This window comes from Variovorax sp. PEI5, assembly GCF_056679935.1.
On record NZ_JBWXPH010000003.1, the window covers coordinates 57,672 to 115,342 of the forward strand.

The 57,671-nt window shown below is 69.6% G+C and carries 50 protein-coding genes (2 of these 50 cut by a window edge); 29 read left to right on the forward strand and 21 right to left on the reverse strand.

Going from position 1 to position 57,671, the window contains the following annotated elements:
- The 6 genes from AC1MLT_RS19785 to AC1MLT_RS19810 form a co-directional block, all read right to left on the reverse strand.
- Positions 1–103, reverse strand: partial view of an HU family DNA-binding protein gene (locus AC1MLT_RS19785; RefSeq protein WP_481035921.1) — the start only. 290 nt of this gene lie to the left of the window's left edge; only the first 103 of its 393 coding nucleotides appear in the window; the start codon lies at positions 101–103; its stop codon lies off the left edge, out of view.
- A 347-nt stretch (positions 104–450) separates the two neighbouring features.
- Entirely contained in the window at positions 451–807 is a 357-nt protein-coding gene (locus AC1MLT_RS19790; RefSeq protein WP_481035922.1) for a hypothetical protein, read from the reverse strand.
- Between the two features lie 48 nt (positions 808–855).
- Positions 856–1,443, reverse strand: coding sequence for a D-alanyl-D-alanine dipeptidase (ddpX, locus tag AC1MLT_RS19795; protein WP_481035923.1), 588 nt, complete (start codon positions 1,441–1,443; stop codon positions 856–858).
- A 39-nt stretch (positions 1,444–1,482) separates the two neighbouring features.
- Complete coding sequence (locus AC1MLT_RS19800; RefSeq protein ID WP_481035925.1) at positions 1,483–3,156, reverse strand: rhodanese-related sulfurtransferase; 1,674 nt, start codon at positions 3,154–3,156, stop codon at positions 1,483–1,485.
- The gene (locus AC1MLT_RS19805) at positions 3,153–3,827 is read right to left on the reverse strand and encodes a cysteine dioxygenase family protein (protein WP_481035926.1); all 675 of its coding nucleotides are present in this window, start codon (positions 3,825–3,827) and stop codon (positions 3,153–3,155) included. Before AC1MLT_RS19805 ends, AC1MLT_RS19800 begins: the two co-directional genes overlap by 4 nt.
- Positions 3,828–3,992: 165 nt before the next feature.
- Complete coding sequence (locus AC1MLT_RS19810; protein ID WP_481035927.1) at positions 3,993–4,811, reverse strand: IclR family transcriptional regulator; 819 nt, start codon at positions 4,809–4,811, stop codon at positions 3,993–3,995.
- Positions 4,812–5,053: 242 nt separating this feature from the next.
- Between AC1MLT_RS19810 and AC1MLT_RS19815 the strand changes: the two genes are divergently transcribed.
- The 4 genes from AC1MLT_RS19815 to AC1MLT_RS19830 all read left to right on the forward strand — a co-directional run bounded on the left by AC1MLT_RS19815 (position 5,054) and on the right by AC1MLT_RS19830 (position 9,124).
- On the forward strand, positions 5,054–6,658 hold the full coding sequence (locus tag AC1MLT_RS19815; RefSeq protein WP_481035929.1) for a DUF4394 domain-containing protein: 1,605 nt from the start codon (positions 5,054–5,056) through the stop codon (positions 6,656–6,658).
- Positions 6,659–6,765: 107 nt separating this feature from the next.
- On the forward strand, positions 6,766–8,283 hold the full coding sequence (locus AC1MLT_RS19820) for a lyase family protein (RefSeq protein WP_481035931.1): 1,518 nt from the start codon (positions 6,766–6,768) through the stop codon (positions 8,281–8,283).
- A gap of 20 nt (positions 8,284–8,303) precedes the next feature.
- Positions 8,304–8,744, forward strand: coding sequence for a DUF2721 domain-containing protein (locus AC1MLT_RS19825; RefSeq protein ID WP_481035932.1), 441 nt, complete (start codon positions 8,304–8,306; stop codon positions 8,742–8,744).
- A gap of 119 nt (positions 8,745–8,863) precedes the next feature.
- Positions 8,864–9,124, forward strand: a complete 261-nt coding sequence (locus AC1MLT_RS19830) for a hypothetical protein (RefSeq protein ID WP_481035934.1) — start codon at positions 8,864–8,866, stop codon at positions 9,122–9,124.
- Between the two features lie 95 nt (positions 9,125–9,219).
- Here the strand turns inward: AC1MLT_RS19830 and AC1MLT_RS19835 are convergent, their stop codons facing one another.
- Entirely contained in the window at positions 9,220–10,257 is a 1,038-nt protein-coding gene (locus AC1MLT_RS19835) for an IS30 family transposase (RefSeq protein ID WP_481035590.1), read from the reverse strand.
- Positions 10,258–10,452: 195 nt separating this feature from the next.
- On the opposite strand from AC1MLT_RS19835, the gene AC1MLT_RS19840 reads away from it, so the two are divergent.
- From AC1MLT_RS19840 to AC1MLT_RS19860, 5 genes are all read left to right on the forward strand, one after another.
- Entirely contained in the window at positions 10,453–11,601 is a 1,149-nt protein-coding gene (locus tag AC1MLT_RS19840) for a TRAP transporter substrate-binding protein (protein WP_481035935.1), read from the forward strand.
- Positions 11,598–14,630, forward strand: a complete 3,033-nt coding sequence (locus AC1MLT_RS19845; RefSeq protein ID WP_481035937.1) for a putative bifunctional diguanylate cyclase/phosphodiesterase — start codon at positions 11,598–11,600, stop codon at positions 14,628–14,630. The genes AC1MLT_RS19840 and AC1MLT_RS19845 overlap by 4 nt, the downstream gene beginning before the upstream one ends.
- Before the next feature lie 114 nt (positions 14,631–14,744).
- Entirely contained in the window at positions 14,745–15,752 is a 1,008-nt protein-coding gene (locus AC1MLT_RS19850; RefSeq protein WP_481035939.1) for a Bug family tripartite tricarboxylate transporter substrate binding protein, read from the forward strand.
- 220 nt (positions 15,753–15,972) lie between these two features.
- Positions 15,973–16,551, forward strand: coding sequence for a DUF4142 domain-containing protein (locus AC1MLT_RS19855; RefSeq protein WP_481035940.1), 579 nt, complete (start codon positions 15,973–15,975; stop codon positions 16,549–16,551).
- A gap of 24 nt (positions 16,552–16,575) precedes the next feature.
- Entirely contained in the window at positions 16,576–17,745 is a 1,170-nt protein-coding gene (locus AC1MLT_RS19860) for an SMP-30/gluconolactonase/LRE family protein (RefSeq protein ID WP_481035942.1), read from the forward strand.
- 78 nt (positions 17,746–17,823) lie between these two features.
- Here the strand turns inward: AC1MLT_RS19860 and AC1MLT_RS19865 are convergent, their stop codons facing one another.
- Genes AC1MLT_RS19865 through AC1MLT_RS19875 form a run of 3 tightly spaced genes read right to left on the reverse strand, consistent with a single transcriptional unit; the run spans position 17,824 to position 20,670 of the window.
- The gene (locus tag AC1MLT_RS19865) at positions 17,824–19,383 is read right to left on the reverse strand and encodes a sensor domain-containing diguanylate cyclase (protein WP_481035943.1); all 1,560 of its coding nucleotides are present in this window, start codon (positions 19,381–19,383) and stop codon (positions 17,824–17,826) included.
- A gap of 10 nt (positions 19,384–19,393) precedes the next feature.
- On the reverse strand, positions 19,394–20,092 hold the full coding sequence (locus AC1MLT_RS19870; RefSeq protein WP_481035944.1) for a hypothetical protein: 699 nt from the start codon (positions 20,090–20,092) through the stop codon (positions 19,394–19,396).
- 35 nt (positions 20,093–20,127) lie between these two features.
- Entirely contained in the window at positions 20,128–20,670 is a 543-nt protein-coding gene (locus AC1MLT_RS19875; RefSeq protein ID WP_481035946.1) for a GAF domain-containing protein, read from the reverse strand.
- Between the two features lie 233 nt (positions 20,671–20,903).
- Here AC1MLT_RS19875 and AC1MLT_RS19880 point away from each other — a divergent pair, with 233 nt between their 5' ends.
- On the forward strand, positions 20,904–21,074 hold the full coding sequence (locus tag AC1MLT_RS19880) for a hypothetical protein (RefSeq protein WP_481035947.1): 171 nt from the start codon (positions 20,904–20,906) through the stop codon (positions 21,072–21,074).
- Entirely contained in the window at positions 21,074–21,280 is a 207-nt protein-coding gene (locus tag AC1MLT_RS19885) for a hypothetical protein (protein ID WP_481035948.1), read from the forward strand. Before AC1MLT_RS19880 ends, AC1MLT_RS19885 begins: the two co-directional genes overlap by 1 nt.
- Here the strand turns inward: AC1MLT_RS19885 and AC1MLT_RS19890 are convergent.
- On the reverse strand, positions 21,277–21,672 hold the full coding sequence (locus AC1MLT_RS19890) for a DUF1161 domain-containing protein (RefSeq protein ID WP_481035949.1): 396 nt from the start codon (positions 21,670–21,672) through the stop codon (positions 21,277–21,279). The two genes, AC1MLT_RS19885 and AC1MLT_RS19890, sit on opposite strands and share 4 nt — an antisense overlap.
- 99 nt (positions 21,673–21,771) lie before the next feature.
- Positions 21,772–23,523 carry a putative bifunctional diguanylate cyclase/phosphodiesterase gene (locus AC1MLT_RS19895; protein WP_481035950.1) on the reverse strand — a complete coding sequence of 584 codons (1,752 nt, stop codon included), beginning with the start codon at positions 23,521–23,523 and terminating at the stop codon, positions 21,772–21,774.
- A 215-nt stretch (positions 23,524–23,738) separates the two neighbouring features.
- On the opposite strand from AC1MLT_RS19895, the gene AC1MLT_RS19900 reads away from it, so the two are divergent.
- The 8 genes from AC1MLT_RS19900 to AC1MLT_RS19935 all read left to right on the forward strand — a co-directional run bounded on the left by AC1MLT_RS19900 (position 23,739) and on the right by AC1MLT_RS19935 (position 36,772).
- Positions 23,739–23,912 carry a hypothetical protein gene (locus tag AC1MLT_RS19900; RefSeq protein ID WP_481035951.1) on the forward strand — a complete coding sequence of 58 codons (174 nt, stop codon included), beginning with the start codon at positions 23,739–23,741 and terminating at the stop codon, positions 23,910–23,912.
- A gap of 181 nt (positions 23,913–24,093) precedes the next feature.
- On the forward strand, positions 24,094–26,214 hold the full coding sequence (locus tag AC1MLT_RS19905) for a TonB-dependent siderophore receptor (protein ID WP_481035953.1): 2,121 nt from the start codon (positions 24,094–24,096) through the stop codon (positions 26,212–26,214).
- Complete coding sequence (locus tag AC1MLT_RS19910; RefSeq protein WP_481035954.1) at positions 26,211–28,766, forward strand: PepSY domain-containing protein; 2,556 nt, start codon at positions 26,211–26,213, stop codon at positions 28,764–28,766. Before AC1MLT_RS19905 ends, AC1MLT_RS19910 begins: the two co-directional genes overlap by 4 nt.
- A 688-nt stretch (positions 28,767–29,454) precedes the next feature.
- On the forward strand, positions 29,455–31,143 hold the full coding sequence (locus tag AC1MLT_RS19915; RefSeq protein WP_481035956.1) for a ShlB/FhaC/HecB family hemolysin secretion/activation protein: 1,689 nt from the start codon (positions 29,455–29,457) through the stop codon (positions 31,141–31,143).
- A gap of 21 nt (positions 31,144–31,164) precedes the next feature.
- Positions 31,165–33,852: a two-partner secretion domain-containing protein gene (locus AC1MLT_RS19920; protein ID WP_481035957.1), complete on the forward strand. Its 2,688-nt coding sequence runs from the start codon at positions 31,165–31,167 to the stop codon at positions 33,850–33,852.
- A 32-nt stretch (positions 33,853–33,884) separates the two neighbouring features.
- On the forward strand, positions 33,885–34,979 hold the full coding sequence (locus AC1MLT_RS19925) for a hypothetical protein (protein WP_481035958.1): 1,095 nt from the start codon (positions 33,885–33,887) through the stop codon (positions 34,977–34,979).
- A gap of 145 nt (positions 34,980–35,124) precedes the next feature.
- On the forward strand, positions 35,125–36,168 hold the full coding sequence (locus AC1MLT_RS19930; RefSeq protein WP_296313812.1) for a type IV pilus twitching motility protein PilT: 1,044 nt from the start codon (positions 35,125–35,127) through the stop codon (positions 36,166–36,168).
- 373 nt (positions 36,169–36,541) lie between these two features.
- The gene (locus tag AC1MLT_RS19935; RefSeq protein ID WP_481035959.1) at positions 36,542–36,772 is read left to right on the forward strand and encodes a hypothetical protein; all 231 of its coding nucleotides are present in this window, start codon (positions 36,542–36,544) and stop codon (positions 36,770–36,772) included.
- Here AC1MLT_RS19935 and AC1MLT_RS19940 read toward each other — a convergent pair.
- The 9 genes from AC1MLT_RS19940 to AC1MLT_RS19980 form a co-directional block, all read right to left on the reverse strand.
- Positions 36,739–37,236: an Lrp/AsnC ligand binding domain-containing protein gene (locus AC1MLT_RS19940; RefSeq protein WP_296313809.1), complete on the reverse strand. Its 498-nt coding sequence runs from the start codon at positions 37,234–37,236 to the stop codon at positions 36,739–36,741. The genes AC1MLT_RS19935 and AC1MLT_RS19940 overlap by 34 nt on opposite strands.
- Positions 37,237–37,652: 416 nt before the next feature.
- The gene (locus AC1MLT_RS19945; RefSeq protein ID WP_481035960.1) at positions 37,653–37,997 is read right to left on the reverse strand and encodes a hypothetical protein; all 345 of its coding nucleotides are present in this window, start codon (positions 37,995–37,997) and stop codon (positions 37,653–37,655) included.
- A 37-nt stretch (positions 37,998–38,034) separates the two neighbouring features.
- Entirely contained in the window at positions 38,035–39,210 is a 1,176-nt protein-coding gene (locus AC1MLT_RS19950; protein ID WP_481035961.1) for a TolC family protein, read from the reverse strand.
- Positions 39,211–39,667: 457 nt separating this feature from the next.
- Positions 39,668–42,766, reverse strand: a complete 3,099-nt coding sequence (locus tag AC1MLT_RS19955; RefSeq protein ID WP_481035963.1) for an efflux RND transporter permease subunit — start codon at positions 42,764–42,766, stop codon at positions 39,668–39,670.
- Between the two features lie 14 nt (positions 42,767–42,780).
- Positions 42,781–43,908 (reverse strand): efflux RND transporter periplasmic adaptor subunit, encoded by a 1,128-nt coding sequence (locus AC1MLT_RS19960; RefSeq protein WP_481035964.1) that lies wholly within the window; start codon positions 43,906–43,908, stop codon positions 42,781–42,783.
- Positions 43,909–44,011: 103 nt separating this feature from the next.
- Positions 44,012–45,379, reverse strand: coding sequence for a sensor histidine kinase (locus AC1MLT_RS19965; RefSeq protein WP_481035965.1), 1,368 nt, complete (start codon positions 45,377–45,379; stop codon positions 44,012–44,014).
- On the reverse strand, positions 45,379–46,077 hold the full coding sequence (locus AC1MLT_RS19970; RefSeq protein WP_481035967.1) for a response regulator transcription factor: 699 nt from the start codon (positions 46,075–46,077) through the stop codon (positions 45,379–45,381). The genes AC1MLT_RS19965 and AC1MLT_RS19970 overlap by 1 nt, the downstream gene beginning before the upstream one ends.
- A 53-nt stretch (positions 46,078–46,130) precedes the next feature.
- Entirely contained in the window at positions 46,131–46,400 is a 270-nt protein-coding gene (locus AC1MLT_RS19975) for a hypothetical protein (protein WP_481035968.1), read from the reverse strand.
- Positions 46,401–46,554: 154 nt separating this feature from the next.
- Entirely contained in the window at positions 46,555–46,944 is a 390-nt protein-coding gene (locus tag AC1MLT_RS19980) for a RidA family protein (protein WP_481035970.1), read from the reverse strand.
- A gap of 231 nt (positions 46,945–47,175) precedes the next feature.
- Between AC1MLT_RS19980 and AC1MLT_RS19985 the strand changes: the two genes are divergently transcribed.
- From AC1MLT_RS19985 to AC1MLT_RS20030, 10 genes are all read left to right on the forward strand, one after another.
- A complete protein-coding gene (locus AC1MLT_RS19985; protein ID WP_481035971.1) occupies positions 47,176–48,741 on the forward strand; it encodes an ABC transporter substrate-binding protein in 1,566 nt (521 codons plus the stop codon).
- A gap of 18 nt (positions 48,742–48,759) precedes the next feature.
- The gene (locus AC1MLT_RS19990; protein WP_481035972.1) at positions 48,760–49,701 is read left to right on the forward strand and encodes an ABC transporter permease; all 942 of its coding nucleotides are present in this window, start codon (positions 48,760–48,762) and stop codon (positions 49,699–49,701) included.
- 27 nt (positions 49,702–49,728) lie between these two features.
- Positions 49,729–50,571, forward strand: a complete 843-nt coding sequence (locus AC1MLT_RS19995; protein WP_481035973.1) for an ABC transporter permease — start codon at positions 49,729–49,731, stop codon at positions 50,569–50,571.
- A gap of 3 nt (positions 50,572–50,574) precedes the next feature.
- Positions 50,575–51,651 (forward strand): ABC transporter ATP-binding protein, encoded by a 1,077-nt coding sequence (locus tag AC1MLT_RS20000; protein WP_481035974.1) that lies wholly within the window; start codon positions 50,575–50,577, stop codon positions 51,649–51,651.
- Positions 51,648–52,676 (forward strand): ABC transporter ATP-binding protein, encoded by a 1,029-nt coding sequence (locus AC1MLT_RS20005; protein WP_481035975.1) that lies wholly within the window; start codon positions 51,648–51,650, stop codon positions 52,674–52,676. The genes AC1MLT_RS20000 and AC1MLT_RS20005 overlap by 4 nt, the downstream gene beginning before the upstream one ends.
- A 21-nt stretch (positions 52,677–52,697) precedes the next feature.
- Positions 52,698–54,062 (forward strand): alanine racemase, encoded by a 1,365-nt coding sequence (locus AC1MLT_RS20010; protein WP_481035976.1) that lies wholly within the window; start codon positions 52,698–52,700, stop codon positions 54,060–54,062.
- A 23-nt stretch (positions 54,063–54,085) separates the two neighbouring features.
- Positions 54,086–55,024, forward strand: a complete 939-nt coding sequence (locus tag AC1MLT_RS20015) for a MurR/RpiR family transcriptional regulator (protein ID WP_481035977.1) — start codon at positions 54,086–54,088, stop codon at positions 55,022–55,024.
- A gap of 87 nt (positions 55,025–55,111) precedes the next feature.
- On the forward strand, positions 55,112–56,644 hold the full coding sequence (locus AC1MLT_RS20020; protein WP_481035978.1) for an N-acyl-D-amino-acid deacylase family protein: 1,533 nt from the start codon (positions 55,112–55,114) through the stop codon (positions 56,642–56,644).
- 98 nt (positions 56,645–56,742) lie between these two features.
- Positions 56,743–57,462 (forward strand): sugar transferase, encoded by a 720-nt coding sequence (locus AC1MLT_RS20025; protein ID WP_481035979.1) that lies wholly within the window; start codon positions 56,743–56,745, stop codon positions 57,460–57,462.
- Positions 57,452–57,671, forward strand: the beginning of a protein-coding gene (locus AC1MLT_RS20030; protein ID WP_481035981.1) for a PIG-L deacetylase family protein. The gene runs 452 nt beyond the window's last position; 220 of the gene's 672 nt are visible here — the first part of the coding sequence; the start codon lies at positions 57,452–57,454; the stop codon falls past the right edge of the window. The genes AC1MLT_RS20025 and AC1MLT_RS20030 overlap by 11 nt, the downstream gene beginning before the upstream one ends.

Below are 57,671 nucleotides of genomic sequence, written 5' to 3' on the forward strand. Positions count from 1 at the left end.
CGGTGACGATGGCGCTGGTGACGGTCTCCAGGACGCGGGCCGCTTCAGCCTTGCTCAGGTCGTGCTGGGTGGCGATGGTTTGGACGAGTTCGATACGGTTCAATGGAGGTCCTTGAAAGAGATGAAAACACCGGGCGTGGGCCCAGGCGATGCGCCGGTGCGACGCACGGCAGGCGGCGCGAAGTTTAGCGTCGCTCGCGGGCCCGCCGTTGCAGGACGGGCTCCATGATCCATCGCGGCGCGCCGCGACGGCGCTCCCATGGCGCGATTCGGACCGATCCGTGCGCCCGGGGCGTGGCGCCGGATCGCCATCGAGCCCATGGCGCCGATCTGTTTTCGGCATGAGGTCGCAGGAACTCCATCGCTCCGGATCGCTGTCGGGTTGCCCGGGATCCGGGGCTTCCGTCCAGCCACCAGCCGCGTTCCATCGCCTCTCGATGACCGTTCTCCTCATCGCCGGCAGTCCGACCCTGCCGTCGCGTTCCGCCGCCCTGCTCGATGCCGCCGGAGACCGCCTGCGGCGGCGATGTCGATCGCCTCGTCGTGCGCGACCTGCCGGCAGCGGCGCTGCTGCGGGCCGAGTGGTCGCACGCGGCCATCGAGCGCGCTCGACCCGGTGGCGCGTTCCCGCGTCGTCGTCGTCATCCCGGCGCGACCGATGCCGACGATCCGCGCCGGATCGCCGGCGCCAGTCTGGCGCCATTCGTCGCGGTGGTGGGGCGGCGCCTGCTGCCCTGGCTGGTGCCGGCGCCGCTGGATGTCGTCAAGGCCGTCTGGACGCTCTCGGTCGGTGAAGTGCCACGCCAAGTTCCGACGGCCATCGGCCGTGCCAATCGAGGACCGGCGGCCGGGGTCTCAGTCCGCCGGCGGCAGGTCCATCAGCCGCCGGCCGTCTTGCTCGTCACGCAGCGGCGGGTAGCGGTCCCAGTCCGGCAGGTTGTAGTGCCACCATTCGTCGGGATGGTGCGTCCAGCCGCTGGCCGCCATCAGGCCCAGCAGCAGGGCCCGGTGGCGCTGGCCCTCGAGCGGGATGTCGGTGCGGCCGTGCGCCGACTGCGGCGTCATCTCGTCGAAGGCGGTGCCCATGTCCAGGGGCATGCCATCGGCCGCGCTCAGGGTCAGGTCGACCGCGATGCCCCGGCAGTGCAGGGAACCGATGCGCGGGTCGGCGACGAAGGTCGGGTCGGGCAGCACGTTCCACAGCCGCCACTGGGCCGCGACCGGCCGGTAGGCATCGAAGATCCGCAGCCGCAGGCCCTGGGCCGATGCCAGGTCGGCCGCGACCATGAGCGCGCGATGCGCCGCCGGCCGCAGCAGGGCCACCGGCCGGTCGTAGATGCGTCGCCGCGTGAGGTTGTCCGGGGTCGCGTAGCGCAGGTCGATGTCGAGCGCCGGATGGTCGAGGACGATGGAGGAGGGAGCGGAAGATGTTTCAGGATGCATGTCGAGCGGGAGGATAGCGAGGCTGCCATCCCCCGCCGCTCAGACTGTTCCGAAGTGATGCGTCCCGTCCCGTGCCAGCTGCTCGACCAGCCCGAACTCCCAGTCGAGGTAGGCCTGCATCGCCTCGGGCGATGCCTCGGTCCCTTCGTAGGGGCGGCGGTAGCGGTCGGTGCGCGGGGTGGCCAGGCGGCTCTCGCCGGTCTCGACCGGCAGCCCGGCCGCGACCCAGGCGGAGGTGCCGCCATCGAGCACCCGGACCTCGGTGTCGGCGGCGCCGCGCGCGGCCAGCAGGCGCTGCAGGTCGGCGGCGGCGAAGCGCGCCAGCCGGCTGGTGCCGCAGGTCAGCACCAGCACCGGCGTCGGGCCGATGCGGTCGAGCGCCTGGTCGAGCTGGGCGCGGATCGCGAACCAGGCGCCCGGGATGTGGCGCCGCACGTAGCTGGCGCTGGTGGTGACGTCAATCACGACGGCATCGTTGCGCTTCAGCAGCAGCGCCAGCGCGGCCGGCCCGATCTCCTCGACGCCGGACGGTGGCGCCGCGCCGGCCGGTGGCAGGCCGGTCTCGTGGAAGGCGGCGGCCTCGGGCACCGGATCGAGCACGTGCACCTCCCAGCCCATCTGTGCCAGCCACGAGCCGGTCATGGAGGCGCGCACGCCATCGTCGTCGGCCAGCACGATGCGCGCGCCGCGCACCGGCGCGTGGTGGTCGGTCTCCTGCACCAACTGGCCGCCGGGCGCGCCGGCGAAGCCCGGCAGATGGCCACCCGCATATTCCTCCGGCGTGCGGACGTCGAAGCGATAGGTGGTGCGCCGCGCGGCGTCCTCGGTCAGCGCGGGCAGGGCCGCCAGCGCCACGCGCCGCACGCCGGCGCGGTCGGCCACGCGGCGGGCGTCCCGCGCGGCCTGCCGACGCGCCTCGGCGCTGGCGTGCGGCGGTGCGCGGCGGTCGGCCTCGCGTTCCAGCGCCTGGCCGGCCAGCTTCCAGCCGATGGTGCCGTTGCGCAGCGCCGCCACCGGATTCGGGATGCCGGCGTTCACCAGCGACTGCGTGCCGATGATGCTGCGCGTGCGGCCGGCGCAGTTGACGATCACCCGCGTCGCCGGATCGGGCGCCAGGTCGCGCACGCGCAGCACCAGCTCGGCGCCGGGCACGCTGGTGGCGCTCGGGATGCTCATGGTGCGGTACTCGTCATAGCGCCGCGCGTCCAGCACCACCACGTCGGCGCCTTCGTCGAGCAGCGCCTTGACTTCGGTGGCCGACAGCGAGGGCGTGCCGCGCTCGTGCTCGACCAGTTCGCCGAAGGCCTTGCTCGGCACGTTGACGTCGCGGAACAGTTCACCGCCGGCCGCGCGCCAGGCGGCCAGGCCGCCGTCGAGCAGGTGCACCCGGCCGTAGCCGAGTCCGGCCAGCACCCGGGCCGCGCGCGGCGCCAGGTCGACGCCGTCGTGCATACCATAGACCACGATCGGCGTGTCGTGGCGCGGGATGCGGCGCTGCGCCTCGATCTCGATGCGCGACAGCGGCAGGTTGGCGGCCCACAGCGGATGCGCCTGGGCGTAAGGGTCCTCCTCGCGGACGTCGAGCAGCGCGATCTCCTGGCGCGCGAGCAGGCGGGCACGCACGGCGGCGACGTCCAGCACCGGCAGTGGGACCGATGGCGCGTCGCCGTCGTGGTCGTCGGCCGGATCGAGGAGGGAGTCGGACAGGGTCATGGTGGATGGCCTCGCGGGGAAGGAGGTGTCGGGGTGGTCGCAGCCCCCGGGGTGGTGGCGGGACCGGCGGCCGCGAGCAGCGCCGGCGCCAGTGAACGGGTATAGCCCGAAACGAAGACCTTGGCATCGCCATCGTCCGGATAGGCATGGCGCCGCACGCGGCCGATGTCGGCGCCATAGACATGGATGCTGATCGAGGTGCGGTCGTCGAAGGCGTTGCGTACCCGGTGCACGTCGCCGATGGCGGGCGAGACGGCTTCGACGTCGCCCGGCGCCAGCCGCACCGGCGCGCCCTCGGGGCGCCAGCGGCCCTGGCCGCGCGGGGCGTAGGCCTGGGCGATCTCGGCGCCGCGCAGCATGCCGATCAGGCCCCACACGGTGTGGTCGTGCACCGGCGTGGCCTGGCCCGGCCCCCACACGAAGCTGACCACGCTGAAGCGCTCGCGCGCATCGACATGCAGCAGGTACTGCTGGTAGCGCGCCGGATCGGGCTCGGCCAGGGTCTCGGGCAGCCAGTCGTCGCGCGCCACCAGCTCGCGCAGCAGCACGGCGCCGTCGCGCAGGATCGCCGCCTCGTCCGGCGCGCCGTCGAGCAGGCGGGCGAAGGCGGCCACGAAGTCGCGCAGCGGCGCCAGGCGATCGGCGGGCGTCGTCGGGGGATGGGCATTCATGCCCTCACCTTAGCCGTCGGGTCGGCGTCTGCCAAACGATCTTTCGTGCCCATGGCGCCTTCTTTCATGGCGATGGGAACGGGGATGCCGGTGCGGGAACGACGTGGCCGGTCGGTCCTTCATGCCATGAACGACCGATTCGCTGTTTTCGAATAAGGCAGTTGTCTAAAGCAGCGTCGCGAACAGCGCGGGCGATGGTCGTTGCGGCAAGGGGTCGAAGGGGGCGAGCCGCGGCCCGATGGCACCGGCCTCGCGCTGGAGCGCGTCGATCACCACCGGCAGACGCTCGGGACCCAGGCGCCCGGGCGCGGCGACGATCATCAGCGCCGCCACGGCGCGTCCGCCTCGATCGATGATCGGCACCGCCACGCAGGTCGGAGCGGCGCCGCCGCCGCTCTCGGCATGGCCGGCCTGGCGCACGTGCTCGAGCGCGATCCTCGGGTCGCCGACGGCGCCAGTGCTGCCGTCCTGGGGCGCCTGCAGTCCCAGCAGCCGCGCGCGCTCGGCCATCGGCATGAAGGCCAGGATCGCCAGCGTGGCGGCGCCGCGGTCCGACAGCGCACTGCGCATGCCGATCTCCAGGGGCGGCTCGAGCACGGGCGGCATCCTGGCGCCTTCGCTGCGATCGATGCAGATCGCCTCGCCTTCACTGCGCACGAACAGGTAGGCATGCTCGCCCAGCGCCGCGCTCAGACGCCGCAGCGCGGGCCGTCCCAGCAGCAGGCGCAACTCGCCGGGATGACTGGCCTCCATGGCGAGCAGGAAGAACTCGACGCCCAGCCGATAGAGTTTGCGGACCGGATCTAGCTCGACCATGCCTTCGGCGGCGAGCGACTGCAGCAGTCGATGGGTGGTGGCTTGCGTCAGGCCCGTCGCGCGGGCGATCTGGGTCAGACCACCGCCACCGGCGGGCAACTGGGAAAGTTCGCGAATCACCGAAAACAGCCGTGCCACGCCCGCCTTGGGACTGCTGGTATCTCGCATGGACGCTCCTGGTGAGGACGGAATCGGGAAAGCCGGAGCGCAGCGTAATTCGAATTGCCGGTCTCTGAGCGACGAATGCGAGGTCTCGGGGTTTTCCCTTCCGACGGCGTGCCGATCCGGCGAAGCGCGAGATCGTTGCATCCGATCGTCCGTTCCAGGCGTACCCCGCCATGTCGCCTGTGAAAGAAATCGACTCCAACAAAGACGAGCGACCCCTTCCTCCAACCTTCTGGGATCCGCACATGTCTCGATTCAACAAGCTTCGCCCCCTGGCCCTGATCGCCGCCGCCGCACTCGCCGCCTGCGGAGGCGGTGACGACAGTGACAGCAACCACAACGCCGGCACCGCGCCGGGTGGCTCCGGGGTCGTCGGCGACACCGTCGCCGTCACGGTGGCGGGCCGGGTGATCTCCTTCAATCGCGCGACGCCGGGCACGCTGACCAGCAGCCTGCCGCTCGCCGGACTGCAGGTGGGCGAGGCCCTGGTGGGCATCGACGTGCGGCCGGCCGATGGCGTCATCTACGCCGTCGCCTCGACCGGCCGCATCCTGACGCTGGACGCGGCCACCGGCGCGCTGACGCCGCGCGCCACGCTGTCGACGGCGCTGTCGGGCACGCACTTCGGGGTCGACTTCAATCCGGTGGCCGACCGGTTGCGCGTGGTGAGCGACACCGGCCAGAACCTGCGCATCGACGTCACCACCGGCGCGACGGTGGTCGATGGCGCGATCAACGGCGCGCCGGCCAGCATCACCGCGTCGGCCTACACCAATTCGTTCGCCGGCGCGACCAGCACCCAGCTCTACGATCTGAGCGCCACCGGCACGCTCTACCTGCAGGACCCGCCGAACAACGGCACGCTGGCCAATCCGGTGCCACTGAACGTCGCCTTCGCGACCCAGAACGGCTTCGACATCGATCCGCGCACCAATGTCGGCTATGCCGCACTGGGCGTGGGCGGCGTGACGCAGCTCTACACCGTGCCCCTGGGCGGAACGGCCGGCGCCCGCCTGGTCGGTCGCATCGGCGGCGGCGAACTGCTGGTGGGCATGACGCTGGTGCCGCCGGCGGCGCCGCGTGCCTATGTGCTGGACGAATCCTCGCGGCTCGCGAGCTTCGCGCCCGCGACGCCCAACACGCTGTCGACGCCGGTCGCCATCGCCGGCCTGCTGCCCAACGAGACGGTGCTGGGCGTGGACTTCCGTCCCGCCAACGGCCGCCTCTATGCCCTGACCAGCGCCGCGCGCCTGCTGACGCTCGATCCGGACACCGGCGTCTCGACGCCCGTCGCCACGCTGGCGGCCGATGCCACCGACACCACGCTGCCCTATGCCGGCCTGGCCGGCACCCGCTTCGCGGTCGACTTCAACCCGGTGGCGGACCGCCTGCGTGTGATCGGCGACACCGGCCAGAACCTGCGCATCAACGTCGACACCGGCGCCACCACCACCGACGGCGCGATCAACCGCGCCGGCGCGCCCGCTTCGGTGATCGCCGGCGCCTACACCAACAGCTTCGCCGGCGGCAGCGCCACCGACCTGTTCGACATCGACGGCAACACACGTGTGCTGGCGCGCCAGGCTCCGCCGAACGATGGCACGCTGGTGAACATCGGCGCCCTGGGCGTGGCGCTCGATGGCCGGGCCGCGATCGACATCGCCGGTGGCGCCAACGGCCTGGTGCTGGCGGCACTGCGCGCCGGGGCGACCGGGCCGTTCAGCCTCTACGCGGTCTCGTTGACCACCGGAGCGGCCACGCTGCCGGCGGCGGCCGCGGGCAATCCCGCGCTGGCGCAGATCGGCGGTGCCGGCGGCCCGGCGGTGCGCGACCTGGCGATCCGCTACTGAGCCTGGACGGGCGAGCGGGCGCGAGCGCAGAGGGGAGGGCGCTGGTATCGTGCGGTCCGCCCGATGGGCATCGCACCCTCCCACAGACAGAGACAGGTTCCCTTCCCATGAAGCTCTCCACCCTCGCGCTCGCCGCTGCGCTGGCGCTGTCCTCCATCGCTTCCCCGGCCAGCGCGCAGACGCCGGCGCGGGCCAAGCACGACGAGTTCTTCTGGCTCGGCGAGATCAACAAGGCCAGCGCGGTGATCAACACCGACGAGGGCCTGCTCGATCCGGCGCTCGCGCCGCTGGTCCACGACGGCATCGCCAAGGTGCTGGCCGATGGCGACAAGCCCGGCGGCAAGCGGCCGACCCTGGTCATCACCTTCGAGCCGCTGCTGATCGAGGCCGCCGGACCGCAGGTCACGCTGCTGCACGCCGGCCGCTCCAGCCAGGACATGCTCTCGACCGTGCGCGCGGCGATCCTGCGCGACGAGATGCTCGATCTGGCCGACGCCCTGAACCGGACCACCGCCACGCTGGTGCGCCTGGCCGACAAGCATCGCGCCACCATCGTGCCCAACTACACCAATGGCGTCGCCGCCCAGCCCAACAGCTATGGCCACTACCTGCTGGGCTTCGCCGCCGGCCTCGACCGCGATGCCCAGCGCATCCGCGAGGCCTATGCGCGCATCGACCGCTCGCCGATGGGCACCACGGTGCTCAACGGCACCAGCTGGCCGCTCGACCGCACGCGCATGGCCGGCTACCTGGGCTTCGCCACCACCGTCGACAATGCCTACGACGCGGCGCAGATCTCGGCCGTCGACGCGCCGGTCGAGGCCGGCGCCATCGTCACGGCGGTGGCCCTGCACGCCGGCGCCTTCATCGAGGACGTGATGACGCAATACGCCCAGGCCCGGCCGTGGATCCTGCTGGCGGAGGGAGGCGGCAACACCTACGTCTCCAGCGCCATGCCGCAGAAGCGCAACCCCGGCCTGCTCAACAGCACGCGGCGCGATGCCTCGACCGCGCTGACCCTGGCGATGGGCGCGGCGATCCAGGCGCACAACATCCCGCCGGGCATGAGCGACCCGAAGGAAGTGCGCGCCAACGTCTCGATGGTGCGCGGCGCCATCGGCGTGCTGGACAACTGGAACCGCATCCTGGGCGCCCTGGTGATCGACCCCGAGCGGGCGCTGGAGGAACTCAACAGCGACTGGACCGCCTCGCAGGAACTCGCCGACGTGCTGATGCGAACGCACAAGCTGCCCTTCCGCGTCGGCCACCATTTCGCCTCCGAGGTGGTGGAATACGCCAAGGCCAAGGACATCCGGCCACTGGTGTTCCCCTACGCCGAGGCGCAGCGCATCTATGCGGAGACCGTGAAGGGCTCCGACTTCCCCGCCGTCCTGCCGATGTCCGAGGCCGAGTTCCGCGCCACGCTCGACCCCGTCGCCATCGTGCGCAACCGCCAGACCGCCGGGGGTCCGCAACCGGCCGAGATGACCCGCATGCTGGCCGAGGCGAGCCGTCGCGTGGCCCGGCAGGACATCTGGATCCAGGAGCGGCGCGCACAGATCGGCAGTTCGCTGGCGCGACTCGACGCGGATTTCCGCAAGCTCGGCGGCACCGCGCGCCGGTGAGCGGGGGGAAGTCCGTTCCGATGCTCTCGATCCACGCCGACACCTCCCACGTCATCCAGCTGGCCGTCGGCCCGGCCTTCATGCTGGCGGCCATCGGCGGCACCCTCACGGTGCTGACCAACCGGCTGGCCCGCGTCAACGATCGCACCCTCAAGCGCCGCGAGGAACGCGAACATGCCGACGATGCGGCCGACGCCCAGAAATGCGCCGCCATCGACGAGGAACTCGCCACCCTCAACCGGCGCGCCAAGGTGATCAACGCAGCCGTCACCGCGGGCGCCATCTGCGCGATCCTGGTCTGCGTGCTGATCGGCTCGCTGTTCGTCGGCAACGAACTCGAGATCGCCTTCGACCGGCCGGTCGCCGTGCTCTTCATCCTGGCCATGCTCGGCCTGGTGGGCACCTATCTGCTGCTGCTGGTCGAGATCTTCATCGCGCAGCGCAGCATCAACCCGACCTGAGGCGGGCCGGGGCGGCAGGCGCGGCGGGCCGGGTGACGGCGTTTTCGTCCGCCGATCCGGCATTGCGTCACGAATGCGACAGTCGCTGGTGCATCCACCCGGCGCCGGAGCGCGTCTCCTTGGACATGACGCTCCCATTGCTCCGCCGCCTGGCCGGCCAGACGCCGCCCCTCACCATCACCTCCGCCGAGGAGATCGCCACCATCGAGATCCTGATGCTCGCCGGCCATCTGGACGCCACGCTGGCGGCGCCGGTCATCGCCGCCGATGGCACGCGCTCGCGCGTGGCGACGGTCCACGGCGTGACCCGGCTCGGCCACTGGATGCTGCTGCATGCCCCGCTGCCGCCAGTTCGCCGCACGTCGAATTTCAAAGTTTAATTAAAAAGCATTCAGTAAAAAACAATATAAATAAGAATTACTCAACTATTAATCCTGGTGGATTCAAACTTGAAGCGCAACACCCAGAGATTCAATCAATGAATCAGGGTTGAGGGAGTCGAACTGCTGAGGAGCAGTTGTCGGTAGACGGCAAGTGGTGATCGTACGCCCAGTGCCTTGCGCGGCCGGTCATTGATCTCGTCTGCAATGGCGTCGAGCTGCTCCTGGCTGTAGCCCGAGAGATCGGTGCCCTTGGGCAGGTACTGGCGCACCAGGCCGTTGGTGTTTTCATTGCTGCCGCGCTGCCAGGGGCTGTGCGGATCACAGAAGTACACCGCCACGCCCGTGCGCTCGGTCAGCTTGGCATGCATTGCCATTTCCCGGCCCCGGTCGTAGGTCATGCTCTGGCGCATCGGCTGGGCAATGCTGGCGAGTTTGTCGCTGAAGGCTTGCAGCACATGTGCTGCGGTCGCTGGCTTGGGATGAGGCAGCTTCACGAGCATCAGCAGCCGGCTGCTGCGCTCCACCAAGGTGCCCACCGCGCTGGCGTTGCCCTCGCCCTTGATCAGGTCACCTTCCCAATGGCCGGGGAATTGACGGTCCTCGATCTCGGGCGGACGCACGTGGATGCTCAGCATGTCGGGGATCTGGCCACGGCGGTCCTCCCCCTTGCTGCGGGGCAGGCGCTTGTTGTGCGCATGGCGCAGGCAGGCGATCAGGTCCCGACGCAGCTCACCCACGGGCTGGGCGTAGATGCAGTTGTAGATAGTCTCGTGCGACACGCAGTACTCATGCCCTTTGGGGTACAGGCGAGCGAGCGCCAAGGCCACTTGCTCGGGCGACCAGCGCAGGCGAAGGAAGTGCTCGACGGCGCCAAACAGGATCGAGTCGACATGCAGTTTACGCAACGGGCGGGCCTGCGCTCGACGATGGCTGCAGGCTTGCTGCGCGAGGGCACTGCCGTACCGACCCGTGGGCGCGGTGTTGCGCTGCAACTCCCGGCTGATCGTGCTCGCATTGCGACCGAGCACGCGTGCCATGGCGCGGATGCCCAAACCCTGCTGCTTCAGACTGGCCAGGGTGACGCGGTCTTCGGGCTGGAGTTGGGTATAGGTGGCAGGATGAGGCAACATGACGGGACCTTACAGGGCCGGGTGTTGCACTTCAGGTTTGAATCCGCCCCTTCTTAATGGTTCAATCAAAAATAGAACCAAACTGGGAATAGTTAATTAGCAGATATATTGCTTGCGAGTCTCGACCGCCGAATGGTCTTCGGCGATCGACGTGGTTTTTTCAGCAGGTCGGAAAAAGCATTGAGGCAAGCAGGCATGAACATTTCGCGAATCCATCGTCCGTACCGGTGGCTGGCGCTCGCATCCCGTATCCGTCCCGCGTTCCTGCTGCGGTCGATCGTGTTTTCCGGCTGGTGCGTCATGCAGGCCCATGCCCATGCCCAGGCCCAGGGTCCGGCACCGGTCGCGGCACCGGCCACCGCCACGGCCCCGATCAGACTGCGGATCGTCGGCGGTCTGGCCAACGTGAACCAGTTCGTGCTGCACGAGGAGCCGTTCTGGACCCGGGAGCTGGCCCGGCGCAGCGGCGGGCGCTACGGTGCCGACATCGTCCCGTTCGACCGCGCGGGTGTGCCCGGCTCCGACATCCTGACCCTGATGCAGCTGGGGGTGGTGCCCTTCGGCACGGCACTGCTGGGACAGGTGGTGGCTTCGTATCCGGAGCTCGGCCCGCCCGATCTGGCCGGCCTCAGTCCCGATGTCGCCACCCTGCGTCAGGTGGTCGCCGCCTATCGCCCGCAGCTGATCCAGTCGCTGCGCGAGCGTCACGGCCTCGAACTGCTGGCGGTCTACATCTATCCGGCCCAGGTGTTCTTCTGCACCGACCGGATCAGCTCGCTCAAGGACCTGGCCGGCCGCACGATCCGCGTCTCGTCGCCCACGCAGGCGGATTTCGTCACCGCGCTCGACGCGACGCCGATCTCGACCTCGTTCGCCGAAATCATGCCCGTCATGCGCGCGGGTCAGGCCAGCTGCGCCATCACCGGCGCCATGTCGGGCCGCGTCATCGGACTCCACGACTTCGCCAAGACCATCTACGCCATGCCGGTGAGCTGGGGGCTCGCATTGTTCGCCGCCAACGGAGATGCCTGGCAGGCCCTGCCGGAGGAGCTGCGCAAGCTGCTGCGCGACGAGCTGCCGCGACTCGAGTCGGCGATCTGGGACGAGTCGGAGCGCGAGAGCGGCCGGCAGCCGACCTGCGGCGCCGGTCCCGATTGCCGGCCGGGCGCGTCGACGCGCCCGATGACGGTGTGGCCGACGGAAGCCGAACAGCGCAAGCGCCGCGAGGTGTTCGAGCGGCAGATCCTGCCGCGCTGGCTGGAGCGCTGCGGCGCGGGGTGCGCGCGGCTGTGGAACCGCACGATCGCGACGACGGTCGGCATCAAGGCGCCGGTGGCCCCGTGAGAGGCCTGGCGTCGGCCCGGTACCTGGCCATCATCTATGGCATCGCGTCGAGCATCGTCCTGACGATCGGCGGCAGCGCGGTCCTGTTCGGCTGGAGCCTGCACGAACGCGCGTTGGCCGGTGCCCAGAGGCAGGCCGATCGTTTCGTGATGGGAGCCCAGGCGGCGCTCAACCGCAACGTGCTGGGCGTGGATGTCATGCTGGCCAGCCTCGGGGAGATGGCGGGAGAGGGGGGCGCTCCGTCCGCCGTCCCGAACGCGCCCCGGGCCGCGCCCGCGATGGCGGCGGCGGTGCGCCAGAACCTGCTGGTGCGCTATCTCGGCATGTTCGCCATCGACGGCCGGCTGCTGGCCGCGTCCGACCTGCGTGGCGGTCCCGGCCGCGATGGACTGCCGCCCGGCTTCATGGGCCATCTGCTGGCCGAGCCGATCTCCACCCTGGTCATCAGCGAGCCGGTCGTCAGTCCGTCGAGCTCGCAGCGCGTGCTGTATTTCGGCCGCTACCTGCAGCTGCGCGACGGCCGGCGCGTCGCCGCCGTCGCCGAGGTCGAGATCGCGCAGCTGGCCACCATCCTGGTCCAGGGCGCCGACATCCCCGGACTGGAGGTGGCGCTGGAGCGCGACGGCGGCATCCTGGTGGCGAACACGCCCGCGCAACTGACGAGGGAGCGCCCGGGCCTGGCGCGGGTGCCGGAGCAGTTGGAGCCCCTCGAGGTCCTGACGGCGCGGCGCGCCGGCCTGCCGATCCGCTCGGCGGCCCGCCTGAGCGGCCTGCCAGCGCTGGTGGCCGCGCGCCATACCCTGCATCGCGACGTCGTCGTGACCGCGAGCATCCCGCTCGACTTCGCCCTGGCCGACTGGCGCCGCGAACGCGACGGCATCGTGGCGCTGGCCGCGGCCTTCATCGTCCTGACCCTGGCGGTGGCGGTGTTCACGCACCTGCGGCTGCGCCGCCAGTGGGAGGCCAACCTGCAGCTGCGGCGGTCCACCGCGACGCTCGACCAGGCGCTGGGCGCCATGGATGTCGGCTTCGTGCTGCTCGACGCCGAGAACCGCTTCCTGGTCTGGAACCGCCGGTTCCTGGAGATCTTTCCATGGGCCCATGGCCTGACCGCGTTGCACGCCTCGTTCCTGCCGGTCCAGGAGCGCACCTCGGCCTACCTGGTGGAGCCATCGCTCGCGACCGGGGGTGTCGAGGCACGCGACCAGGAACTGCGCCTGCCGGGCGATCGCCTGATCCGGGCGACCAGGAATCGCACGCCCGACGGCGGGCTGGTCTGCATCTATCAGGACGTCACCGAGCGGCGGCGCCACGTGGCCGAGATCATCGAGGGCAAGGCGCAGTTGCAGGCCACGCTCGACGCCTTGCCGGACACGCTGCTGGAACTCGATCCCGAGGGCCGCTGCCGCCGTTTCCACGCCCCCGGGACGTCGCGCCCGGTGATCGCGCTGGCGCAGCCCGTGGGCCGCTCGATCGACGAGCTGTTCGCGCCCAAGGCGGCGGCGCAGATCGCGGCGGCGCTGGCCGAGGCCGAGGCCCAGGGCTGGTCGCGGGGCCGGCGCTTCACGCGCGAACTCGATGGCGAAGCGGCTTTCTTCGAGATCTCGGTCTCGCGCAAGCCGGCCGGCGGCGATGGCTGGCCCGGCTTCATCGTCATCGTGCGCGACACGACGCAGGCCGAGCAGGCGCGCCATCGCATCGAGCAGCTGGCCTTCTACGATGCCCTGACCGGCTTGCCCAACCGGCGGCTGCTGCTCGACCGCATGGCGCGCGCCGTCGAGGTCGACCATGAACGCCATGGCGCGCTGCTGTTCCTGGACCTGGATCATTTCAAGCTCCTCAACGACGCCATGGGCCACGCCATGGGCGACGACCTGCTCAAGCAGGTGGCCGACCGGGTCCGCGCCTGCATCGGCGAGCACGACACCGTGGCCCGCCTGGGGGGCGACGAGTTCGTGGTGATGCTGCAGTGGCTCGATGCCGATCCGGCCGAGGCGCAGCGCCAGGCCCGCGCCGTCGGCGAAGCCATCCTGATGGCGCTCGGCCTGCCCTATTCGCTGATGGGACGGGTGGCGCATCGCGGCACCTGCAGCGTCGGCGTGGTGCTGTTCGACAGCCATGCGCGCACGTTGGAGGATCTGCTCAAGCGCGCCGACATCGCGATGTACTACGCCAAGACCTCGGGCGGCAACGCGCTGCGTTTCTTCGAGCCGGCGATGGAGGTGGCGATCGCCGGTCGCTCGGCGCTGGAGGCCGAATTGCGCGAGGCGCTGGAGGCGGCGCAGTTCGAGCTGCACTACCAGAGCCAGGTCACGCACCAGGGCGAGATCCTGGGCGCCGAGGCGCTGGTGCGCTGGCGGCATCCGCGGCGCGGCCTGGTGGCGCCGGGCGAGTTCATCGAGGTCGCCGAGGAGACCGGTCTGATCGTGCCGCTGGGCACCTGGGTGCTGGAGGAGGCCTGCCGCCAGCTGGAGGCCTGGAGCCACCTGCCGCGGCGCAGCCACCTGTACCTGGCGGTCAACGTCAGCGAGCGCCAGTTCCGGCGCGACGACTTCGTCGCGCAGGTGCGGCAGGTGCTGGAGCAGACCGGTGCCGACGCCACCCGGCTCAAGCTCGAACTCACCGAGAGTCTGCTGCAGAGCCAGGTGGAGGAGACGATCGGCAAGATGCGGCTGCTGCGCGCGCTCGGCATCCGCTTCTCCATGGACGACTTCGGCACCGGCTACTCGTCGCTCTCCTACATGACGCAGCTGCCGCTCGATCAGGTGAAGATCGACAAGTTCTTCGTCGGCGGCATCGGGCGCGACCCCAAGGTGGAACTGATCGTGCAGACGATCATCGGCATGGCCCGCAACCTCGACGTCGAACCGATCGCCGAGGGCGTCGAGACCATCGAGCAGCAGCGCTTCCTGGAGCGCAACGGCTGCCTGCTGCTGCAGGGCTATCTGTTCAGCCGGCCGCTGCCGGTGGCGGCCTTCGAGGCCCTGCTGGACGCGCCGCGCGACGCCGGGATCGTGGCGACGACCTGAGGTCCGCAGCGGCACGCGCGCCAGCGGAAACCGGTCCGCGTTGTGCGGGCGTCGGGCATCAGTTATTTTCCGGGGTCCCGACCGATCCGGTCACCCTTTCCCGGAGACACATCCATGCCCGCATCCCACGATTCATCCCCACTCTCCCGACGCCAGCTGGTGGGCCTGGGCCTCGCCGCCGCCGCCGGCACCATCGCCTCGTCGCCCGTCCGGGCGCAGGCGGCCTGGCCGACCCGCTCCGTCACGCTGGTGGTCGGCTACCCGCCCGGCGGCCAGACCGACTTCGCCGGCCGCATGGTCACCGCCGGCATGCAGACCGCCCTCGGCCAGGGCGTGGTGATCGACAACCGGGCCGGCGCCGGCGGCAACATCGGCACCGACTACATCATGAAGGCGGCGCCCGATGGCTATCGTCTGCTGGTGGGCAACGGCAACATCACGCTCAACCCGCACACCTATCGCAACACGGCCATGGCCGATCCCCTGAAGCTGACGCCGATCGGCCTGCTGCTGCAATCGTCGCTGGTGCTGGCGATCCCCAACACGGTGCCGGCGAAGAACTACAAGGAGTTCGTCGACTGGGTCAAGCGCAACAAGGACGGCATCGACTATGCCTCCGGCGGCCCGGGCAGCCTGACCCATGCCAGCATGGAGCTGTTCCGCGAGCGCATCGGCAAGCCGACGATGAACCACGTGCCCTACAAGGGCAGCAGTCCCGCCGTGATCGACCTGATCGCCGGCCGCGTGAGCGCGATGTTCGATGCCGCTTCGGTCATGGCGCCATTCATCAAGTCGGGCCAGCTGCGTCCGCTGATGGTCACCGGCAGCCAGCGCGTGCCGGCGTTTCCCGATGTGCCGACGGCGGCCGAGTGCGGGCTGAAAAACTTCGAGGTGATCTCCTTCGTGGGCCTGTACGGTCCGCCGGGGCTGAGTGCCGACATCGTCCGCAAGGCCAATGTCGCGATGAACGCGGCGCTCAAGGACCCGACCATCCAGAAGGGCATCGTCGAGCGCGGCGATGAACCCGGCGGCGGCACGCCCGAGCAGCTCGCCACGCTGACGCGCGACTATTACAAGCTGTGGGGCGAAGTGGTGCGGGCGAACGACATCCGCGCCGAATAGGCGGGCCGGGCGGGCCGGGCGGTCCGGGCGGCGATCGCCGACATCGCCGCAGGTCCGGATCGGAAGCCGCGCGCCCGCCTCGGGCGCGGCCGGCGACCTACAGGCGGAATCTGGATCGGCTCACGAGCGGGCCGGGCGCCTCGCGCGACGCTGCGTCATCGCTTCCCGATCTCCGGGATGCCCACCGCGCCGCGTCAAGGCGTCCGAAAGAAAGACAACCATGTCCATCCCACGCCTGCGATCGACATCGCTTCTGGTCGCCGCCCTCCTGGCCGGCGGCTTCACCCTCCCCGCGTTGGCCCAGAACGCGGCCGCCGACAAGCAGGTCATGGCGGCCAAGTCGCTGTCCGACGACGACCGTGAATTCATGCTCAAGGCCACCGGGAGCGGGCTGTTCGAGATCGAGGCTTCCAAGCTGGCGGCGAAGAAATCGCAGAATCCCGAGATCAAGCGCTATGCGGCGATGCTGGTGAAGGACCACACGGCGGCGAGCGAGGAACTCAAGGCCATCGCCCAGTCGCTGCCGCTGCGCCTGCCGCGCAACATGCCCGATGGCGAGAAGGCCGAGTTCAACAAGATGACCAAGATGGACGCGGCCGAATTCGACCAGAACTACATGAAGGTGGTCGGGATCGAGCACCACCGGACCGACATCGCGATGTTCGAGGAACGCGTCGAGAAGGCCGAGCAGCCGAAGGTCAAGGCCTTCGCCACCAAGACCCTGCCCAAGTTGAAGGCTCACCTGGCCGCGGCCGAGAAGATCGGCCTCGGCGGCATGGCCGCGTCGGCAGCCAAGTAAGCCCCTCGATTCCCCGATTCCTCCATGCATCCGTCTCTCCGTCGTACCGCCATGCGATTCACCATTCCTCTCGCCACCCTGGCCGCGGCCGTCCTGCTTTCGGCCTGCGCCCAGAATCCCGCCACACCGGGCTCCTCCTCGAGCATGCCGATGGCCTCCGGCAGTGCCCGGCTGCAGACCGTGGCCCGCTTCGAGCACCAGGTCACGGGCGTCACCGTCGCGCGCGATGGTCGCATCTTCGTCAACTTCCCGCGCTGGACCGAGGACTCGCCGGTGTCGGTGGCCGAGGTGCTGAAGGACGGTTCGATCCGTCCGTTCCCCGACGAGCGCTGGAACGCCTGGCGCAATTCCCGCAAGGACGAACTCGATGCGCGATCGCACTGGGTCTGCGTCCAGAGCGTCGTGGCCGACCGCCAGGGCAATGTGTGGGTACTCGATGCCGCCGCGCCGGGCCAGGGTCCGGTGGTACCGATGGGGCCGAAGCTGGTGAAGATCGATCCGGCGAGTGGACGCGTCGCCCAGACGGTGGCCTTCGACGAGACGATCGCACCCCAGGGCAGCTATCTGAACGACGTGCGCTTCAGTCCGGATGGCCGCCATGCGTACATCACCGATTCCGGCGCCAAGGGCGCCCTGGTGGTGGTCGACCTGGCCAGCGGCCGTTCGCGCCGTCTGCTCGATGGCGATCCACGCACGCAGCCCGAGAAGGACGTCCTGGTGAAGGCCGATGGCCAGGTGCTGCGCCGCACCGATGGCCGGGCGGTCGAGTTCGCGGCCGACGGCATCGCGTTGTCACCCGATGGCGCGACGCTCTACTGGCAAGCCATCAAGGGCAGGACGCTGTATGGCGTGCCGACCGCCGCCCTGACCGATGCCACGCTCACGCCGGCCCAGCTGTCGACGCGCGTCGCGCGAGTGGGCGACAACGGTCCGGCCGATGGCCTGCTGATCGGCCGCGATGGCCGTCTGTATGTGACGGCGCCCGAGGACGATGCCGTGAAGGTGCGCGACAACGTGTCGGCGCCATTGCGGGTGCTGGTCAGGGATGCGCGCCTGCGCTGGCCCGACACGATGGCAGAGGGCCCGGATGGATCGGTCTATGTCACGAGCTCGCGCATCCAGGACATGAACTGGTACAAGCCGGCCCAGGGTCCGGCGCTGCCGACGACACTGTTCCGCATCGACGGACGCTGAGCACCCGCGGGGCGGGCGCCATGGCGAGGGGGCAGGATGGGGGCGTCGTCCGCGTGCCGCCTTCGGCCTCCTCGGCGCTCAGCGTTCGCCGATGTCGGCGGCTTCCTCGGTCGGCTGGAGCATCGCCACGCTGTTGCGTCCCGCCGCCTTGGCCGCGTAGAGGGCGCGGTCGGCCCGCTTGAGCAGGTCGACGCTGGTGGTCTCGCTTCCCGAGGCACTGCGCGCGGCGATGCCGGCGCTGATCGAGACCCGGCCGAGCGCGTGGCCCTCGTGCGGGATGTCCAGTGCCAGCACGGCCTTGCGAATGGTCTCGGCGACGATGGTCGCGCCGGCATCGTCGGTGTCGGGCAGCAGCACCGCCATTTCCTCGCCCCCATAGCGGGCCACGAAGTCGCCCGGCCGTCGAACCGCCGCCCGGATCGCCTGGGCGACCTGCTGCAGGCAGCGATCGCCCTCGGGGTGGCCGTAGACGTCGTTGTAGCGCTTGAAGAAATCGACGTCGATCATGATGAGCGCGAGCGGCCGGTCATGGCGCACCGACTGCCGGAACGCGAGATCGAACTGCTGGTCGAAGTGGCGCCGGTTGGCCAATCCGGTCAGACCATCGTTTCGCGCCAGCTCGGCCAACTGCGCATTGACCCGCTCCAGTTCGTGATGCGCCTGGTGCAGGCTGAGCTCGGTGCGCCAGCGCAGGCGCACGAGCGCGACGATGCGGCTGCCGGCCACGCCGATCAGCACGCACAGCGCCAGGATCCAGCCGCTCTGCAGGATGCTGGAGGTCTTCCAGTCCTGCAGCAGGTCGTCCTCGGCGACGGCCACCGCCATCAGCAGCGGGTGGTCCTGCAGGTGCTGGAAGCTCACGAGCCGCTGCACGCCATCGACCGGCGACCGTGTCTCGGTCGTGCCGACCCGCTGGGCGCGCAGGATGGCATAGAGGGGCGAGCCGTCGATGCTCTTGCCCATGTCCTCTTGCGCGAAGGGCAGGCGCGCCATGATCGTGCCGTCGTCCTGGATCAGGGCGATCGCGCCGTGCCGGCCGATGTCGAAGTCGCCCATGAGGCGCAGCACGTAGTCCAGCCGCACGGTGGCCAGCACCACGCCGGCGAACCGACCGTCCGCATCGTCGATGCGGCGCGACACCGGAATGACCCAGACCTTGGTCGAGCGGCTGAGGATCGGCGCGCCGACGTGCCAGCGCTTGCTGATGTTGTCGCGGTGATGGATGAAATAGGCGCGGTCGGAGTTGTTGGCGTTCGGGTAGGCGGTCGGCTCGGAATGCGCGATCCAGCGGCCGGTGGCGTCGTAGACGAACAGGCCATGGACCTGGTCGATCGTGGCGACCTGGTTGACCAGCACCGGCTGCAGCTGCTGCATCCGATCGGGTGTGATGTCGGCGCGTTCGAGTTCGTAGCCCAGGCTGTCGAGCACATGGCCGACCTCCGAGAACATCGCGTTCATCTGGTGCGACACGGCCCGGGTCAGGTTCGTGGTGGAGACGGTCACCTGCTGGAATTCGGTCGTCCGCGCCTTCCAGATCAGCCAGGCGTTCATGGCCACGAGCGCGAGGCAGACCGACACCACGAAGGAGATCGTCGCGAGCAGCGTGCGGTTGGTGTGCGGACGCGCCACTTCCGTCACGGCATCGGATTCAGAGACTGCGCTGCGGACGGGTGGCCGGCGCTGGTGGATGGAAGCCCTTGAACAGTTCGTCCGCGCAGGCCCGGAAGGCATCGCCGGTCTCGGTCGTCAGCGTCTGCGTGGTCCGGCCGTCCAGTGTCCGCGTGCCGGCGACCTGCAGGTCGATCACCGCCGACACGTCCTGTTCGCCGGCGGCGCGATTGAAGGCGATGACGAAGGTGCGGTCCACCACCATCGAGCGGAAGGTGGCCGAGAAGCTGTCGTCCAGGGCATCGAAGAACAGCGCATGGCCGGGATTCGACGCATCCAGGCGCAGCGGCCGGCGCGGCATCGGTCCGTGGGGTGCCCGGACGGCGGCATGGTGCGGCGCCACCGGGTGTTCCCAGGCCAGGCCGTCGTACAGGCCGAGCTTGAGCGAATAGCCCGGGCCGCCCTGCGGCCAGGCCCGCAGTTCGTAGCGGCCGGCGAGCTTGACCGGTGCGCCGCGCCGCGTGCTGTGGTCGATGGCCACCGCGGCGAATTCCAGTCCACAGGCCGAGAGCCGGCCCTCGATGGTCTCGCGGTGGTGCTTGACATACAGCGTGCCGGCCTCGACAGGAGCGGCGGCGGCACCCGGCACCGTGGGCTGCGACGCGGCGATGGCATGTGCCCAGCCACCGACCACGAGGCACGACAGCAGGAGGGAGGTCGGAATTCCAGGAATTCGCATGGGGTCGCTCCGCGAACCGGTCGCCACGCCGACCGTCAGGCAGAGTCTGCACTCGAACGATCGATCAGGCGAGCCGTCATCTCGGAAGCCATGCGCAGGCGCTTGAGATCGCGCTCGGTCAGCGCGTCGTTCGGAGCGACGCTGAAACAGCAGAACGTGCCGTAGATCTCGCCGCTGCGCAACACCAGGGGCGTGCTGAGGTGGGCGCCGACGCGGAACGGCAGCGGTGGCAGGCTGGCGGCATCGGGCAGTCGCGCGACGTCGCACACCAGCTGCGGCATGCGGCCGTCGACGACGCGCTGGCAGAAGCTGCTCTCCAGCGGATCCGAATGTCCGACCGTCAGCAGCGGTTGCGCCGGATCCTGCTCGACGTGGCGGAACACCCGGCGTCCGTTCTCGAAGCGCGATACGAACACCACGTCCATCTGGAGGTGATCGCGCACCAGTTGCAGGACTTCGCCCACCGAGCGGTGGATGTCGGCATCGCTGCGTTCGGCCGTGGCGACGGACAGGCGCGACAGGTGGGACAGGCGACCCTCGAAGGTCTCCGCAGCCAGGATCGGTTCACGCGCCGACATCGTCGAATCCCGTCGCCATCCCCGTCGCGTCACGGCGCAATGATGAAAACACTTTCATACACATCACGCATTTTTCGCACAGTCCGGCGAAATTGCAAACTGCTGGTTTGCAATTGAGCGACCGGAGTGCGGCGCATCCACCACACCCATCGTCACGCTCGGCCTCAGGCATCGTTCCTACAGGAGCGAATGCTGGAAAGACTTAAGTTGAATGTTTTAAGGAGAGATTCGCCATGTCGGACCCAACGAAATCGCCTGCCTCGACGCCTCCTCAGGACCGGGATCGTCACGTCACCGAGCCCGAGATCCATCAGGACCTGCTCGATCCGGATGGCGCCCCCGAAGCCGGCACGCCCGGTCAGGACGAGAACGCGCCCGGCTTCATCAAGCCACGGGAGTCGTGATGCCGACCCGCGACAAGTTCGTCGAGACCTATCACGCCTGGTTGCGGGCCGACGATCAACACCGCGACCTGATGGCGGCGATCATGGACGGCCGCCAGCCGCTGGATGCCAAGGCCATGCACGCGACGCTCGGCGAGGTCGAGCGACTGCATCACGACTGGATGGCGCTGGCCGAACGCTTCGCCGAGGGTGGGCAGGGCGGCTAGGGCTTGCAGACGCCGCCCGCCGGCGTGCTGCCATCGCGGCACTCGGTCAGCACCGCCGATGACGCAGGCGCCGGTCCGGTCTGGGTCTCGTAGACGATCTTGCGACTGCCCCGGCCGCAGGTGCCGACGACCCGGCCCGTGTCGACGGCCGCATCCGCATCGACCGTGCGAACGCTGAAGCGCGTGACCCCGGCAGCGGCGATGCGCGATTCGATCTGGCTCCGCAACACCTCGCAATTCTCGCCAGCCGCCGTGGCCGCGGCGCTCGCCGCTGCGGCGGAGGCGGCGCTCGGCGTGGTGGTCGCGGGACCCGCCGCGCTGGCGCCGGTGGCCGCGAAGGTGAGGAGAAGCAGGGAGGCCAGGTTCGAGAGGAACGGTGATTTCATCGTCATCGCCGACAGTTTAGGAAGGGCGGGAAAACGTGCCTGTGTGCGCAGGTAACGCCCGCGCCAGCCCGGGTCCAGGCTCGGATGCCCGTCGTTCCGGGTCGCTCAGACCAGCACCAGCCGCCTCGCGGGCGTGCTGCGCGGTTCCAGCCCGGCAGCCTGGGCGGAGGATTCGATGACGCTCTGCAGTCGCAGGCTGGCCGCGACGTCGCTGAGCATGGCCGCGGGCACGGGCTTGGAAAAGTAGTAGCCCTGGAACTGGTTGCAGCCGAGCTGCATCATCTGCGCCACCTCGGCGGCGGTTTCGGTTCCTTCGGCCAGCACGGTGATGCCCAGGCCGTCCGACAGCTCGATCAGCGCGCGGCAGATCGCCAGGCTCTTGGGCCGCTGCTCGACGTTCATGACGAATTCGCGATCGATCTTGAGCTTGTCGAAGGGCAGCGTGCGCAGGTAGCTCATGCTTGAGTAACCGGTGCCGAAGTCGTCGATCGCCGATGTCACGCCCAGGTTGCGCAGCGACGACAGGATGGCGTGCGTCATGCGGCTGTCGCGCATTGCCGCCGTCTCCGTCAGCTCGATCTCCAGGCGCGAGGGCGACACGCCGTTGGAGCGCAGTGCGTTCGAGATGTGACGCACGATGCGCTCGTTGCGAAACTGGCGTGCCGACAGGTTGATCGACAGCCGCAGCGCCTCCAGGTCGGTGCCGGTCCAGGCGTTGAGCTGTCGCGCGGCGGCCTCCAGCACCCACTGGCCGATCGGATCCATCAGGCCGCTCTCCTCGGCCACGCCGATGAAGTGGCCTGGCGCGAGCAGGCCGAGCTCGGGGTGGTTCCAGCGGATCAGCGCCTCCGCGCCGAAGACGCGCTGCTTGCCGACGTCGACCAGTGGCTGGTAGTGCAGCACGAACTCGTCGCGCTCGAGCGCCCGGCGCAGGTCCTGCTCGATGCGCGCCCGCGTGCGGGAGCGCTCGCTGGCCTCGCGCGAGGCCGGATTGGGTACCGCCATGCCCTCGGCCGCGACCGGCGCCAGGGCGGCGATGGCGCGATCGAGCAGTTCCTCCGGCTCGGTGCTGTCGGACGGATGCAGCGCCATGCCGAGTTCGAACTCGGGATTGAAGCGCAGCTCGTCCACGGTGATCTCCTGGCGCAGGCCGCGCACCAGGCGCGCGGCGCGGTCGCCCGGCGTGGCATCCGTGGCACCCGCCTCGATCCGGAAGCCGAACAGCTCGGCGTCGATGCGCGACAGCAGCGGCCGCTCGCAGCCGGTGTCGGCCAGGCCCGCCTCGAGCCGGGCGAAGAAGGCCACCGTGGCGATGTTCGCCGGCGCGTTGCCGAAGGCGAGCGTCAGCTTGGGCAGGTTCGCCACTCGCAGCACGCACAGGGCATACGACGCCGAGGCATCGCCCTCGCCGAGCCGTCGCAGGAACGTGGCCCGGTTGGGCAGACCGGTCAGCCGGTCGTAGTGGGCCAGTTCGGCGAGCGCTCCATTCAGGTGATTCAACGCATAGGACGTATCGGCCATCAGGGTGCCGACCTCGTCCTCGAATTCGAGCGGCAGATCGGGCAATGTCCGATTGAGCGTGTATTCGCGCAGGCTCTCGGAGGTCATCAGGACCGGCCGCAGCAACTGGTCCAGCGCCCACATCACGGTGCCGGCGCCGACCAGGGTGGCGACCACGACCACCAGCAGGGTCGCGATCGTCGCATTCAGCGCAAGCGAATGCCGATACGTGAACCAGCCGACGAGCGCCAGGAGGGGTACGTGCGCGCCCAGCACGACGACCAGCATCAGCATGCTGCGATAGCCGATCCGTCCGCGGGAGGAGAGCTTGCGATAGAGCCAGAGTGGATGCGCCAAGTCGCTGCCTTTGAGATTCGCGAGGCGGTTTGCCTCGATGGCTGTTTATCGGCGCTTTGGCGGCGGCCTTGAACGGGTACCGCGTCAAGACGGGAATTTCTGTGTCGGACTCCACGAACTTTCGCTTACGTAGGTCCTTTTAGGACAGTAGACACTCGTTTTAGCGAATTCAAATCCGAATCCGAATCCGAAAACCATTTGAAGGTGCTCTCCCCATGAATTCTTTCCGACAGACGCCCCACAAGGATTTCGTCCGTATCGAGCCGACCGAGCGCTTCGGACAGCGCGACCGTTGGGACGGCAAGACCGAGCGTCGCCTGCCGACTTTCCGGGTGCTGGCGACCCTGTTCGCCTTCACGGGCATCGGCGTGCTGGCACTGGCCGACTGAGGATCAGGACGACTCCGGCGGCCACCGCGATGGCCGCCGAACGGGAAAGGATCGCGGGATCGCATCAAGGGGGGGGATGCGGTCAAGAATGATTCTCAAGCGCATCCGTACAATCGCGGCCATCGAAATTTCCGCGATCGTGGTCGATCGGACGCTCTCGCGCCTCCGATTGCGCAAGAAAATGAAACATCCCCTGGTCTCCCTCGCCCCCCTGCTGCTCGCATCGACCATCGTCCAGGCCCAGTCCGCCACTTCGCGGATCGCCGAGGCAGGGCAGGAACTCGACACCGTCACCGTGCGCTCCGACCGTGCCAGTGGTTTCGTCCCCCACACGGTCGAAGCCGGCACCTTCCGGGGCGGCTCGATCATGGAAGTGCCGGCCACGGTGAACACGGTGACGCGCGAGGTCATCGAATTGCAGGGCGCCGCCGGCATTTACGACGTGCTGCGCAATACCGCCGGTGTCACGCGGCAGCAGAACGGTGGCGATACCTTCGACCAGCTGGTCATCCGCGGCATCGCGGTGGAGAACCGGACCAACTATCGTCTGAACGGCTCGCTGGCGATCCCCAACGTGTCGGAGATCCCGCTCGAGAACAAGGAGCGGGTCGAGGTGCTCAAGGGCGCCTCGGCGCTCTACTACGGCTTCACGTCGCCGGCCGGCGTGGTCAACCTCATGACCAAGCGCGCCGGCGCCACGCCGGTGACCTCGGTCGGCCTGGGACTCGACAACCATGGCACCGCGCAGGGCTTCCTCGATCTGGGGCGACAGTTCGGCGACCGCCAGCAGTTCGGCGTGCGACTCAACGCCGCCGGCGGCCAGCTGGGTTCGCCCATCGATGGCGTGGATGGCCATCGCAGCTTCTTCTCCGGCGCCTTCGACTGGCGCGTGAACAGCCGCCTGACCTTGCGGGCCGACATCGAGACCTACCGCAAGAGCATCCTGGAGCAGGCCGGCATCGCGCGGCTGGCGGCGGTCAATGGCGTGATCGCGCTGCCGGCGCTGCCGGATCCGCGGCGCCTGCTGGGCTCGACCGGCGCCACCTTCGATGCCGAGGTCACCAACACCCAGGTCCGCGCCGACTACTCCCTGTCCGACCAGTGGGCGGTGATGGTGGAGGCCGGCCGCTCCGAGGCCCGGCGCGACCGTCGCCTGTCGATCTTCAGCAACTACAACGTGCGCACCGGCGCCGGACGCATCACCGGTAATTCGCAGCACCTGGCGCAGAGTTCCGATCTGGTTCGCGCCGAACTCTTCGGCACCTTCGCGACCGGCGCCTGGCGACACGAGTTGACGCTCGGCGTCGCCCGCAGCGACAAGACCCAGGATCCGATCTTCCAGCGCACCTATGGCGGCGCGAGCACCCCGCAGAATCTCTACGACCCGCGCGTGATCGGCGAGCTGCCGTTGTCGGCCATGCCGGTGCGTCCGACCACGGGTGGTCAGGACAGCCGCGACGTCGGTGTCTACGCGCTCGACCGCATCACCTTGTCGCCGCAATGGCAGCTGGTCGCCGGTGCGCGCCACACGCGTTTCGAGAGCACCCAGCAGGCCAGCGCGACACTGCCGCTGATCGCCTACGACGTCAGCAGGACGACGCCACTGGCCGCCCTGAGCTACCGGTTCACGCCCGACCTCATGGCCTACGTCTCCTATGCGCAGGGCGTCGAGGAGGGCGAGGTCGCGCCGACCGGCACGGTGAACCAGAACAATCGCATGGCACCGGGCGTCAGCCGGCAGAAGGAGACCGGTTTGCGCTGGCTGACGCCGGCCGGCACGCTGCTGTCGGGCGCGCTGTTCGACATCGAGCGGCCCGGGGCCTACACCAACGCGGCCAACGTCTTCGTCGGCGACGGGCGGCAGACCTATCGCGGCGCCGAGGTCTCGGCCCAGGGGCGCCTGACGCGGCAGCTGGCCTGGCAACTGTCGGGCCAGGTGCTGGACGCCAGCTTCCGCGACATCAATGCGCAGTACGACGGCAGGCAGCCGGAGAACACCGCCCGGCATACCGCCAGCCTGTTCCTGTCCTACGACATCGCGCCGGTGCCGGGCCTGTCGGTCAATGGCGGCGCCTACTTCACCGGTCGCCGCCCGGTCGACGACCTGAATCAGGCCTTCATCGGCGGCGTCACCGTATTCGGTCTGGGCGCGCGCTATGCGACCTCGGTGCTGGGCCGGCGCGCCCAGTTCCAGCTGAACGTCGACAACCTCGCCGATCGACGCTACTGGGCCGCCGCCGGCACGCGCCTGGCGGTCGGCACGCCGCGCACCGTGCGCGCCCTGGTCAAGTTCGACCTGTGACGGCCGGCGCCGGCGAGCCGCCACGCGCGGTGCGACGCGCTTCCTGGACGAGCCTGTTGCGCGAGGCCTGGGTCCGGATCCACTGGTTCATCGGCATCACGGCCGGCAGCGTGCTGGCGATTGTGGGCCTGACCGGCGCGGTGCTGTCGTTCCGCGCCGAAATCGTCGAGGCCCTGAACCCGGCCTTGCGGCACGTCACCGCGCCGACGGCCGGCGCCGTGGCGCTGACACCGGCCGAGCTGGTCGAGCGGCTGCGCGCCATCGAGCCGGCGCGGCGCGTCGCCACGCTGACCCTGATCGCCGAGGCCGGCCGGCCCGCGCGTGCCGTCTTCGCGCCGGCGCCCGGCGAGCGCCGGGGCGAGAGCCGCATGGTCGACCCGTATACCGGCGCCCTGATGCCGCATCCGCGAGGCGACGAGTTCTTCGAGTTCGTCGAGCGACTGCATCGCTGGCTGCTGCTGCCGCGCGAGAGCGGCAAGCCGGTGACCGGCACGCTGGCGGCCGGGCTGCTGGTGCTGGCACTGTCCGGGCTGTATCTGCGCTGGCCGCGCCGCGCGGCGTCCTGGCGCGCCTGGCTGCGGATCGATGTCGGCCTCAAGGGCCGCGCCTTCGTATGGAACCTGCACGCGGTGGCCGGCACGCTCGCCCTGCCGCTCTACGTGGTATCGGCCGCGACGGGCGTGTACTGGGGTTTCGATTCCGTCCGCGCCATGGTCGATGGCGCCGCGGGCGAGGGGCGGGCGGTCCGCGTGCAGCGCATGGGCGCACCGGGTGGCATGGCCAGCGGGACGCCGCCGGCCACGCGCGCCGTGCCCGATGCGGATCTGCGGCGCGTCTGGTCGGGTTTCCAGTCCGCGACGGCGGGCGACTGGCGGCAGGTCACGCTGCGGCTGCCCGCGGCCGGAGCGACGCAGGTCGAGGCGACCTACCTGCAGCCCGACGCGGTCCACGAGCGGGCGCGCGACCGCCTCCATCTCGATGCCGCGACCGGCGCGGTGACGCGGCACGACCGCTATGCCGACAAGGCGCTCGCCGGCCGGCTGGTCAACAGCATCTATCCGCTGCACATGGGCAGCTACTGGGGACTGCCCGGCCGCCTGGCCATGGCGCTGTCGAGCCTGGCGCTGGTGCTGTTCGCGATCACGGGGTGGTGGATGTACCTCGACCGGCGCCGCACAGGCACGCTGGTGCGGCGGGAGCGGATGCGGCTGGCGGCGACCGGCGTCACGGCGGGCGCGGGCGGGGCACCGGTGCTGCTGGCCTTCGCCTCGCAGACCGGCCATGCCGAGCGTATCGCGCTGCGCACCGCCGGCGCGCTGCAGGCGGCGGGCGTGGCCGTCGACGTGCGGCCGCTGGCGGCGCTGGATGTCGGGTTGCTGCGGCTCCAGCGGCACCTGCTGATCGTCGCCAGCACCTTCGGCGATGGCGATCCGCCCGATGCGGCGCATGGCGTGGTCGAACGCCTGGAAGGCGAAGCCGGTGTGGACGGCCTGCGGCATCTGCGCTATGGCCTGCTGGCATTGGGCGACGCGCATTACGCGACCTTCTGCGGCTTCGGCCGCACGCTGCGGCACCATCTCCAGGGCCTGGGCGCGCGGCCGCTGTTCCCGATGATCGAGGTCGACGATGGCGATCCCGATGCGCTCATGCGCTGGACCCGCGAGGTCGGTGCGGCGTTCGGCGTCGCACTCGACATCGCTCCCGCCGCGCCCGCCGACGAGCCGGTGTTCGAACCCTGGCGTCTGGTGCGCCGCACCCTGCTCAACCCCGGCAGCCAGGGCGATCCGCTCTATGAGATCGAATTGCGGCCCGCCGGGGATGCGGGTGCCGGAGGCGGTTGTGGACCGGCCGGTGCGGCTGCGAGCCCCGATGCCGGCGCCACGGCGGGTGGCAGCTGGCTTCCGGGCGCGCTGGCCGAACTGCGACCGCCGTCGGGCATGGGTTCGGCGCCGTCATCGCCCAGGCGTTATTCGGTGGCTTCGCTGTCCCACGAGGGCCGCGTGCAGTTGCTGGTGCGCCAGGTGCGGCATGCCCACGGCCTGGGTCTGGCATCGGGCTGGCTGACGGCGCATGCCCCGCTGGGCGAGGTCGTCGCATTGCGGCTGCGGCCCAATCCGGCCTTCGCGCTGGTCGATGGTGACGTGCCCTGCGTCTTCATCGGCAACGGCTCGGGCTATGGCGGGTTGCGTGGCCATCTGCGCGAACGCGTGCGGCGCGGCCATCATCGCAACTGGTTGGTCCATGGCGAGCGCCATGCCGCGCACGACGACGTCCTGGGCGCCGAGGTCGATGGCTGGCAGCGCACCGGCGCCGTCGAGCGCGTCGATCGGGTGTTCTCGCGCGACACCCCCGCCCGCCCGTATGTGCAGGACCGCCTGCGCGAGCACGCGGAGATCCTGCGGCGCTGGGTCGACGACGGCTGCGTGATCTATGTGTGCGGCAGCCTGTCGGGCATGGCGTCCGGCGTCGACCAGATCCTGCGCGAGGTGCTCGGCCACGCGACGCTCGACGACTTGCTGGTCGCCAACCGCTATCGCCGCGACGTCTATTGAGCCAGCCGGGACCGGCGAGCCCGCCCACCGGTCTTTCCGCGCTCCGCACAGGGTCTGCGAACGGGCCTCGGCGTCAACGACTTGATGCATCTGGAACATCGACATGCAATCCGTGCGAATCCGCACGTGCACCGGATGAGGATCGTCCAGTTCGGACAATGACTCATTGATGGTTATCGATGGTCATTGGCGGGATTGACCAATGGACAGATCCGGCATTTGAAGATTCACGCAAGAGCGCCGGCAATGGCTCCCCGGATGCCAATCCACGCCTGCATCGCCATTCCCTCCATTGAACGTCGAAAGAAGATCAGGATGGCATGCAGCGCGCGGCAGGTCATTTTTCGTCGAGAAGAGCGCCTTGGAAGAGTGTGTACGGCGATCTAGAACGAAATTAGCCAATCGTACGACCCCGACGATTCAATCCAATTCAATCAATACTAAAGAATTAAAAGGGCAGAAAAAATTAATTAACGGAAAATCATCTTGATGGGTCTGATGGCTGTTGAAACCCCGCTCCCGTCGCATTTCCATCCAAAGGCGCTCAATAAAATGCGACGTGTCCCATGGAAGTACAGGCGAGGAAGTGATCGATCCATTGATTCGTGCCCGGCACGTCGTTTTCAATAGAAAAAAATCAAGAAGAAATCTCCATTCATCATTCTGGAATTACGGTCCCCTCTATTGTTTGTTGAGCGGTTTTTCGCTGCTGCCGGCCGCCGTCCATGCGCAGGCCGCCACGGTGCCACGACCCCTGATCGAGGAAAGACGTCAGCAGGACCGTGAACGCGCACTGCGCCAGCAACAGGAGCCGAGCATCGATGTCCGTGGGTCCTCCGCCACCGAGAAAGGCCCTGCGCGCCTGCCGCACGATGAAACGCCCTGTTTCGTGATCGACCGCCTGCTGTTGCAAGGTGAGTCTTCAGCGCGTTTCGACTGGATCCTGTCACACGCCGCGGGTGTCGACCACGACGACTCGCCCATCGGCCGCTGCCTGGGAACGACGGGCATCGGCACTCTCGTGGCACGCCTGCAGGCGGCGCTGGTCGAGGGGGGCTATCCGACCACGCGCGTGCTGGCCGGGCCTCAAGCGCTGAGCACCGGCACCCTGACCCTGACATTGCTGCCCGGCCGCATCAAGGCGGTGCGTCCGGACGACGGTGCGACCGCCTCGACGTGGTTGCGCAACGCCATTCCCGTGACGCCCGGCGACCTGCTGGAACTGCGCGCCATCGAACAGGGCCTCGAGAACCTCAAACGTCTGCCCACGGCGGATGCCGACATCCAGATCGCTCCCTCCATCGGCGCCGATGCGGGTCCCGGCGACAGCGACCTGGTGGTCAGGTACAGGCGCGGACTCCCATTGCGCGCGACGCTGAGCCTGGACGACAGCGGCACCCGGGCCACCGGCAGGACCCAGACCGGGGCCACGGTGGCGTGGGATGGTCCGCTCGGTCTCAATGACCTGGCCTACGTCAGCCTCAATCACGATGCGTTCAATCACGACGATCGCGGCACAGGCGGTCACACGCTCCACTACTCGATCCCGTTCGGCTACGGGCTCCTGGGCGTCACGGCGAGTCGCAGCCGCTATCACCAGACGGTCGCCGGCGGTGACGTCGACTATGTCTATGCCGGTTCGAGCAGCAACGCCGAGGTGCGATGGTCGCAACTGCTCCACCGCGACCGCAGCCGCAAGACGACCGCCGCGCTGCGCGCCTTCCGTCGCGCTTCGGTCAGCGAGATCACCGACGTCACGACGTTGAATGCGCAGAGCCGGGTCGTCGGGGGTTGGGAAGCCAGCCTGAACCAGCGTGAATTCCTGGGCGACGCGACGCTGGACGGCACGTTGGCCTATCGGCGCGGCACCGGGGCCTTCGGCGGCGCCGCCGCATCGGAGGAGGCCTTCGGCGAGGGCACTTCGCGTTTCCGGCTCTGGACCGCCGAGGCGACGCTCAACCTGCCGTTGCGCTGGGCCGGCCAGAAGCTGCGCTACACGGCGCTCTGGCGGGCGCAATGGAACCGCACGCCGCTCCTGCCCCAGGACCAGTTCGCCATCGGCGGACGCTACACGGTACGCGGCTTCGACGGCGAGACCAGCCTGCTGGGCGATCGCGGGGGACTGGTGCGCAACGACATGGGCCTCGCGCTGGGAGAGAGCGGCGCCGAACTCTATGTCGGCATCGACTACGGGCAGGTCAGCGGCGTGGCGGCCGAACACCTCCTGGGCCATCACCTGGTGGGCGGGGCGGTGGGCCTGCGCGGCGTGATCCGAGGCCTGAACTACGACTTCTTCGTCGGCGCTCCGATCCGGCGGCCCGAGGGCTACCGCACCGCCAGGACGACGGTCGGCCTCAACTTGAACTACAGCTTCTGAGCGCCCAGGGAGGGCCACCCCATGAACAGGAATTTCCATCGGATCATCTTCAATGCCGCGCGCGGCCTGCGCATGGTGGTGCAGGAGACGGCGCTGAGCACCGGCCGTGGCACGAGCCGGGCCACGGCCGGCAGGGGCGTCGCGCTCCGCCTCGCGGCGGTCGTGGCCATGCTGGCCAGCGCGCCGCTGCAGGCGCAGATCGCCGGCGACCGCAACGCGCCCGGCGCGCAGCGTCCGGTGGTGCTGACGGCGCCCAACGGCGTGCCGCTGGTCAACATCCAGGCGCCCTCGGCCGTCGGCGTGTCGCACAACGTCTACCGGCAGTTCGACGTCGGCGCGAATGGCGCCATCCTCAACAACAGCCGGACCAACGTCCAGACCCAGCTCGGCGGCTTCGTCGCGGGCAACCCGATGCTCGCGCATGGCGCCGCCCGCGTCATCGTCAACGAGGTGCGCAGCACCGATCCCTCGCTGCTGCGCGGCTTCATCGAGGTGGCCGGCCAGCGGGCCGATGTCATCGTCGCCAACCCGGCGGGCATCTCCGTCGACGGCGGCGGCTTCATCAACGTGCATCGCGCCACCCTGACCACCGGCGTGCCCCAGTTCGGCATCGCCGGCAACCTGGAGGCCTATGTCGTGCGCGGCGGCCGCATCGCCGTCGCGGGCGCGGGGCTGGATGCCGGCGGGACCGATTCGCTGGCGATCCTGACGCGCGCCTTCGAGCTCAGCGGCGCCCTGCACGCCGGCGACCTCAAGGTCGTCACCGGTGCCAACCGGATCGACGCCGACCTGGCGGGCATCGTGCCGATCACGGGCCAAGCCGGCGCGCCGGCCTATGCCATCGATGTCGCCCGCCTGGGCGGCATGTACGCCGGGCACATCGCCCTGGTGGTGAACGAGGCGGGTGTCGGCGCCCGCAATGCCGGCACGATCCAGACCGCCACGGGGCCCTACACCGTCGCCGGTGGCGGGCAGCTCTCGCTGTCGGCCAGCGGCCGGCTGGAGAACAGCGGCTTCATCCAGGCCGCGTCCGATGCCGCGATCGACGCGGCGGGTGTTGCCAATGGTGGCGTCGTGCAGAGCGCCGCTGGCCTGCGGATCACCACGCGCGACGACCTGGCCAACCATCTCGCGACGACTGCGGGCACGCTGGAAGGCGCGCGCCTCGAGCTGACCAGCACGGCTGGCGACCTCGACAACCGTGGCGGCATCCTGCGGCAGACCGGCGGCGGCGCACTGGCGATCGACGCCCCGCATCTGAGCAATGCACAGGGCGGCGTCATCGGCGTGCCGCCCGCGCCAGCCCCAGTCCCGTCGCCGGCCCCGGCCGCCACGGGCGCACCGACCGGCGCGCCGGCGCCCACGTCGCCGCCCACCGGGAGCGGCACCGCCACTGGCAGCGGTGCCGGTGCCGCTTCAGGTGGCGCAGGGGGCGCCGCGAGCCCGGCGGTGCCGGCCCCGGCCCCGCCTGCTCCCGGCCGGATCGCCGCGGCCGCGGGCCGCATCCTCAACGACGGCGGCACGATCCACGCGGGTGGCGACATCACCTTGCGGACGACGGATCTCGACAACGCCGGCGGCACCCTGCGCCTCGCCGACCTGAGCGTCAGTGGCGCCGGCTTCAGCAATGCCGGCGGCACCCTGGATGTCGGTCGTGCGTTCACGGCCCGTGTCGCCACCCTCGACAACGCCGGTGGCACGCTGCGCGCGGGCGCGCTGGACATCGAGACCACGGCCGACCTGGACAACCATGGCGGCACGCTGGCGAGCGGTGGCGCGGCGCATCTGCGCGTCGGCGGCGGGCTCGACAACGCGCATGGAACGATCTCCGCGATCGATGCACTGGACGCCACCGTCGCCGGCGCGCTCGACGACACCGCAGGTCAGCTGGTGGCCAACGCCGCGTTGACGGTCAGCGCCGCCACGCTGGACAACACCCGGGGCACGTTGCAGTCGGCGGGCGACGCGGCGAAGGTCGACGTCGTCGGCCACGTGCGCGACGACCAGGGCCGCATCGGCGCCGCGACCGATCTCGACCTGCGCGCGGGCAGCCTGGCGAACACCGGCGCGATCCGGGCCGAACGCGATGGCCGCATCACGGTCGCGACGCGCCTCGACAACGGATCGGAGGCCGGCGCCGGTGGCAATCCGACCTCCGCCTCCGGCACGATCACGTCGGGTCGCCACACGGCGATCACGGCGGGCGTGCTCGCCAGCGATGCCTCCGGTGCGCTGGGTGCCGGCATCGGCGGCGATGGCAAACCGGGCGCGACCGGTGATCTGTCGGTCAGCACCACGGGACGGTTGGCGGCCGGCGGCACGATGCTCGCCGCCGGCCGGCTGGCGCTGCGGGGCGCCGACGTCGACCTGGGTGGCGCCCAGGTGCGTGGCGCCGAGGTGGCCCTGACCGCCGCCACCGGCGACGTCGTCACCCGCCATGCCCGTGTCGCCGCGTCCGGCAGCCTTTCAGTCGCGGCCACGGGCACCGATGCCGCGACCCTGGTCAATTCCGAGGGCTCCCTGGACGCGGGCCGGCTGGACCTCCATGTCGCGAACCTGCGCAACACCGCCGGTGGCCGGCTCGTGCAGACCGGCGCCGATGCGCTCGACATCGCCATCGCCGGCACGCTGGACAACGCGGGTGGCGTCATCGCCAGCAATGGCGCGGAGCTCGCGCTGTCGGCGGTACAGCCAATGACGGCGTCTTGAATGGCATGGAGGAACCGCTTGCTGGCCGTTCGATGCGTCTGACGGACTGCGCAGTCGGCGTGCTGGATTCGACTTCGACGGACAGCTCGGGCGGTTATGTGCTCAATGTCCCCACGACCGTCGTCCTTGGAACTGGCCTGTGCGTCGATGAGGATAGGAAGCAGACCGAGACATCCACAGGCGCGTCGGTCGGGGCGGTTGGCTTGCCTTCCGGCGTTGCGACGACGACAGCCGGCTCGACTTATCGATACACCCGAGGTGACGGGACCGCGACTTCAAATCGCATCAGTTTTGTGTTCAATGGAACGAATCACATCGACCTGAACTTCGGAGAAGTGAAAGATTCGACGTTTGCCGCAAGTCTGGCGCTCAGCGGTTTGCCTTTGAGCACATTGAGCTATCCACATGTCTTCACTGCAGGAACGAAAGGCACGGTCGTCTTTTCGATCACCTCGTCTGCCGCAACGCCCGCAATGACCGGATGGAGCGAAAAGATCTTTTTCGATGCCTTATGCGAAGGGCGGGTCCTGCCCGGCGCGCAGCAGCTCTACCCAGGCGCGGCCGGAACGTCGTTGACCGTCACGGCGGGAGACAAGATCTGTATCGTTGTTCAACAGTTCATTCCATCGAACGCATCGATCGGCAGCAAGAACCTGATCGTGGTCGAAGCACGATTCGACTATGCCGGGGCCAATCCGACACTGACATCGAGCTATATGTTGAACGACAACAGCTCCGTTGGCGATGCAGCCTTGGAGTTGGTCAAGGAGGTTCGAAATGTGACGCAGAGCAGTGTGAAATTCGAACATACCAACCAGGCGAAGTCAGGTGACGTCCTCGAATATCGTCTCAGCTACGCAAACAACGCAGCGGTGCCTATCCGGAACCTGGTGATCAACGACAGCGTGCCGAGTTACAGCGCTTTCATTTCCGCTGCGCAGGATGTGACGCCGAGCACGCTGACCGGCTGCATGAAATCCACGCCTGCCAACCCATTACCCGCTGCCGAAGTCGACTGTGCCGTAACGCAGACGGTCGGTGGCAAAGGTCCTCTCCAGTGGCGTTTCGTCGGCGCACTCAATCCAGCCGATCGCGGATCCGTTCTTTTCCGAGTGAAGGTCGATTAGAGCTCGAGGGTCTCAGGTTGCAGCGACCGACATCACAGCATGTCGAGTCGCTGCCACGTGCCAATGCAATGCTGGATTCACCGTTCGGTTTAGACGCCGCAGAGCGTGCCTTCGGCGATGGATAGGAAAACAGGGAGTCGAGGAAATGAACATCACGGAACTGCTGGTCTTCAGCGTCAAGAACGGTGCGTCCGATCTCCATCTGTCGGCGGGACTTCCACCGATGGTCCGGGTGCATGGCGACATACGGCGCATCAGTGTCGACGTGGTCGATCACAAACAGGTGCATGCGATGGTGTATGACGTGATGAATGACATGCAGCGCAAGCACTATGAAGAATTCCTGGAGGTGGACTTTTCATTCGAAATCGATGGGCTTTCTCGATTCCGCGTCAATGCATACAACCAGAATCGCGGTGCCGCCGCTGTATTTCGAACCATTCCGTCCAAGATCCTGACGCTTGAAGAGCTGAGCGCTCCCAAGATATTCGGTGATCTGGCACTGAAGCCTCGCGGTCTGGTGCTCGTCACCGGTCCTACGGGGTCGGGCAAATCGACCACGCTGGCCGCGATGATCAATTACCTCAATGAAACCGCGTCCGGTCACATCCTGACGGTCGAGGACCCGATCGAATTCGTGCACGAGTCCAAGAAGTGTTTGGTCAATCAACGAGAAGTGGGAGTGATGACGCATTCCTTCGCCAATGCGTTGAGGTCGGCATTGCGCGAGGATCCGGACGCCATCCTGGTGGGAGAGATGCGTGATCTCGAGACCATTCGTCTTGCCATGACGGCGGCCGAAACTGGCCATCTGGTGTTCGGAACGGTCCACACTTCCTCAGCCGCCAAGACGATCGATCGGATCATCGACGTGTTTCCCGGTGAGGAGAAAGAGATGATTCGCGCCATGCTTTCCGAATCGCTGCAGGCCGTCATCTCCCAGACGCTGTGCAAACTGAAGGGCGGCCAGGGTCGTATCGCCGCACACGAGATCATGCTGGGCACATCCGCGATCCGGAATCTCATCCGCGAAGCGAAGGTGGCACAGATGTACTCGACCATACAGACTGGTCAGGCGCAGGGCATGCAGACACTCGATCAGAATCTGACCGACCTGGTACGGCGCGGTGTCATCACGGGAGCCGAGGCACGAAGCAAGGCGAAGAACCCGGAGAATTTTCCTGGCTGATCGGATCAACCTGGAATGGGACGAGTCGATATGAGCATTGCATCGTGTCGCTGCGGAAGCTCATAAGTTGCCTGCAGTCGCGAATCGATCGACAAGCCGGCTTGCGTCACCGCCATCCGGAATCACGAGGACGCCGATGACTTGCAGAAAGGATCAGGCGGGATATGCTTTCCGAAGCGCATTCTGTCGATCTGGTATCGGTCGATCGCCTCCAAGACGCTGACAGGACGCAATGCAAGGGCAATCCCTTGTTTGCCTTTGCCATTCCGGCGATCGAAGTGCCGATGCCCAGTTGCTGTTCGCGTTCGATGTGGGCACGAGCTGCGGCCTGCCAGGCTCAAGCATTAGTCCACATCGACACGTCATCGACCGCATGACCAGGGTCTTCACGCCGCATCAGCAACGGGCCATGGACGCGATTCTTCCGTCGACTCGATGGCGAATCAACGCTCGTGAAGCCATCGCCATCGCCATCGCCATCGCCATCGCCATCGCCATCGCCATCGCCATCGGACGAGTGCATGGCGATGGTGGAGCGTCGAGGTTCGCGATCGATGGGGTTCTTCGTACTCAGCGGGAGATCGGCTCTCGCAGGTGCAGGTGAGTCGAGTTCTTGATTTCCTCCATCACCGCATATGTCCGGGTCTCGCGCACGCCAGGCAGCTGCCAGAGGACGTCGCCGGCGAACCGGCGATAGGCATTCATGTCGGCGCTGCGGGTCTTGAGCAGGTAGTCGAATCCGCCGGCCACCATGTGGCATTCCATGATCTCCGGCCTGAGTTGCACGGCGACCTTGAACTGTTCGAAGACATTCGGCGTGGTGCGATCCAGAAGCACCTCGACGAAGACCAGCATTCCCGCGTCCAGCTTGACCGGATCGAGACGAGCTTCATAGCCGAGGATGAAGCCTTCGCGCGTCAATCGCTGGACCCGTGCCAGTGTCGCCGTAGGCGACAGGCTGACCGCCTCGGCCAGCTTGAGGTTGGCCAAGCGTCCATCGGCCTGAAGCAGCGCGAGGATGCGCAGGTCGACACGGTCGAGTGGATGCGTGGGGTCTTCGGAGCTCATGGGAGGTAAGAGTTTGGCGAGACGGGACGTGGCCGGAGTCACGGCTCGAACACTGGATGCTGTGTGAACATTCTGCCTCTGCCTCTGCCTCTGCCTCTGCCTCTGCCTCTGCCTCTGCCTCTGCCTCTGCCTCTGCCTCTGCCTCTGCCTCTGCCTCTGCCTCTGCCTCTGCCTCTGCCTCTGCCGGTGCCGGTGCCGGTCCATGGGCGTGGGCTTGGGCTTGGGCTTGGCTTTGGCGTATGTCGTCGGATCTATCTGCGCCAGCGCCCGTTCTTTCTTAATAGATGTGGCAACAGCGACACCAACACTAAAACCAGCGGCTGCGGCTTCGGCAGCGGAAACAGCAACGGCAACGGCAACGGAAACAGCAACGGCACCAGTAAACGCACCCGCACCCGCACCAGCAACGGCAGCAGCTACGGCAACGGCAACGGCAACAGCAACAGCCTTATGACGACGGCGACCGTGACGGCCATAGATATAGCGACAAGCGAAGTTTCAACGACGATCGCAAGAACGGCCACGGGCACGTTCGCAGCGCCGATTACAGCCACAGCGACGATTACACCCACCACGACGGTCACGGCTGGGGCGATGATCACAACCCCAGCAAGGATCAGAGGCACAGCGAGGGCCGCAACCGCAACCGCAACCGCAACCGCAAACGCAAACGCAAACGCAAACGCAAACGCAAACGCAACGACGACGACGACGACGACGACGGCCGCAGCCGCATAGCCACGCCGCAGCCGCAGCCGCAACCGCAACCGCAACCGCAACCGCAACGCACGTTGCCACTCAGTCGACCGCGATCCCCAGCTCTCCCGATGCGGCACGCACGGCGACCTCGGCCTTCAACACGGACTCGACCAGTTCGACATGCGCGATGCGCTTCTCCGCGCCGGCCAGCAGCGCATCGATCAGCTCCAGGATGCTGCCGCGTCCGAGCTGGTAGGCGTCGCGCGCCATCCGTTCGAGTGCCGGCAGGGCGGCCAGGCTGTCGGCCTCGAAGCGTTCGGTCAGTCGGTGCAGGCGCTGGAACTGGTCGACCGAGCGGCCGAGTTCGGCCTCGGCCGCCAGGATCACCGCACGACGCCGCTGGCGGCTTTCGTCCGCCATCGCGCGCGCCCGAGCAATCGGGCCCTCGCGCCGGTCGAACAACGGAATCTCCACCGACACGCCGACCAGCGCATGACGCCCTTCGCCGTCGCGCAGGCGGCCGACGCCGATGCGAGGCGTGGGCCAGGCCTCGCGCCGTTCCACCGCCACCAGCGTGCGTGCCAGTTCCTCCGAGGCCAGCGCTGCCCGCACCGCGGGCAGCCGTGTCCGGGCACGATCCCAGCGGACCGCGAAATCGCCATTCCCGACCGCGGGTCGGAGGCTGCCGATGGCGCGTGGCCGCCAGCCCGTGGCTCCCACGGTGGCGGCCAGCTGTGCCGAGGCATCGGCCTCGGCAGTCGCGGCCTGGTCCAGGCGCATGCCCAGGTGCGCCGCCTCGACGCGGATGCGGGCCAGGTCGTAACGACTGCGGGCTCCGGCGGCGACCTGGCCTTCGACGATCACGGCCGCGGCGGCAAGGGCCTCGTTCGCCGCCTGCCAGCGCTGCGTGCGTTCCTGCGCGGCCAGCAGCGTCACGAAGGTCTCGGCGGCGCCACGCAGTGCGTCGGCGGCCAGTGCGTCGACGTTGGCGCGGGCCGAATCGATGCCTCGTTGCGCGCCTTCCATGCGCAGGCCACGCTGGCCGAACACCGGCAGTGCCTGCTCGATGGTCGTCTGCCGGTCACCGGCGCCACGGGCATGGGAAAGCGCCGGATTGGGGAGTGTCGAAGCCGTGCGCAGATCGGCGCGCGCCATGTCGACCAGCGAGCGGTCGGCCTGCAGGGCCGGACTCTCGCGTCGCACCAGCGCCAGGAATTCGGTCAGCGACAGGCCGGGCGGGCGGGCGGCATCGAAGTCGGCGCCGTCCCGATCCATCGAGTCCGTGGATCGGAAGACCTCGACCGCGTCCGATCCATGGGTCGACTCGCGTGGGCCGGCCGATCCATACGCCCCCTTCCCGCCAGCCACCTCGGATGCGCCGCCCATCCGCGGCCTGGCCGCATCGGTTGCCAGTATCTGCATCGAACCCGGTGGCGCGAGCGCCGCGGGCAGCCGGTCCTGCGCGTTCGCAGGTCCCGCTGGGAGTCCGAGCATCCACGCCAGTGCGAGTGCCGAAGCCATTGCGAGCGCCGGCGCCCGGCCGGCCGCACCATCCGACGTCGTCTCCAGCCGCGCGAGCCGCGCCGGTCGATCCAAACGATCGGACCCACCCGACCGCACCGCATTCACCGACCGGGCCACCCTCGTCATCCTCATCGGCCGCTCCCACTCCCACCACTTCCCATCCATCGCGCGCACCCGCTGCGCCGCGCGCCACATCCCGTTCTGCTCCTCATTCATCCCCGGCCTCGCCATTCTTCAAGGTGCGCGGTCCGAACCACGCATAGAGCACCGGCAGCAGCACCAGCGCCACCAACGGCAACACCGCCATGCCGCCCACGATCACCGATGCGAAGGGACGCTGGGTCTCGCTGCCGACGCCGGTCGACAACGCCATCGGCAGCAATCCGAGCAGGGCCAGCAGGGTCACCAGCAGCACCGAGTGCATGCGCTCGGCCGTGCCTTCGATCAACGCCCGCATCAGGGGCATGCCCTCGCGGCGCAGGGCCTCGACCGCGCTGACCACCAGCAGTCCGACCAGCGCGACCTGGCCGAGCAGGGCGATGAAGCCGATCGCCGCGCTGATCGACAGGTCGATGCCGGTGACGTGCAGCGCCGCGATGCCCCCCACCATGGCGAACGGCGCGGTCGCCAGGATCACGCCGGCGCTGCGTGCCTGCCCCAGTGCCGCGAACAGCAGCGCGAAGACCACCGCCAGCGACAGCGGGATGACGACCTGCAGCCGGGCCGCCGCGCGGCGCTGGTTCTCCCACTCGCCGCCCCACACGGCCCGGTAGCCCTCCGGCAGGGTCGCGGCCTGCTCGAAGGCGGCCAGCGCATCGCCGACCACCGAGCCGATGTCGCGTCCCTCGACGTTGAACTTGAGGGCCATGTAGCGGGCGTTGCCTTCGCGGAAGATCGAGGCGTTGCCGATCTTCACGCCGATGCGCGCCAGCGCGTGCAGCGGCACCGCCCGGCCATCGGGGGCCGAGACCGCGATCTCGCGGATGCGTGCCTCGTCCATGCGGTCGACATAGGGCAGGCGCACCCGCACCGGCACGCCGTGCTCGCCCTCCCAGAGCGTGGTCACCACCCGGCCCGCCAGGGCCACCTCGACGGCGGTGTCGGCCACTTCCATGGAGATGCCGTGGCGCGCCAGGGCGGGGCGGTCGAATTCGATGTGCAGCTGCGGCGCCGGGGCGTCGCGGTAGAGGTCGAGGTCGACCACGCCCTCGATCGGGCGCAATGCCGTCTTGGTGCGCTCCAGCAGGCCGCGCATGACGCCGATGTCGGGACCGAACAGCTTGAGCACCACGTGGCCGCGCGCGCCGGACGTCGATTCCTCGACGCTGTCGCGGATCGGTTGCGCGAAGTTGAAGGCGACGCCGGGAATCTCGCCCAGCGAGGCGCGCATGTCCGCCACCAGCGCCGGCTTGGTCAGGCCGGCGCGCCACTGACCCTGGGGCCTCAGCCGCACCAGGGCCTTGGCCATGTTGATGGTCTCGTTGTCGGTGCCCGATTCGGGCCGGCCCTGCTCGGTCGTGACCGAGACCACCTCGGGAAACGTGTTGAGGCGCCGCCGCAGCTCGCGCAGGATCTCCTGGCCCTTCTCCAGCGACACCGAGGGCGCCATCTGCACCAGCACGTAGGCGTCACCCTCGTCGAGCTCGGGCAGGAACTCGGTGCCCAGCCAGGTCGCGGAGACGCCGGCGAGCCCCAGCGCGCCGAGCGCCGCCACCAGCACCGCGCCGCGCGAGCGGGCCCGGCCCAGCAGCTGCTCGAGCCACGCGTGATAGGCGTGGTGCATGCGCCGGAACACCGGCGCCTCGGGTTGCGTCACATGATGGGGACGCAGCAGCAGCGCGCACAGTGCCGGCACCAGCGCCAGGGCGAACACCAGGGCGCCCAGCAGCGCGAAGCTGTAGGTCAGTGCCAGCGGTCGGAAGATCCGGCCCTCCACGCTCTCCAGCGAGAACACCGGGATCAGCGCCGCGATGACGATGGCCATGGCGAACAGCGTCGGCCGCGCCACCGCCACGGCCGAGTCGACGATGATGGCGCGCAGCGCCGCCTGCGTGGCCGGCTGGCGCAGCCGGGCGTTGCGGATGATGTTCTCGGTCAGCACCACGGCGCCGTCGACCATGATGCCGAAATCGATCGCGCCCATCGAGATCAGGTTGGCCGGCATGCCCAGCAGGTACAGGCCGATGAAGGCCACCAGCAGCGACAGCGGGATCACCGTGGCGACGATCAGCGAACCCCGGATGCTGCGCAGGAACAGCCACAGCACCGCCACGATGAGCACGGCGCCGAACAGCAGGTTGTGCTGCACCGTGGCCAGGGTGTGGCCGACGAGCTCGGAACGGTCGTAGGCCGGCTCCATGCGCATGCCCGCCGGCAGCAGTCCGCCATTGAGCTGCGCGACCTGGCGATGCACCTCGTCGAGCACGCGCGAGGGGTTCTCGCCGCGCTTGAGCAGCACGATGCCCTGGACCACGTCGTCGTGGCCGTCCATGCCCACCGAACCCTGGCGCGGGGTGTACGACTGCATGACGCGGGCGACGTCGCCCACGGTCACGGGGTTGTGGCCGCTGGCCTTGAGCACCACCGCCTCGATGTCGTCGCTGGAGGTCAGCAGGCCGATGCCGCGGATGATGAGCGACTGCTCGCCGCGCCGCAGCAGCCCGCCGCCGACGTTCTTGTTGGACTGCGACAGCGCCTGGGTGACGTCGTCCATCGTCAGGCCCAGACCGGCGACCTTGCCGGGATTGACCTCGACATGGAACTCCTTGACGAAGCCGCCGACGCTGATGATGTCGGCCACGCCCTGGATCTGCTTGAGCACGCGGGCGATGTTCCATTCCTGCTCGGTGCGCAGCTGGGCCAGCGTGTGGCGGTCACTGTTGAGCCGGTAGTAGTAGATCTTGCCCAGCGGCGTGTAGTCGGGCGCCATCTCCGGCACCACGTCGTCGGGCAGGTCGGCCTGGGGCAGTCGCTGGGTGACCTCCGAGCGGGCACGGAAGCTGTCGGTGCCATCGGCGAACACCATCGACACCACCGCCAGGCCGAAGTAGCTCTCGGAGCGCAGGGCCTGCAGGCCCGGGGTGCCGTTGAGCACCCGCTCGAGCGGCAGCGTGATCTGCCGCTCGACCTCCTCGGGCGCCAGGCCGGGTGCCTGGGCGATGATGCCGACCTGCACGTTGGTGACGTCCGGGTAGGCCTCGATGGCGGTGTTCAGATAGGCGAACACGCCATAGGCGGCGACCGCCGCGGTGGCGGCGAGCGCCACCAGGCGGCGATAGACGACGAAGGCGATGAGTGAACGCAGCATGCCGGGGCGCGCCATCACAGCAGCTGGCTGGCCGCGCTGTCGAGCAGCAGCCCGCCGCGCACCACGATGCGGTCGCCGACCGCCAGGCCGCCCAGCACCGGGATGAAGCCCCGCATCGGCTGGCCGAGCTGCACGTCGCGCGCGTGGAACACGGTCTCCCCATGCTGCACGTAGACGATCGAGCGGCGTTCGTCCTTGATCAGCACGGCCGACAGCGGGATCACCAGTCCGGTCGGCGCCGCCGCCTCCAGGCCGACCTTGGCCAGCATGCCCGGACGCATCGTCGGCGGCGCGTCGTCGAGCGTGACATACACCGGCGCGCGCCGCGTCTCCTCGTCGAGCGCGGTGCCGATGCGCTGGATGCGGCCACGGATCGGCTGCGCCAGCGAGGAGGTCTCGACGCGCGCCTCGGCGCCCTCGCGCAGGCCGGCCAGGTCGCTCTCGAAGACCTCGGCCACGACCCACACCGCCGCCGGATCGCCGATCAGGAACAACGGCTCGCCGCCACCGTCGACCGCCGCGCCGACGGTCGCCCGGCGCGCCGCGACGACGCCGGCGCGCGGCGCGCGCAGCACGATGCGGTCGCCCGCCCCGCCGCCCAGCAGGCCGACGGTGCCGCGCGCGCGGGCCAGCTCCTGGGTCGCCTCGCGCAGCCGCGCCTCGGCGGCGGCGCGTTCCATCTCGATGCCGATGCCACGCTCGACCATCAGCCGCTGGCGCTGCGCCTCGCCCACGGCCAGGCCGCGCGCGACCTCGGCATTGCCGGCCTCGGCGCGCTGGCGCAGCGCGTCCGGGCTGGCCAGCGTCGCCAGCGGCTGGCCGGCGCTCACGCGGTCGCCGATGTTGGCGTGCACCTGGACGATGCGCCCGGCCGCCGGCGCGCCGACCGCGCCGACCCGGTCGTCGCGGAAGGCGATCCGCGCCGGTGCCCAGACGGTCTGGGTGTCGCGCTGCTCGGCGACGGTCTCGATCTGCAGCATCCGCAGCGAGGCGGCCGGCAGGCGCAGCTCGCCGGGTGCCGACGGGCCCGCCACGGGCACCGGGACGGGTGGCGGCGCGGCGGACCCGCCGCAGGCGGCGAGCAGCATCGCCGCGATGACGGCGAGGAGGGGGGACAGGGCGGAAAAGGGACGGACGGACACGCGGGCGGCTCCTGCGACGAGGGAGCCGCGAATGCTAGGGACGCCCGGCGCCGCCGTGCATTACGGCCGCATTACCGTTTGGCAAGGTGGCGCGCGCCGCGCCTCAGGCGCGCACCGCCGGCAGGCCCAGCGTGACGCGCAGCCCCGGCGCGGCATCCTCGAAGGCCAGGGTGCCGCCATGCAGTCCGGCCACGGCGCCGACGTTCGCCAGCCCGAGTCCGAAGCCCGGCAGCGGTCCGCGATGGGCGCGGAAGAAGCGCGTGCCCAGCCGCGCCAGCCCGGCCGGCGGCACGCCGGGGCCGTCGTCGGCGACTTCCAGGAGGACGCGGTCGTTCACGGACGTCACGCGCACCGTCACCGTCACGCCATCGCCGCCGTACTTCAGCGCGTTCTCGATCAGGTTGGCCAGCGCCCCGGCCAGCAGGTCGCGGTCGCCCGCCACCTCCGCGCCGGGCCCGGCGACCCGCATCAGGCGCGCGCCCTGCTCCTCGGCCACCGGCTCGTAGAACTCGATCATCTCGGCGGCCAGCGCGTCGAGCGCGACCGGACCGAAACGCTGCCGCCGGGTTCCGGACTCGATCTCCGCGATGCTCAGCAGCTTGTCGAACACGCGGCTGAGCTCCTCGATCTCGCGGCCGGCCAGCCGCAATGCCTCGGTCCGGTCGGTCTCCGGCTGCGTCTCGGCCGCGCGCAGGCCCAGCAGGATGCGCGTCAGCGGCGTGCGCAGGTTGTGGGCGATGGTGTTGGAGACATGGCGCACGCCATCCATCAGCTGCTCCAGCCGGTCGAGCATGCCGTTGATCTCGCGGTGCAGCCGTGCGAACTCGTCCTCCTGCGACGAGACCGGGATGCGCCGGCTCAGATCGCCGGCCTCGATGCCGACGATGGTCCGGCGGATCGCGCCGATGCGCTGATCCAGCGCGTGGCGGAAGGCGAAGGCCCCGCCCACGGTCATCAGCAGCGCGATCGCGGCGCCCCAGCCGATGGCGCGCCGGATCAGGCGCTCGATCTCACGCTGGTGCTGCAGGTCGCTGCCCACCACCAGTCGGCTGCCGTCGCTCAGGTCCCAGGCGCGCAGGCGGGCCTCGCCCGGGCGGCCGTCGGCGCGCGTCCAGCGCTGCTCGACCACCTGCCGGGCCGCCGCCGGTGGCACCGGCAGCGCTCCGGCGTTGCCCGCGCGCGGCGCGCCGCGTGGATCCAGCAGCAGGTAGATCTCGGTCTCGGCATCGGTGCCATCGCGCAACATGGTCTCGATGTCGAGCGCCAGCTGGTCGACGCCCTCTCGCTGCGCGGTCGACAGCAGCCGCTGCGCCGTGAGCTGGATGTGCTGGTCGATGCGGTTGACCAGCACGCCCACGGTCTGGACGTGGAACAGGGTCAGGATGACCGCCATGGTCGCCATCACCAGCGCGCCGTAGTTCAGCGCCAGGCGGAAGGCCACCGACCCCCACAGGCGGCGCAATGCCGGCATCAGCGTCCGAGGTCCGGTGGCTCGGCGGCGAGCGCGTAGCCGGCGCCCCGCACCGTGTGGATCAGCGGCGCGGCATGCCCGCGATCGACCTTGTTGCGCAGGCGGCTGATGTGGACGTCGATGACATTGGTCTGCGGGTCGAAGCGCAGGTCCCAGACGGCTTCGAGCAGCATGGTGCGGGTCACGACCTGGCCGGCGTGGGCCATCAGGTAGGCCAGCAGGCGGAACTCGCGCGGCTGCAGCTGCAGGGGCACGCCGGCACGCTCGGCGCTGCGCGACAGCAGGTTCAGGCGCAGATCGGCCAGGGTCAGTTCCGGTGTGACCTCGCCCGGCTGCGCGCGCCGCACCAGGGCCGCGATGCGGGCCGCCAGTTCGGAGAAGCCGAAGGGCTTGGTGAGGTAGTCGTCGCAGCCCGCCTGCAGACCCCGGACGCGCTCATCGATCGCCGAGAGGGCGCTCAGCACCAGGATGGGGGTCTGCTTGCCCAGGCCGCGCAGGGTGGAGACGATCGACAGGCCGTCGACGTCGTCGGGCAGCATGCGGTCCAGCACCACCACGTCCCAGTGCTCGGCCATGGCGCGCGACAGGCCCTCGATGCCGTCGCCGGCCACCGAGACGACATAGCCGAGTTCCCTCAGGCCATCGGCGATGTAGCGGGCATTGCGGGCATCGTCCTCGACGATCAGGCAGCGATGCATCGGCGCGGGTGTTCGATGCCTCGCTTCGGAACCCGCGCGACCGCTGCCGGTGCTCAGTGCCGCTCGGCCAGGGGCGCGGCGAGATCGCGGGTCTGGAACGCGACGTCGAACAGCTTGGCCTTGCCGGCGTAGTAGCGCTCCAGGCGCCACTCCTTGAGGATCGAGATCGCCAGCTGGAACGAATCGATGTCGAGCGCGTAGAGGCTGGACATGTCGAAATCGCTCTCCGACTCCAGGGCCAGCACCAGCCTGGACAAGGTCTTCGCGGTGGGCGTGGCAGGATCCTGCGTGATCAGGCGACGGGCGGATTTGATCGCGTTCATGGGTGTTGATCTCTCTTCAAGGACGTATCGACGGTCGGAAAAACTAACCTCAAAAACCTACAAGAAGCTATCAGACATAAGCTATTTGTAGTATTTTCGACCCAGTATAAACCCGACCTTCCATGAGGGGATCCAGCCGCCAGTCTGGCGTCCCTCAGACCTTCGGCTTGTAGGCGACGACGTCGATCTCGACCTTGGCATCGACCATCAGGCGGGCCTCGGTGGTGGAGCGGGCCGGCTTGCCGGCACCGAAGTAGCCCATGTAGACCCGGTTGAAGGCACCGAAGTCGCGCGCATCCTGCAGCCAGACGGTGGTCTTGCAGACATCGTCGAAGGTCGCATCGGCCAGGGCCAGCACGGCCTTGAGGTTCTCCATCACCTGCCGGGTCTGGACCTCGATGCCGCCGGCGACGATCTCGCCCTCGGCATTCGCCGGCACCTGGCCCGACACATAGATGAAGTCGCCGGCACGCACGGCCGGGGAGAAGGGGCGCACCTGGCGGTCCGAGGCGTTGGGGGGCAATCCGAGGTATTCGAGGGGCATGGCGGGTCCTGGTGATGGAGAAGGGGAAGAGGGAAAAAGGCAGACGGAGGGAGGTGGTACCGCAACGGAGCGGGGTGATCGATGATCGCGGTCTGAGGGCGTTTTTGAAAGTAGTTTTCACGAAAATCCTGAAACCTAGGGTTTACGCGCGAGACTTGGCACGTTACATGCGTGATCTTCGGTCCCAGAGAAAATTAATTTCAGCATTCACTTCCGATGAAAGCCTTCCCGATGAACCGCAATCTCGTTTCCCGCCTGGGTTCCGCGTCCCGGCGCCGACTGTTGGGCAGCGTCGCCCTGGCCGCGGCGGGCCTCGTCGCCCTGCCGGTGGCGGCGCAGGCGCCACGCGGCTTCGCCACGCTGGCGATGGTGGCAGAACCGCAGACGCTCGACCCGATGGCATCGAGCGCCGACCTGGTCGGAACCATCATGCAGCACGTCTTCGAGCCGCTCTACACCTTCGATGCCCAGTGGAACGTGGTGCCGATGCTCGCCGAGTCGATGCCCCGGATCAGCAACGGCGGCAGGACCTACGAGATCGCGCTGCGCAAGGGCGTCATGCTGCACAGCGGCCGCGAGCTCACGGCGGACGACGTCGTCGCCAGCCTGCAGCGCTGGATCGAGCAGTCCTCGCGCGGCAAGGCGGTCGGCAAGGTCGTCGACAGCCTGAAGGCCAAGGGCCCGCTGGCCGTCGAGATCGTGCTGAAGGAGCCCTATGCGCCACTCGCGGCCCAGCTCGCCCTGCCCAGCGGCATGGCCGCGATCATGGCCAAGGAGTCGATCGCCGCGCCGCTGAAGGACTTCGTCGGCACCGGCCCCTATCGCTTCAAGGAGCGCAAGCCCGACCAGTACGTGCTGCTCGGTCGTTTCGACAGGTACAGCGCCCGCAAGGAGCCGGCCAATGGCTATGGCGGCCGGCGCGAGGCCGCCATCGAGGAACTGCGCTTCGTGCCGGTGCCCAACGCCAACACGCGCGTCGAGGGCGCGCTGGCCGGCCAGTACGACTTCGCCGACCTGCTGCCGGTCGAGTCGCTCGGGCGGCTGGAGAAGGCCGGCGGCAAGACGCTGCCGATCATGACGCCGGCCTTCGGTTTTCCCTACCTGGTGCTCAACACCAGGGAAGGCGTGGCCGCGAGCCTGCCGATCCGCCAGGCCATCCAGACCGCGCTGGGCGAGGGCGAGATGCTGGCGGCGGGCTTCGGCGACACGCGCTTCTTCGTCGCCGAGGGCAACCACTTCCCCAAGGGCTCGCCCTTCTACGCCACCGCCGGCACCGACCAGTACAACCAGCGCAACGCCCCCAAGGCCAAGGAGGCCGCGGCCAAGGCCGGCTACAAGGGCGAGCCGATCCGCGTCCTGACCAGCCGCCAGTACGACTTCCACTACAACATGGCGCTGTTGATGGCCGAGCAGCTCAAGCGCGCCGGCTTCAAGGTCGAGCTCAACGTGGTCGACTGGGCGACGCTGGTGCAGCGCCGCAACGACTCGAAGCTGTGGGACATCTACGTGACGCACTCCGGGCAGTTCCCCGAGCCGATGCTGTCGCCGCCGCAACTCGGCGATGGCGCCCCGGGCTGGTGGGACTCGCCGGCCAAGAAGGCCGCGCTGCAGGCCTTCAACGTCGAGACTGATCCGGCCCGGCGCGGCGCGCTGTGGGGCCGCGTCCAGCAGGTGGTCTACGACGAGGTGCCCTATGTCAACGTCGGCAAGTTCAGCGGCCTGTCGGCCCGGAGTCCGGCGCTGGACAACTACCGCCCCGCGACCTGGCCGTTCTTCTGGAACGCGCGCATCAAGTAGGCGCGGACGGACCTCCCCATGCTGCGCTTCCTCGCCTCCCGCCTGGCCGGCATGCTGGTCGTGCTCGCCATCGTGGCGGTGCTGGTCTTCGTGCTGACCCGCGCCGCCTCGGGCGATCCCATCGCCGTCCTGCTGGGCGACCAGGCGACGGCCGCCGACATCGCCCGCGTGCGGGTCGAGTACGGCCTGGACAAGCCCCTGCCGGTGCAGTTCGGCTACTGGCTGCGCGAGGTGCTCCAGGGCAACCTCGGGCAGTCGATCTTCCTGCAGCGCCCGGTCACTCAGGCGCTGTGGGAGCGGGCCGAGCCGACCACGCTGCTGTCGCTGATGGCGGTGGCCATCGCGGCGTTGATCGGCCTGCCATGCGGCATCGCCTCGGCGGTGTTCCGCGGGCGCTGGATCGACTCGCTGTTCACCGGGCTGGCGATGCTGGGCGCCAGCGTGCCGAGCTTCTGGCTCGGCCTGGTGCTGATCCAGATCTTCGCCGTCTCCCTGGGCTGGTTCCCGGTCTCGGGCTATGGCGCGCCGGACGCGCCGATGGCCGAGCGCCTGCATGCGCTGATGCTGCCGGCGGCGGTGCTGGGGCTGCTCAACTCGGCGCTGATCATCCGCTTCACGCGCGCCTCGATGCTCGACGTGCTGGGCGAGGACTATGTGCGCACCGCGCGCTCCAAGGGTCTGGGCGAGGGCCGGGTGGTGCTCAAGCACGCCTTGCGCAACGCGCTGGTGCCGATCGTCACGGTGCTGGGCCTGACGGCGGCGCTGATGATCGGCGGCGCGGTGGTCACCGAGACGGTGTTCGGCCTGCCGGGCGTCGGCAGCCTGGTCGTCAACGCCGTGCTGCGGCGCGACTATCCGGTGATCCAGGGCGCGCTGCTGGTGATCGCCGCGATCTACGTGCTCATCAATTTCGCCATCGACCTGCTCTACGCGGTGGTCGATCCGCGCGTCAAGGTCTGAAGAATCCGCCACACCATGACCCTCCGGATGCCCCGACTCCCCCTGGCGCTGCGCCGGCTGCTGCGCGACCGCATCGTCGCGGTGGCGCTGCTGGTGCTGCTGGCCGTGGCGCTGCTGGCCATCGGCGCGCCGCTGTTCGCCTCGGCCGATCCCAACGACACGGCGGTGCTCGAACGCCTGCGGCCGCCGAGCGCCGAGCACCTGCTGGGCACCGACGAGCTCGGCCGCGACCTCTACGCGCGCATCGTCCACGGCGCGCGCTACTCGCTCGCCATCGCGGCGCTGACGGCGCTCGGCGCGGTGCTCTTTGGCACCCTGCTGGGGCTGGTGGCGGGCTTCTTCCGCCGGCTGGACGCGCCGATCATGCGGGTGGTGGACGCCATGATGGCCTTCCCCGACATGCTGCTGGCGATCGCGCTGGTGGCGATCCTGGGCGCCTCGCTGGGCAACGTGGTGCTGGCGCTGGTGCTGGTCTACACGCCGCGTGTGGCGCGGGTGGTGCGGGCCTCGACCCTGGTGCTGCGCGAGCTGCTGTTCATCGAGGCGGTGCGCGCGCTGGGCGTGCGCACCTCGCGCATCCTGTGGCGCCACGTGCTGCCCAACCTGATGTCGCCGATCCTGGTGCAGGTGTCCTTCATCTTCGCCTATGCGATCCTGGCCGAGGCCGGCCTGTCGTTCCTGGGCGTCGGCGTGCCGCCGGAGATCCCGACCTGGGGCACCATGGTCGCGGGCAGCCAGCAATATGCCGACCGCGCCTTCTGGGTCGTGCTGTTCCCCGGCGTCGCCATCATCCTCACGGCGCTGTCGCTGCAGCTGGTGGGCGATGGCGTGCGCGACCTGCTCGATCCCAAACTCAAGAAAGCGGTCTGACCCATGAACGACCCTGAGGGCGACAGCACCGTGCCGCGCCTGTCGGTGCGCCACCTGAGCACCAGCTTCCCGACCGAGGCCGGGCTGATCCGCTCGGTCGGGGATGTCAGCTTCTCGATCCTGCCGGGCCGCACGACGGCGCTGGTGGGCGAGTCGGGCTCGGGCAAGTCCGTCACCAGCCTGACGCTGATGGGCCTGCTGCCGAAGACCGCCCATGCGCGGGTCAGCGGCGAGACGGCGTTCGTCCGCCGCGATGGCCGCGTGGTGGACCTGCTGACCCTGCCCGCCGGCGATCTGCGCCGGCTGCGCGGCAACGAGCTGGCGATGATCTTCCAGGAGCCCATGACCAGCCTGAACCCGGTGTTCCGCATCGGCGAGCAGATCGCCGAGAGCGTGCGGCTGCACAAGGGCCTCGACCGCCGCGCCGCCATGGCGCACGCGCTGCGCATGCTCGACCTGGTCGAGATCCCGGCGGCGGCGCAGCGGCTGGACGAATATCCGCACCAGCTCTCCGGCGGCATGCGCCAGCGCGTGATGATCGCGCTGGCCATGGCCTGCGACCCGGCGCTGCTGATCGCCGACGAGCCGACCACCGCGCTGGACGTGACCATCCAGGCGCAGATCCTGCGGCTGCTGCGGCGCCTGCAGGCCGAGACCGGCATGAGCATCCTGTTCATCACGCACAACCTGGGCGTGGTGGCGCACCACGCCGACGACGTGGTGGTGATGTATGCCGGCCGCGTGGTCGAGCACGCGCCGGTGCGGCCACTGTTCGCGCAGCCGCGCCACCCCTACACGCGCGGCCTGCTGGCCTGCCTGCCGGGCCATGCCGATCGCCCGGGCACCGCCGGGGCCGGGGCCGGCGACGGCCCGCGCGCGCGGCGTCGCCTGTTCGCCATCCCCGGCCAGGTGTCGAGTCCGCTGGCGCCGCCGCCGGGCTGCGCCTTCGAGCCGCGCTGCGACCAGGCCATCCCGGCCTGCCGCGCGGCGATGCCGCCCCTGATCGAGACCGAGGCCGACCGGCAGGCGCGCTGCATCCGCGTGCCCGGCATCGCCGTCGCCGCCGGGGAGGTCGCATGAATGTCATCGACGGCGGCCTCGGAGCCGCCACCGCCACCGCCGTCGCTGCGGACCAGGAGGCGCCGCTCATCGAGGTCCGGCACCTGAAGAAGTACTTCGGTTCCGGCGCGCGCCCGGTGCGCGCGGTGGACGACGTGTCCTTCGAGATCCGTCGCGGCGAGACCCTGGGCCTGGTGGGCGAATCGGGCTCCGGCAAGAGCACCATCGGCCGCACGGTGCTGCGCCTGCTGGAGCGCACCGCCGGCGAGGTGCGCTATCGCGGCGAGGACATCGCCGGCTTCTCCGGCGAGCGCATGCGCAGGCTGCGCAGCCGGCTGCAGATCATCTTCCAGGACCCCTATGCGAGCCTGAATCCGAAGATGCGCATCGGCGCCATCCTGGCCGAGGCGCTGTCCACCCACGGCCTGCACCAGGGCCGCACGGCGCGCGAGCGGCGCATCGCCGAACTGCTGGAGACCGTCGGCCTGCGGCCCGAGCACGCCAGCCGCTTCCCGCACGAGTTCTCCGGCGGGCAACGCCAGCGCATCGGCATCGCGCGCGCGCTGGCGGTGGAGCCCGAATTCATCGTCGCCGACGAGCCGCTGTCGGCGCTGGACGTGTCGATCCAGGCCCAGGTCATCAACCTGCTGGGCGACCTGCGCGAGCGGCTGTCGCTGACCATGCTGTTCATCTCGCACGATCTCGATGTCGTCGAGTACCTGTGCGACCGCGTGGTGGTGCTCTACCTGGGCAAGGTGATGGAGGTGGCGCCGACGTCGGCATTGTTCGCGCGGCCGGCCCATCCCTACACTCGCGCGCTGCTGGCCGCGAGCCCCAAGCCCGATCCGCTGCTGCCGAGCGAGCCGGTGGTGCTGGGCGACGACATCCCGAGTCCGGTCGCGCCGCCATCGGGCTGCGTCTTCCGCACCCGCTGCCCGCATGCCATCGACGCCTGCGCCCTGACCGTGCCGCCGCTGGAGGAAGTGGCGCCCGGCCGGTTCGCCGCCTGCATCCGCCATCACGAGCTCGCCGCCCCGCCCGCCTGACATCCAACCGCCCGCCGCACCATGACGACCCGAGACGACGATCCCTCCCTCACCGCCGCCACCGCCGACGCCCACACCATTGCCAACGCCGCGCCCGGCCCGGCCGATCCGCTCGACCCGCTGCTGCATGGCGGCTTCAAGGGCTATCCGCTGGCGGCGCCACCGGTGCGCCGCAGCGCCATCGGCATGCTGGGCTGGAACGTGCTGGCCGGCGACCTGCCGCTGCCGCTGGCCCTGCTCAGGCGCGAGGCGCTGGAGCACAACCTAGCCTGGCTGCAGGCGCGCGTCGACGCCTGGGGCATCGACCTGGCGCCGCATGGCAAGACCACCATGTCGCCGCAACTGTTCCGCCGCCAGCTCGATGGCGGCGCCTGGGGCCTGACCTTCGCGACCGTCGCCCAGCTGGCCGTCGGTGTCGCCAGCGGCGCGCGGCGCGCGCTGATCGCCAACCAGGTGGTGAGCGAGCCGGACCTGGCCGGCATCCAGCACCTGCTGGCCGCGCAGCCGGACCTGCGCGTCGTGTTCCTGGTCGATTCGATCGCGCAGCTGGAACTGATCGAGGACTGGGCGCGCCGCCACCGCCCGGCGCGACCCTTCGAGGCCATGGTCGAGATCGGCGTCGAGGGCGCGCGCACCGGCTGCCGCACGCACGCGCAGGCCATCGAACTGGCCGGGCGGCTGCGCGCCAGCGCGGCGCTGCGACTGGTGGGCATCGAGTGCTACGAGGGGCAGGGCGCCACCGGCGAGAGCGCCGCCGATGCCGCCTACACCGATGCCCTGATGGACCGCGTCGAGGCGGTGGCCCGCCATGGCGTGGCGCACGACCTGTTCGAGGGCGACGAGGTGCTGGTCTCGGCCGGCGGCTCGGCGCTCTACGACCTGGTGGCGCGGCGGCTGCGGCCCGCGCTCGGGCGGCCGGTGCGCGGCCTGTTGCGCTCGGGCTGCTATGTCACCCACGACCACGGCACCTACCAGCGCCTGCAGGTGTCGATCGACGCGCGCCTGCGCTGCGCCGCCGGCGAGAGCCTGCGCCCGGCCATGGAGGTCTGGGCCACGGTGCAGTCGTGCCCCGAGCCCCGGCTGGCGATCGTCGCCATGGGCAAGCGCGACATTTCCTTCGACCTCTCGATGCCGGTGCCGATCGCGCGGGCGGCGCGCGGCGCGCTCGAACCCTCGGCGGTGCCGGCGAGCTGGCGCATCGACGCGCTCAACGACCAGCATGCCTACCTGCGCTGGGGCGAGGCCGACGACGCGCTGGCGCCGGTGGTGGGCGAGCGCGTCGGCTTCGGCATCTCGCATCCCTGCACCACCTTCGACAAGTGGCACTGGATGCCGGTGGTCGAGGACGACTATCGCGTCGGCGACGCCGTGTCGATGCATTTCTGAGGGCGCCGCCGCGCGACCAGCCCATGAACATCCCCTCGCTGCTGCAGAAGGTCCACGCCATCCGCGCCGACGCCCCGGCCGCCCGGCGCGCCATCCTGGACCTGATCCTGGAGGACCCCGACCGCGTGCTCCAGGAGAGCTTCGAGCTGCTGGCCCAGCGCTCGCGCAGCTCGGTGCCCACCATCATGCGGACCTGCCGCGACCTCGGCTTCGCCGGCCTGCGTGAATTCAAGCTGGCGCTGGCGCGGGAACTGGCGCTGGGCGGCTCGGCGCTGCATCGGCGCGTCGACATCGCCGATGCCGCCGACGAGGTGGTCGCCAAGATCACGCGCAGCGCCGCCGCCTCGGTGGCCGGCGTGCGCAGCCAGCTCGACATGGAGGTGCTCGGCCGCGCCGTCGATGCCATCGCCACGGCGCCCCACATCGATCTCTATGGCGCCGGCGCGACCTCGTGGTTCATGGCCAGCGACCTGCAGGCGCGGCTGTTCCGGCTCGGCCTGTCGGCCAATGCCTGGTCCGACTACCACCTGCAGCAGGTGGCCGGCGCGGCGCAGCATGCCGGCGGCGTGGTGATCGCGATCTCGCACGTCGGCGGCATGCCCTCGCTGCTCGACGCCATCGACATCGCGCGCGCGCAGGGCGCCCGGGTGGTCGCCATGACCCAGCCGGGCACCGCGCTGGCGGCGAAGGCGGACTTCCTGCTCGCCCTGTCGGTGCCCGACGACGCCGTGATGCACGTGGGCATCGACGCCTACCTCACGCACCTGACGGCGATCGAGATCCTGACCGTGCTGGTGGCGCAGCGCCTGGGCGACTCGGCCGTCGAGCGCCTGCAGCGCGCGCGCCAGGCCTTCCGCCGCCATGGCATCGACATCGCCACGCATCCGCTGCAGAGCTGGGATGGGGGTGGCATCCATGCGGCGACGGCCGCCAACGACGCCCCGGCGCCGCCGGATGCCTGATGCCTGATGCATGACCGGCGCGGCGACGCGTCCGATTCCCTGACTCCCCGATTTCCCGATTCCCTTCCGAAGCCCGAGACCTCCGCGATGCCTCCCAATCCCTCCATGGCCCCGGCGCTGCCGGCCGCCCCGACCGGCGCCGCCCGCCCCGTGCTCCTCGAACGTGGCCTGGTGGTCGATGGCACCGGCGGCCCGTCCTGGCCGGGCGACGTGCTGCTCGAGGGCGACCGCATCGTCGCGATGGGCGAGGGCCTGCGCGCGCGGCTGCCCGGCGGCCTGAGCCCGACCGACCTGGAGATCGTGGCCTGCGACGGCCGCGTCATCGCGCCCGGCTTCATCGACGTGCACACCCACGACGATGCCATCGTCCTGCGTGATCCGCTGTGCCTGCCCAAGGTCTCCCAGGGCATCACGACGGTGGTGACGGGCAACTGCGGCATCTCGCTGGCGCCCTATGCCACGGCCCGGGCCCTGCCGCCGCTGACCCTGCTGGGCGCCGATTCGTTCCGCCACGCCAGCATGGCCGACTATCGCGCCGCCGTGACGGCGGCACGGCCGGCGCTCAACGTGGCCGCGCTGGTCGGCCACACCACGCTGCGCTTCGCCGCCATGCCCGCGCTCGACCGCGCGGCGACGCCGCAGGAGGTGGCGGCGATGGCCGATGCGCTCGACCATGCCATGGCCGAGGGCGCGCACGGCCTGTCCTCGGGCCTGTTCTACGAGGAGGCCTTCGCCGCGCCGCCCTCGGAGGTCACGGCGCTGGCGCGGGTCGTGGCGCGCCATGGCGGCGTCTATGCCACCCACCTGCGCAGCGAGATGCAGGCCATCGTCGAGGCCCTGCACGAGGCCGGCGACACCGCCTTCGCCGCCGGCGTGCCATTGGTGATCTCGCACCACAAGTGCGCCGGCCCGGCCAACTGGGACCGCACCCTGGAGACCCTGCCGCTGATCGACGCCCTGGGCGCGCGGCAGGACATCGCGATCGATGTCTATCCCTACGTCGCCGGCTCGACCGTGCTGCGCGAGGACCTGGTCGATGGCGTCATCGATGTCATGCTGACCTGGTCGCAGCCGCATCCGGAGGTCACCGGCCGGATGCTGGCCGATGTCGCACGCGAGTGGGGCGTCGACCAGCGCACCGCCTGCCGGCGCCTGCAGCCCGGCGGCGCCTGCTACTTCCAGATGAAGGAGGCCGATGTCGAGCGCGTCATCGCGCATCCGCGCACCATGATCGGCAGCGACGGCCTGCCGCACGACCGGCATCCGCACCCGCGCCTGTGGGGCGCCTTCCCGCGCGTGTTCGCGCGCTACTGGCGCGAGCGCGGCCTGTTCAGCCTGGAGCAGGCGGTGCACAAGATGACCGGCATGACCGCGCGCAACCTGCGCATCGCCGGGCGCGGCGTGCTGCGCCCCGGCGCCATGGCCGATGTCGTGGTGTTCGACCCCGCGACCATCGCCGACACCGCCACCTACGACCGCCCGCGCAGCGTCAGCACCGGCATCGAACGCGTCTACGTGAATGGCGACTGCGCCTACCTCGGTGGCGCGGCGGAGCCGGCGGTGCTGGCGCGCTCGGGTCGCATGCTCACGCGCGGCGACCCGGCGGACGCCGGCGCCTGACGCGACGCCCGGGACCCCACAGGCGTGCGATCGAGGGCGACCAAGGACTACATACTTGTATAGTACTTAGGTTCACAAATCAGATTGATGCCCCTTCCATGTTCCGACCCGATGCTGTAGACGACCGGCGTTCCCCCCAGCGGACCGGCACGGCGGGATGGGCCGGATCCCCGGTGCCCACGGCGCGCTCCGCCGGCCGGCCGCCCCGGGGCGCGGCTCGCGTGGTCAAGCGCGGCATCGACATCCTCGGCGCGCTGCTGTTCTTCGCCTTCTTCGGGCCGCTGTACGTGGCCCTGGCGTTGTGCGTCTGGACCGGCGGCGGCCATCCCGTCCACTACACCCAGACGCGGCTGGGTCGCGGAGGCCGGCCCTTCCGCTTCTACAAGTTCCGCTCGATGGTGCTGGACGCCGACCGGGTGCTGGAGCGGCATCTGGCGGGCGATCCCGCCGCGCGCGCCGAGTGGGACACCTACCAGAAGCTGGAGAACGATCCGCGCGTGCTGCCGGTCGGCCGCATGCTGCGCCGGTTCAGCCTGGACGAGTTGCCGCAGTTCTGGAACGTGCTGCGCGGCGACATGAGCCTGGTCGGTCCCCGGCCCTGCATGGAGCGCCAGCGCGGTCTCTATGGCGATGCCTGGTCCCATTACGCGGCCGTGCGCCCGGGACTGACCGGCCTGTGGCAGGTCAGCCGGCGCAACGAGCTGAGCTTCGCGCAGCGCGCCGAGCTCGACATCGCCTATGTCGAGAACTGGTCGCTGCGGCTGGACTTCAGCATCCTGCTGAGGACGGTGCGCGCGGTGATCGTCGATGGCGAGTGAGGGCGGCGAGGCGGACGGGGCCAGCGCGTTCTCCGGCCTCGGTCGCAGCATCCTGCTGGTCGGCGCCCACGCTGACGATGTCGAGATCAATGCCGGCGGCTCGATCCACAAGTGGCGCGAACAGGGCCGGCAGGTGCGGGTGGCGATCCTCGCCGCCGAGGACGCGCACCTGCGCCATGTCGAGAGCCTGGCCGCGTGCATGCACCTCG

Bases quoted from the DNA above. Each gene is read 5' to 3' on its own strand.
- ddpX (WP_481035923.1), bottom strand. From the start codon at position 1,443: ATGCATCCTGAAACATCTTCCGCTCCCTCCTCCATCGTCCTCGACCAT.
- AC1MLT_RS19800 (WP_481035925.1), bottom strand. From the start codon at position 3,156: ATGACCCTGTCCGACTCCCTCCTCGATCCGGCCGACGACCACGACGGC.
- AC1MLT_RS19805 (WP_481035926.1), bottom strand. From the start codon at position 3,827: ATGAATGCCCATCCCCCGACGACGCCCGCCGATCGCCTGGCGCCGCTG.
- AC1MLT_RS19810 (WP_481035927.1), bottom strand. From the start codon at position 4,811: ATGCGAGATACCAGCAGTCCCAAGGCGGGCGTGGCACGGCTGTTTTCG.
- AC1MLT_RS19815 (WP_481035929.1), top strand. From the start codon at position 5,054: ATGTCTCGATTCAACAAGCTTCGCCCCCTGGCCCTGATCGCCGCCGCC.
- AC1MLT_RS19820 (WP_481035931.1), top strand. From the start codon at position 6,766: ATGAAGCTCTCCACCCTCGCGCTCGCCGCTGCGCTGGCGCTGTCCTCC.
- AC1MLT_RS19825 (WP_481035932.1), top strand. From the start codon at position 8,304: ATGCTCTCGATCCACGCCGACACCTCCCACGTCATCCAGCTGGCCGTC.
- AC1MLT_RS19835 (WP_481035590.1), bottom strand. From the start codon at position 10,257: ATGTTGCCTCATCCTGCCACCTATACCCAACTCCAGCCCGAAGACCGC.
- AC1MLT_RS19840 (WP_481035935.1), top strand. From the start codon at position 10,453: ATGAACATTTCGCGAATCCATCGTCCGTACCGGTGGCTGGCGCTCGCA.
- AC1MLT_RS19850 (WP_481035939.1), top strand. From the start codon at position 14,745: ATGCCCGCATCCCACGATTCATCCCCACTCTCCCGACGCCAGCTGGTG.
- AC1MLT_RS19855 (WP_481035940.1), top strand. From the start codon at position 15,973: ATGTCCATCCCACGCCTGCGATCGACATCGCTTCTGGTCGCCGCCCTC.
- AC1MLT_RS19860 (WP_481035942.1), top strand. From the start codon at position 16,576: ATGCATCCGTCTCTCCGTCGTACCGCCATGCGATTCACCATTCCTCTC.
- AC1MLT_RS19870 (WP_481035944.1), bottom strand. From the start codon at position 20,092: ATGCGAATTCCTGGAATTCCGACCTCCCTCCTGCTGTCGTGCCTCGTG.
- AC1MLT_RS19875 (WP_481035946.1), bottom strand. From the start codon at position 20,670: ATGTCGGCGCGTGAACCGATCCTGGCTGCGGAGACCTTCGAGGGTCGC.
- AC1MLT_RS19880 (WP_481035947.1), top strand. From the start codon at position 20,904: ATGTCGGACCCAACGAAATCGCCTGCCTCGACGCCTCCTCAGGACCGG.
- AC1MLT_RS19885 (WP_481035948.1), top strand. From the start codon at position 21,074: ATGCCGACCCGCGACAAGTTCGTCGAGACCTATCACGCCTGGTTGCGG.
- AC1MLT_RS19890 (WP_481035949.1), bottom strand. From the start codon at position 21,672: ATGACGATGAAATCACCGTTCCTCTCGAACCTGGCCTCCCTGCTTCTC.
- AC1MLT_RS19900 (WP_481035951.1), top strand. From the start codon at position 23,739: ATGAATTCTTTCCGACAGACGCCCCACAAGGATTTCGTCCGTATCGAG.
- AC1MLT_RS19905 (WP_481035953.1), top strand. From the start codon at position 24,094: ATGAAACATCCCCTGGTCTCCCTCGCCCCCCTGCTGCTCGCATCGACC.
- AC1MLT_RS19920 (WP_481035957.1), top strand. From the start codon at position 31,165: ATGAACAGGAATTTCCATCGGATCATCTTCAATGCCGCGCGCGGCCTG.
- AC1MLT_RS19925 (WP_481035958.1), top strand. From the start codon at position 33,885: ATGCGTCTGACGGACTGCGCAGTCGGCGTGCTGGATTCGACTTCGACG.
- AC1MLT_RS19930 (WP_296313812.1), top strand. From the start codon at position 35,125: ATGAACATCACGGAACTGCTGGTCTTCAGCGTCAAGAACGGTGCGTCC.
- AC1MLT_RS19935 (WP_481035959.1), top strand. From the start codon at position 36,542: ATGACCAGGGTCTTCACGCCGCATCAGCAACGGGCCATGGACGCGATT.
- AC1MLT_RS19940 (WP_296313809.1), bottom strand. From the start codon at position 37,236: ATGAGCTCCGAAGACCCCACGCATCCACTCGACCGTGTCGACCTGCGC.
- AC1MLT_RS19950 (WP_481035961.1), bottom strand. From the start codon at position 39,210: ATGGATCGGGACGGCGCCGACTTCGATGCCGCCCGCCCGCCCGGCCTG.
- AC1MLT_RS19955 (WP_481035963.1), bottom strand. From the start codon at position 42,766: ATGCTGCGTTCACTCATCGCCTTCGTCGTCTATCGCCGCCTGGTGGCG.
- AC1MLT_RS19965 (WP_481035965.1), bottom strand. From the start codon at position 45,379: ATGCCGGCATTGCGCCGCCTGTGGGGGTCGGTGGCCTTCCGCCTGGCG.
- AC1MLT_RS19970 (WP_481035967.1), bottom strand. From the start codon at position 46,077: ATGCATCGCTGCCTGATCGTCGAGGACGATGCCCGCAATGCCCGCTAC.
- AC1MLT_RS19975 (WP_481035968.1), bottom strand. From the start codon at position 46,400: ATGAACGCGATCAAATCCGCCCGTCGCCTGATCACGCAGGATCCTGCC.
- AC1MLT_RS19980 (WP_481035970.1), bottom strand. From the start codon at position 46,944: ATGCCCCTCGAATACCTCGGATTGCCCCCCAACGCCTCGGACCGCCAG.
- AC1MLT_RS19985 (WP_481035971.1), top strand. From the start codon at position 47,176: ATGAACCGCAATCTCGTTTCCCGCCTGGGTTCCGCGTCCCGGCGCCGA.
- AC1MLT_RS19990 (WP_481035972.1), top strand. From the start codon at position 48,760: ATGCTGCGCTTCCTCGCCTCCCGCCTGGCCGGCATGCTGGTCGTGCTC.
- AC1MLT_RS19995 (WP_481035973.1), top strand. From the start codon at position 49,729: ATGCCCCGACTCCCCCTGGCGCTGCGCCGGCTGCTGCGCGACCGCATC.
- AC1MLT_RS20000 (WP_481035974.1), top strand. From the start codon at position 50,575: ATGAACGACCCTGAGGGCGACAGCACCGTGCCGCGCCTGTCGGTGCGC.
- AC1MLT_RS20005 (WP_481035975.1), top strand. From the start codon at position 51,648: ATGAATGTCATCGACGGCGGCCTCGGAGCCGCCACCGCCACCGCCGTC.
- AC1MLT_RS20010 (WP_481035976.1), top strand. From the start codon at position 52,698: ATGACGACCCGAGACGACGATCCCTCCCTCACCGCCGCCACCGCCGAC.
- AC1MLT_RS20015 (WP_481035977.1), top strand. From the start codon at position 54,086: ATGAACATCCCCTCGCTGCTGCAGAAGGTCCACGCCATCCGCGCCGAC.
- AC1MLT_RS20020 (WP_481035978.1), top strand. From the start codon at position 55,112: ATGCCTCCCAATCCCTCCATGGCCCCGGCGCTGCCGGCCGCCCCGACC.
- AC1MLT_RS20025 (WP_481035979.1), top strand. From the start codon at position 56,743: ATGTTCCGACCCGATGCTGTAGACGACCGGCGTTCCCCCCAGCGGACC.